The organism is Bacteroides intestinalis DSM 17393, from assembly GCF_000172175.1.
Taxonomy (GTDB): domain Bacteria; phylum Bacteroidota; class Bacteroidia; order Bacteroidales; family Bacteroidaceae; genus Bacteroides; species Bacteroides intestinalis.
Window position 1 is genome coordinate 346,029 of sequence record NZ_ABJL02000007.1, and the last position, 57,671, is coordinate 403,699.

General features: G+C 42.6%; 36 protein-coding genes and 1 pseudogene (2 of these 37 cut by a window edge). 21 read left to right on the forward strand and 16 right to left on the reverse strand.

Going from position 1 to position 57,671, the window contains the following annotated elements; genetic code table 11:
* Positions 1 to 247 carry the 5' portion of an IS1182 family transposase gene (locus BACINT_RS05360; RefSeq protein WP_007661193.1) on the reverse strand. The gene continues 1,415 nt to the left of window position 1, outside the view, so 247 of the gene's 1,662 nt are visible here — the first part of the coding sequence; its start codon is at positions 245 to 247; its stop codon lies off the left edge, out of view.
* A 119-nt stretch (positions 248 to 366) separates the two neighbouring features.
* A pseudogene (locus BACINT_RS24500) lies at positions 367 to 543 on the reverse strand (ORF6N domain-containing protein); the annotation flags it as partial.
* A gap of 256 nt (positions 544 to 799) precedes the next feature.
* On the opposite strand from BACINT_RS24500, the gene BACINT_RS05370 reads away from it, so the two are divergent.
* Positions 800 to 1,225, forward strand: coding sequence for a DUF3836 domain-containing protein (locus BACINT_RS05370; RefSeq protein ID WP_007661196.1), 426 nt, complete (start codon positions 800 to 802; stop codon positions 1,223 to 1,225).
* Positions 1,226 to 1,312: 87 nt separating this feature from the next.
* Here BACINT_RS05370 and BACINT_RS05375 read toward each other — a convergent pair whose 3' ends face one another.
* Positions 1,313 to 2,104, reverse strand: coding sequence for a DUF6266 family protein (locus BACINT_RS05375; protein WP_007661198.1), 792 nt, complete (start codon positions 2,102 to 2,104; stop codon positions 1,313 to 1,315).
* A gap of 394 nt (positions 2,105 to 2,498) precedes the next feature.
* Here BACINT_RS05375 and BACINT_RS05380 point away from each other — a divergent pair, with 394 nt between their 5' ends.
* The 16 genes from BACINT_RS05380 (at position 2,499) to BACINT_RS05455 (ending at position 19,591) form a co-directional block, all read left to right on the forward strand.
* Entirely contained in the window at positions 2,499 to 3,563 is a 1,065-nt protein-coding gene (locus tag BACINT_RS05380) for a winged helix-turn-helix domain-containing protein (protein ID WP_007661199.1), read from the forward strand.
* Positions 3,564 to 3,733: 170 nt separating this feature from the next.
* Positions 3,734 to 3,967, forward strand: coding sequence for an NVEALA domain-containing protein (locus BACINT_RS05385; RefSeq protein WP_007661200.1), 234 nt, complete (start codon positions 3,734 to 3,736; stop codon positions 3,965 to 3,967).
* On the forward strand, positions 3,951 to 5,003 hold the full coding sequence (locus BACINT_RS05390; RefSeq protein ID WP_195547466.1) for a BF3164 family lipoprotein: 1,053 nt from the start codon (positions 3,951 to 3,953) through the stop codon (positions 5,001 to 5,003). Before BACINT_RS05385 ends, BACINT_RS05390 begins: the two co-directional genes overlap by 17 nt.
* Before the next feature lie 494 nt (positions 5,004 to 5,497).
* Complete coding sequence (locus tag BACINT_RS05395; RefSeq protein WP_007661202.1) at positions 5,498 to 6,073, forward strand: hypothetical protein; 576 nt, start codon at positions 5,498 to 5,500, stop codon at positions 6,071 to 6,073.
* A gap of 4 nt (positions 6,074 to 6,077) precedes the next feature.
* Positions 6,078 to 6,362: a hypothetical protein gene (locus BACINT_RS05400; protein WP_147331407.1), complete on the forward strand. Its 285-nt coding sequence runs from the start codon at positions 6,078 to 6,080 to the stop codon at positions 6,360 to 6,362.
* Between the two features lie 83 nt (positions 6,363 to 6,445).
* Positions 6,446 to 7,546 (forward strand): 6-bladed beta-propeller, encoded by a 1,101-nt coding sequence (locus tag BACINT_RS05405; RefSeq protein WP_007661204.1) that lies wholly within the window; start codon positions 6,446 to 6,448, stop codon positions 7,544 to 7,546.
* Positions 7,547 to 7,576: 30 nt separating this feature from the next.
* Positions 7,577 to 7,834, forward strand: a complete 258-nt coding sequence (locus BACINT_RS23585) for a DUF1573 domain-containing protein (RefSeq protein ID WP_394330156.1) — start codon at positions 7,577 to 7,579, stop codon at positions 7,832 to 7,834.
* A gap of 166 nt (positions 7,835 to 8,000) precedes the next feature.
* A complete protein-coding gene (locus BACINT_RS05415; RefSeq protein WP_007661207.1) occupies positions 8,001 to 8,348 on the forward strand; it encodes a hypothetical protein in 348 nt (115 codons plus the stop codon).
* 162 nt (positions 8,349 to 8,510) lie between these two features.
* Positions 8,511 to 9,692 (forward strand): 6-bladed beta-propeller, encoded by a 1,182-nt coding sequence (locus BACINT_RS05420; protein WP_007661208.1) that lies wholly within the window; start codon positions 8,511 to 8,513, stop codon positions 9,690 to 9,692.
* 75 nt (positions 9,693 to 9,767) lie between these two features.
* A complete protein-coding gene (locus BACINT_RS05425; RefSeq protein WP_007661209.1) occupies positions 9,768 to 11,720 on the forward strand; it encodes a discoidin domain-containing protein in 1,953 nt (650 codons plus the stop codon).
* Positions 11,698 to 12,606, forward strand: a complete 909-nt coding sequence (lepB, locus tag BACINT_RS05430) for a signal peptidase I (RefSeq protein WP_044154886.1) — start codon at positions 11,698 to 11,700, stop codon at positions 12,604 to 12,606. The genes BACINT_RS05425 and lepB overlap by 23 nt, the downstream gene beginning before the upstream one ends.
* Positions 12,607 to 12,640: 34 nt before the next feature.
* On the forward strand, positions 12,641 to 14,356 hold the full coding sequence (locus BACINT_RS05435; RefSeq protein ID WP_007661212.1) for an O-antigen ligase family protein: 1,716 nt from the start codon (positions 12,641 to 12,643) through the stop codon (positions 14,354 to 14,356).
* A 50-nt stretch (positions 14,357 to 14,406) separates the two neighbouring features.
* Positions 14,407 to 14,844, forward strand: a complete 438-nt coding sequence (locus tag BACINT_RS05440) for a helix-turn-helix transcriptional regulator (RefSeq protein ID WP_007661215.1) — start codon at positions 14,407 to 14,409, stop codon at positions 14,842 to 14,844.
* A 206-nt stretch (positions 14,845 to 15,050) separates the two neighbouring features.
* Positions 15,051 to 15,476 carry a DUF3836 domain-containing protein gene (locus BACINT_RS05445; protein ID WP_007661216.1) on the forward strand — a complete coding sequence of 142 codons (426 nt, stop codon included), beginning with the start codon at positions 15,051 to 15,053 and terminating at the stop codon, positions 15,474 to 15,476.
* Positions 15,477 to 16,202: 726 nt separating this feature from the next.
* The gene (locus BACINT_RS05450) at positions 16,203 to 17,354 is read left to right on the forward strand and encodes a hypothetical protein (protein WP_007661217.1); all 1,152 of its coding nucleotides are present in this window, start codon (positions 16,203 to 16,205) and stop codon (positions 17,352 to 17,354) included.
* 35 nt (positions 17,355 to 17,389) lie between these two features.
* A complete protein-coding gene (locus BACINT_RS05455; RefSeq protein ID WP_007661218.1) occupies positions 17,390 to 19,591 on the forward strand; it encodes a suppressor of fused domain protein in 2,202 nt (733 codons plus the stop codon).
* Positions 19,592 to 19,673: 82 nt separating this feature from the next.
* On the opposite strand, the gene BACINT_RS05460 is transcribed toward BACINT_RS05455, so the two are convergent.
* From BACINT_RS05460 to BACINT_RS05485, 6 genes are all read right to left on the reverse strand, one after another.
* Positions 19,674 to 21,239 carry a glycoside hydrolase gene (locus tag BACINT_RS05460; protein ID WP_044154887.1) on the reverse strand — a complete coding sequence of 522 codons (1,566 nt, stop codon included), beginning with the start codon at positions 21,237 to 21,239 and terminating at the stop codon, positions 19,674 to 19,676.
* 25 nt (positions 21,240 to 21,264) lie between these two features.
* Positions 21,265 to 23,700 (reverse strand): sugar-binding domain-containing protein, encoded by a 2,436-nt coding sequence (locus BACINT_RS05465; protein ID WP_007661220.1) that lies wholly within the window; start codon positions 23,698 to 23,700, stop codon positions 21,265 to 21,267.
* Positions 23,701 to 23,710: 10 nt separating this feature from the next.
* Positions 23,711 to 25,315, reverse strand: coding sequence for a glycoside hydrolase (locus tag BACINT_RS05470; RefSeq protein WP_007661221.1), 1,605 nt, complete (start codon positions 25,313 to 25,315; stop codon positions 23,711 to 23,713).
* 115 nt (positions 25,316 to 25,430) lie between these two features.
* A complete protein-coding gene (locus tag BACINT_RS05475) occupies positions 25,431 to 27,089 on the reverse strand; it encodes a RagB/SusD family nutrient uptake outer membrane protein (RefSeq protein ID WP_007661222.1) in 1,659 nt (552 codons plus the stop codon).
* A 14-nt stretch (positions 27,090 to 27,103) separates the two neighbouring features.
* Entirely contained in the window at positions 27,104 to 30,139 is a 3,036-nt protein-coding gene (locus tag BACINT_RS05480; RefSeq protein WP_007661223.1) for a SusC/RagA family TonB-linked outer membrane protein, read from the reverse strand.
* A 24-nt stretch (positions 30,140 to 30,163) separates the two neighbouring features.
* Positions 30,164 to 31,669, reverse strand: coding sequence for a hypothetical protein (locus BACINT_RS05485; protein WP_007661224.1), 1,506 nt, complete (start codon positions 31,667 to 31,669; stop codon positions 30,164 to 30,166).
* A 200-nt stretch (positions 31,670 to 31,869) separates the two neighbouring features.
* Between BACINT_RS05485 and BACINT_RS05490 the strand changes: the two genes are divergently transcribed.
* A complete protein-coding gene (locus tag BACINT_RS05490) occupies positions 31,870 to 35,913 on the forward strand; it encodes a hybrid sensor histidine kinase/response regulator transcription factor (protein WP_007661226.1) in 4,044 nt (1,347 codons plus the stop codon).
* 171 nt (positions 35,914 to 36,084) lie between these two features.
* Here BACINT_RS05490 and BACINT_RS05495 read toward each other — a convergent pair whose 3' ends face one another.
* Both BACINT_RS05495 and BACINT_RS05500 read right to left on the reverse strand, forming a co-directional pair.
* Entirely contained in the window at positions 36,085 to 36,519 is a 435-nt protein-coding gene (locus BACINT_RS05495; RefSeq protein ID WP_007661228.1) for a DUF6078 family protein, read from the reverse strand.
* 143 nt (positions 36,520 to 36,662) lie between these two features.
* Positions 36,663 to 38,144: a glycoside hydrolase family 30 protein gene (locus BACINT_RS05500; protein ID WP_007661234.1), complete on the reverse strand. Its 1,482-nt coding sequence runs from the start codon at positions 38,142 to 38,144 to the stop codon at positions 36,663 to 36,665.
* Between the two features lie 453 nt (positions 38,145 to 38,597).
* Here BACINT_RS05500 and mutS point away from each other — a divergent pair, with 453 nt between their 5' ends.
* Complete coding sequence (gene mutS / locus BACINT_RS05510) at positions 38,598 to 41,186, forward strand: DNA mismatch repair protein MutS (RefSeq protein ID WP_044154794.1); 2,589 nt, start codon at positions 38,598 to 38,600, stop codon at positions 41,184 to 41,186.
* A 53-nt stretch (positions 41,187 to 41,239) separates the two neighbouring features.
* On the opposite strand, the gene BACINT_RS05515 is transcribed toward mutS, so the two are convergent.
* Complete coding sequence (locus tag BACINT_RS05515) at positions 41,240 to 45,301, reverse strand: two-component regulator propeller domain-containing protein (RefSeq protein WP_044154888.1); 4,062 nt, start codon at positions 45,299 to 45,301, stop codon at positions 41,240 to 41,242.
* A gap of 158 nt (positions 45,302 to 45,459) precedes the next feature.
* On the opposite strand from BACINT_RS05515, the gene BACINT_RS05520 reads away from it, so the two are divergent.
* The gene (locus BACINT_RS05520; protein WP_007661238.1) at positions 45,460 to 46,719 is read left to right on the forward strand and encodes a glycoside hydrolase family 76 protein; all 1,260 of its coding nucleotides are present in this window, start codon (positions 45,460 to 45,462) and stop codon (positions 46,717 to 46,719) included.
* On the opposite strand, the gene BACINT_RS05525 is transcribed toward BACINT_RS05520, so the two are convergent.
* Positions 46,709 to 48,658 (reverse strand): glycoside hydrolase family 97 protein, encoded by a 1,950-nt coding sequence (locus tag BACINT_RS05525; protein WP_007661239.1) that lies wholly within the window; start codon positions 48,656 to 48,658, stop codon positions 46,709 to 46,711. The genes BACINT_RS05520 and BACINT_RS05525 overlap by 11 nt on opposite strands.
* A 198-nt stretch (positions 48,659 to 48,856) precedes the next feature.
* Between BACINT_RS05525 and BACINT_RS05530 the strand changes: the two genes are divergently transcribed.
* Complete coding sequence (locus BACINT_RS05530) at positions 48,857 to 52,480, forward strand: glycoside hydrolase family 38 N-terminal domain-containing protein (protein WP_044154891.1); 3,624 nt, start codon at positions 48,857 to 48,859, stop codon at positions 52,478 to 52,480.
* Positions 52,481 to 52,674: 194 nt separating this feature from the next.
* Here the strand turns inward: BACINT_RS05530 and BACINT_RS05535 are convergent, their stop codons facing one another.
* The 3 genes in view from BACINT_RS05535 to BACINT_RS05545 are tightly spaced (at most 35 nt apart) and all read right to left on the reverse strand, a layout consistent with a single transcriptional unit that may run on beyond the window.
* Complete coding sequence (locus tag BACINT_RS05535) at positions 52,675 to 55,179, reverse strand: glutaminase domain-containing protein (RefSeq protein ID WP_044154892.1); 2,505 nt, start codon at positions 55,177 to 55,179, stop codon at positions 52,675 to 52,677.
* A 20-nt stretch (positions 55,180 to 55,199) separates the two neighbouring features.
* Positions 55,200 to 56,663 carry a glycoside hydrolase family 125 protein gene (locus BACINT_RS05540; protein ID WP_007661243.1) on the reverse strand — a complete coding sequence of 488 codons (1,464 nt, stop codon included), beginning with the start codon at positions 56,661 to 56,663 and terminating at the stop codon, positions 55,200 to 55,202.
* Between the two features lie 35 nt (positions 56,664 to 56,698).
* Positions 56,699 to 57,671: the 3' portion of a glycoside hydrolase family 76 protein gene (locus BACINT_RS05545; protein WP_021967159.1), read on the reverse strand. Its footprint extends 227 nt past the window's final position; 973 of the gene's 1,200 nt are visible here — the last part of the coding sequence; its start codon lies beyond the right edge, outside the window — the gene reads right to left on this strand; it ends in the stop codon at positions 56,699 to 56,701.

Below are 57,671 nucleotides of genomic sequence, written 5' to 3' on the forward strand. Positions count from 1 at the left end.
TCTCTATTTTACGGCACGAATAGATATTATTCATGTAGGCGTAGATAATTACCTTAAGCATCATTTTAGGATGATAAGGACAGCGGCCGGTTTCTTTATAAAGTTTATTGAAACCTTCAAGATGGAGAGTATCAACAACTGTGTTAACTATGCGAACCGGGTCGTTCGACGCAATGTTTTCATCAATTCTTTGAGGAAAAAGAACGGTTTGGTTGGGAATGTAAGGACGAAAATGTAACTTTGCCATAACGAAATACTTTATGCCTAAAGATACAAAAACTTTGGGGAATAGCAAAGCCCGGGCTTGCGAAAGTCTGGGCTTTGTGCATAAAAAAGGTTGTGCCAGAGTTTTGACACATTTACAAGTTCTTCTCTTGTGACTTCGAACATGAAATCTTCTCCTTCAAAACGTTCCATATTGCGCTTAACCGAGCGTTTTAGTTGAGCTGTTTCAACTCCATAAAGTTGAGCCAGATCAAAGTCAAACATTATCTTTTGACCTCTGAACTCATATATTTTATTTTGAATAACTTGTAATTCCATTATTATAGTAGTTTCAAGCAAAGGTAGAGGAATTTTTACTTTAAACAAAGGTTTTCTCATTTTCTTGTTTGTTTCCTGTAGCGTTCGCTTTTGTGCGGACACTTGTCCGTTTACGAACACTCTCTGAAAATATATAATCGTTGATAATCAGTGTTTTATTGTTTTGGCACGGCAATTGACTATATATAGTCGAAGGCGGTTGACAAAGACTTCCTTTCAAAAATCAAGAAGTAATAACGATAAAAAAATAACGATTATGAAAACGAACTTAATTTCTAAAGCAGTGGTAATGATGGTAGTGGTAATGGCAAGCGTAATGAATTTCTCTGCAAGTGCAAGCAATCCTACCCAGTATGTAAAGAATGAAGAGATGACCGGTGAACTAATGACCGCGAAGACCATCTTCAAGAACGAAGACGGTCACTTGTTCCGCCACCTCCGTTACACGTATACTTACGATAACGAAAACCGCGTAATCAGCAAGGAAGCTTCCAAGTGGGACAGCGTAAAAGAAGCCTGGGTTCCTTACTTCAAAATGAATGTAGAGTACAGTAACAATGAAATTGCAGTAAACTACGCCCGTTGGAATTCTAAGAGCAATGCTTACGACAGCAACATCCAAAAGAGCGTTTACGCATTGAACGATGCTGACGCAACTTTGATGCTGGCAAGTACAAAATAAAAGTATAGGCACTATCGGGAGCCGGATACAGAGAACGCATTTCTCTGGTATCCGGCTTTTTTGTTGTCAGGTCGCCGGGGTATCCGCTCAGGTTTCGCACCTGCATGTCCCAATATTGTTGGGAGGAGCAGAAGACAAATGCACGGCTATATGTGGCTGAAGCTTTGCTTTCTTGATGGGCAGGGGCTTTTCATAGGTTGTATCAGTAGATTCTGCCTGTATTTCTGCCTCGCCCTCCGGTACTTCGGCTATTGAAATCGGTAGACAAATGCTATTGGCCACACTGTCTCCATCGGCATTGCGAAAACTGAGATAGGCAACCAGTTCATCATCCTGCCAACTATCCGGGAGAGGGAGTTCTGCATGCTTGCCGGAACGTAATGCGGCCCCGGTGTCGTAGACAGCCATTTCTTTATCTTTGTTGTACACCAACAGCATGGCTATATCGGTGTCCTCCGCATTTCCCGTACCACTGTTATTCTGCCAGTTGAAACTCATTTTATCCCTCTCTTGCATGGCTGTACCTTCGAATACGGGCATTAGCGTTCCCATAGACACCAGCGCCCGGTTGAAGTCAATCGTGATGTCTCTTCCGCTACCTGTCACGGCTCTTTTCAGCGTGTAGGACATGGCGGCGTTGAATGCGGATTTATCTTGCGTAAACTCTTTATAACCCATGCGTATGAAAGGTTTCATCGTTTTCAGGAAGTTGAATGCCGTGGCAAACTTGCCCCGTTGCTCTTGTTGCCGGGGGGTGCGCGGATTGCTGACTTTGGCGGCGCGTGCACGGATATAGTAGTTTGATTTCCAGCGAAAACCGACTATCGGTCCCACTTTGCCGGAGAAACCTCCGAGAATGCCTTGGTTGATAATTCCCATACTATCGTGTTTTTAATTACTTGTTTTTCTGATTGCGCAAATATATGGAAAAAGATTCTCATCCATCCGGTCCATGTGATTTTTGCGTTAATTTGCGTCGTTTTGCGTAGATAATTATTTTGCCTTTTCCGATGGGTTCTGTTTTGTCCGCATTATACCCGGGATGCACTTGCTCCGTACCAAGGCCGTGGTTTCTTCGCTCAGAGGTACCTGTGAGTGGAGAAGGTACGGAGCAAGTGCATCCCGGATATAGCCCGGATAAGGTTTTTTTTAGCTATAAATTGGTAATGATGAAACGTGAACGAAAGTTTCTGTAACATTGCTTTTCTTCTTTAAGTGTATGAATCCCTACTTTTGTAATTGAGAAACAGCTACTAAAAATGGAGCGGGAAGAATGATGAAAATAAAATGCAAAAAGATACTATGGGTAAGACTGCTTATGTATTCGTTGGTTATGGGAATCGGAATCTTTCTGGTTCGTCAAAAATGGAATGAGCAAGCACGTGTCATATTTAAAACAGCATTATTGCAGGAGTTGCAAAAAAGAGATACTCTCTCAATTTCCTATATAAGCAATTGGAAAGCCACGCCTGCTTTAGAAGAGGTAAATCCCGGGACAGTAGAGATTGAATTGGATTCAGGCAAAAGAAAATATGAAATCCCATGTTTTAAATTTGAGAATAGCCTTGTGAAAGGAGGTATACAGCGCGGACTTCTTACTGCACTCTTGGATGAATCTCCCTTAGATGCGGACTCATTGCATGGAACCTGGAACAAGTTGTTGAAAGAATCTGATATATTTCTGAAAACCCATACCCGTATTACTGTTTTTGATTTTCAGGAGCAGCCCTCTTCTGCTTTTTCCAAAAACGTGCAGAAGTTCTCCCGGACTGACAGCCTTTTTTCTTATTATATGGGATATCGTTGTGAGGTGGAAGCTACCGGTTATGCTTCTTGCGAGTGGTGGTGGCTGTTTAGTGACTGGCGTTTGCTTGCCATAGGAGGTGTTTGTGCAGGTATTGAATTGTTATTTTTCATTTTTGGAAAAGTATATTGCTATAGAAAGAATAGGCAGATTGAGGAAGTCGAACAAGAAGGTCTCCCCGTTATAGTGATGGCGGCAGAGCAATCACCTGTTTATCAGTTGGAGGAGCATACTTTTTTTTATGTGGAGCGAATGGAATTGATAAAACAGGAGCAAGTAGTAAAGCTTACTCCCCAAACGGCAATTTTATTGGAAATGTTTCTTCAGGCAGAAGGATGCACTCTTTCTACGTTGCTAATTAGTGGGACTTTATGGCCGGATGGTAGCGGAACCCAGGAAAGAATACATACGCTTATCCGTCGTTTACGAAAAATACTCGGTGAGTTGACATCCCTTCAGATAAAATTCAAAAAGGATGCCTATCATCTGATAATCCCCCATTTCATCGGAAAAAATGCTTTGACTAATGACTAAAAACACGGATCGTATATGGCTGACAAATTCTGGGAGAAACTGACAAATTCTGATAAATGAGGCTTTGTCAGTGTTTGTCAGTCAGATTTATTGGAACGGATTTTCTTGATTGCTACTTTCGTCTCCGAAACAGATATGATTTAAATATCTAATACTAATTTTAATATTGTATGAAAAGAAAATCTTGGATACTTGGTGTGCTGTTTGTGTTAATTGCTCTGGTTTCCTATATGGCTAAGCCGGAGAAGGCGCAAAATGATTTATTCTTAATGAATATAGAGGCTTTAGCTGCTGGCGAGGATTATGTGCCAATACAATGTATAGGTACAGGAACAGTAGACTGTCCTTTAGGCGGAAAGACAAAGTTTGTCATGATTGGTTACAGCCTTGAAGTACCTTATTAACATATTGTTTCTGTTTTCCTTTCTTGCATGTACTTCTGTACCCGTGCATAAGGGAATACCGTATACGGATTTTCCGGAAACGGAAAATCTGATTGCATGTATTTTGCCTATGGATACAGCCGTATTTCGTTTTCCTTTCCGGATAAAGATGCAAGGAGATACTGTAGCAATAATGGATCTGCATGGTATGGATCATTTTATTCATTTGTTCCACTATCCTGATCTTTCTTACATTACTTCTTTAGGTAAGCGTGGAGATTCGCCAGAGGAGATGCTTTCTGTTGAAAATATCCGATGGAATGGAAATTCGTTGTGGGTATTGGATGCAAATGGTTTAAAATTAACTCGGTTTGGTTTGGCTTTATCCAATGACTCATTACTTCGTGAAGAGGCAGTGAGCTTGGATAAGGAGATACTTCGAGGGCTGGATTTTGTGATTTATGATGACTCTACTTTTATCATTCCTGATTATTCAGGAGAAAGTCGTTTTTGCTGGGTGGATCGAAAGGGTAGGTTATTGCATAAAATGGGGATTATTCCCACTACGAATGAGGAGGCTTTAAAACATGCTCGCCCGGCATTGGCGCAGGCATGGCGCAGTTTCATTGATTATAATCCTCGTAATGGGATTCTGGCTGCCGTTACTCAATTAGGAGAAGTACTCGAAATTTATAATTTGAAAGATAGTACCCATATAGTTCGTGTTGGTTTGCATGGTGAACCGGAATTTAAAGTTGCGGAAGGCTATGGCATACCTACCGGAATTATGGGATTTAGTGATATACAGGTGACGGATACTGCTATTTATGCCGTTTTTCAAGGGGATACTTTTGAAGAGATTTCGCGGAAAATGCAGAAAGGTGATATGACGGATGGTGGGAGGTATATATATGTATTTAGTCTGAGCGGTGAACCTATAAAGAAATATGTGCTGGATCATTATGTGTATGGTATATCGGTAGATGAATTGAATGGAATAATTGTTACTACGGATGTGAATAGTGATGAACCGGTGGTGAAATATGCAGTGGATTGATTATTTCACAATAATTCGTTAAAAAAACACCGAAGTATTGTAATTATTTCTGGAATAAATAATATCATTCATTTTTCCAAAGATATGTATTTGAAGTAATATTTAGAGTTTGCAAGGCATTATGGGTAATATATATTTGTTTAATTGATAACCACTAAAATATATGTCGAGTTGTTATATTTGTTTTGTATTAATATACAAGCGTCAAGACCAGATTCTGGTGCATGCAAAGTTTGTTATAAAATCATATGATAATAGGCTGATTTCTCCTTGGGAATCATAATTGGAATAATGAGTGGTTTTATTTTTCTGATATACTGATTTTCGAGGATATGAAGAAGCATGTATATGAGATAATTGATTGAATAATAAAAGTTTAACTAGCTGAATTAGCAAGTGATTTTAATTACTGATTCGCATTAAATATAAAAGAAGGGAGGGCAATATGGGACCATAAGCAGTAACTAGCATGATATCTTTTTTGTGTAAAATATATGATTGTATTTGTTGAAAGAAGACTTATGGATTTTAGAAAGTTGGAGAAATATTTATATGTAGTTTTGATAGTTTCATTTTTGGGAACACTGATATCTGCTTGTGTGAATAAAAAGGAACAATATGTCAAGCAATGGTATGGTAAGACTATTCAATTCCCAGATTCAATGACTTTTAAACGACATGCTCGTGATAAATGTTTTTTTGATTACCGAGGAGGGCGATATAAAGTTTTAATTCTTCTGGGAAATGTAGAATGTATCAGTTGTAGATTAAAAATAGATGATTGGCAGAGGTTTATTCAAGATGTAGATACAACAGTTTTAGGTGTAAATTATATATTTATAATGAATCCTGTCTATCAGAGAGAGTTATATACAATCTTGAAATTACATGAATTTTCAATACCTGTTTGTGTGGATAATAATGAAGATATTAGATTACTGAATAATATGCCATTAAATACTTCTCATGTTTTCTTACTTGATCAGCAGAATCGTATAATCTGTGTTGGAAATCCGATAACAAATAGACACATAAGGGAGTTGTATAAAAAATATTTATTAAATGAATAGGAATATGAAAACGAAATTTTTATTAATAGGAGTAATTGTTGTTTCTGCAATATTTATCTCGTCGCATAAGGAAAATAAAAATATTGACTTATTGTTGGAGAATATTGACGCTTATGCTGGTTCTGATGAGCATGGGGACATAGATGAGACATTAGTTCCATATAGTAAATTGGGTGAAAAAACGATTTATTGTATACTTGATGGAAAAATGTTATCAACTAAGATTCCGTGCTGTAAGCCTGATCCAAGTAAATTTAGTGGTTGTGCTAAGGGGTTAGATAATTGTTAAAATTGTGTTGTGGAGAATTAAGTAGGGATATTGTTAATCCTAACTTAGCTCTCCACGATTAATTTTGCAAATAAAATTGTATTATGAGAAATGTATCAATTAAGATTTTATTATTTATTGGAGCATTAACTATATTAAGTTGCTCTTCTAGGAATAATCACTTAGAACATAATAATTTTATCCAGATAGATTTATCTTGTCGAAAAAGTCAATTTCCTCTATCTTCTTTTATATATGATATATATGCTATTAAATTAGAACTTCCGACCCCTTATTTTTTTGGAGTAATTACAGATGTCCTGTTTACAGATTCAACACTTTTTGTAGTGGATAAGAAGCAAGGTAATGTGTTCCGTTTTAAGAAAGATGGTACTTTTTTGAATAGAATTGGAAACAGAGGGGGAGGTCCAGGGGAGTTTCTTAGTTTATATAATTTTTTTATAGGAAATCAATATGTATTTATTAGTGACCTGAATATAAGGCAAATACATTGCTATACGCATGATGGAGAATATGTTAAATCTATTTCTTCTACATTTGAATTGGTTTATGATGATATAGCAGCTTTACCTAATGGGAAATTTTTGTGTCATGACATACAAGGGCATAAAAATGAAAGTAAAATTTGGCTTATGAATGAGAAAGGGGATAAGGAAAAGACATTATTATTTCATGAGAATAATTATCCTTATAGTTATACTGATTGGAATACTATTAGTACTACTATGGATAATAAATTGAATATATTGGATCCTATATCTGGCATTTTTTATCTTTATGATATAGAGAAAAATGAGTTAGCACAAACTTTGCATTTGGTATCTGAAGAGAAGGATTTGTCTGCTTTCAGAAATGTCGAAACACTCTCTGAAATAAAAGATAAATATGCATATCTCTCTTTTATAATAAATACTGATAATTATTTATATTCTATATGGTCTACTTCGGATAATATTGCAGTGTGTTCTCTTTACGAGAAAGGTAAAAAAAATGTGGAAGTTTTTGGAATGCCAAAAATGGATTTCCCTGATTATTCAATATGTCCTATTCCTGTATCTACAAATTTGCCAAATGCGATGGTAGCCATAATGACCGATGAATATCCTTTGGAGTATTTCCCAAAACAGTATCGAGATGGGATTTCTGAACAAGTAGCAGTGGTTTATGTGATGAAGTTTAAATAAATTAAAAGAAATGAATTAAAAGGATTAAAAATAGGTCAAATATATAAAGTCGATTTTTTATTAGAAAATACAGGAAACTTTCCATTATTTTTAAATGATATTTCAGCATCATGTGGTTGTACAATTCCAGAATACGAGCATCGCTGCGTAGCTCCTGGAAAGAAAACAAAAATTACGATAAAAATAACACCTCCCTCATTGGGATATTTCAGGAAGAAGCTGACTGTTTTTTGCAATATAAAAGAAGGAAGTATACAGTTAATTTTAAAGGGTATTGTGGAAAAGTAAAAAAAAGTAAGTTTTCTATAGTAAGTTACTCTATTTTTATTTTCCACCTAAAGAAGAAGGAGGTGTCATATGAAAACCTAAATCGCAATTGAATATTGCAAATTTTGCATTTTATTAAAAAGGTCATGTTTAGTTAATAATAAAAATTATAAATCAATTTGTTTTTATGAAGAAAAAAAATGGGGTAAGTTGTACCATTTTACTGGGCGTTGTTATTGCGGATTTTCACATGTATCAATGTCCTAAACATGAGATTGATTCTTCGCTAACACTCTTGAATATAGAAATTTTGGCATTAGCCGAAGATACAGGAACAGGAGAATGGATCAGAACAGATGGTGATTGCACATATGAAGTTCAAGGTGCAGTAGGTTCAGAAGTATCAATCTTAGGAATGAAGATTAAGGTTGGTGCTGATGGATATGCACGATACACTCAATCTGGTGGAAAAACACACTGTGAAATTGGTGGAAAAGAACAATGTACTGCTCGATATTGTGAGTCAATACGTTAATTTCTTACTATGAGAGTGTGCTAAAACTGAATAGAGGAACACTAATTACGCAAATAATAAATCAGATAAGCATTGATTATCAGAATTATAAAAGTGTTTGTGTAATTCGTGTAATTTGTGTTCTAATCTTTATTTTGACACACCTTCAATAATTATAATTGCATGAAAAAAGTAAAATATATATTTTCATTTTTTTGTTTTTTGCTAATGACTCAAGGTTGTACAACTGTAGATAAAACTGATGAAAATAGTTTGCAGAGAATTGAGTTTGATTTGAATAAACAGCATGTAAACATTCATGATGTTGGATTAATATCTGATATTGCTATCGTAAATTTAGCTAATGAGGAAGTCATTCTTGGTGAAATCAATAAGGTAATTAAAAAATATGATAGAATTTATATATTGGACAAGAATAAAACTCACTCTGTTTTCATCTATGATAATTCGGGAAATCTTATAAATTTTATATCAAATGTGGGTAATGGACCAGAAGAATATATACAATTGACGGATATTTTCACCAACTCTATGGATACTACTTTAAATTTAGTCAGTCGTATGGATAGAAAAATATTAAAATATGATTTAGAAGGTGCTAACTTTAAGCAAGTTGAATATTTGCCAAAAAATTTTAGACAGTTCTCTAAGTTGGAAGATGGTTATGTTGGTTATATGGGAAATTACATTGAAGATGGAAAGCATCCTAAAAACATATTCACTTTATCTAAAGATTTACAAATAAAAGGAGAATTTTTAGAAATAGATGAGACTTGGGATAGTAAGGTTTTGGATAATGGTAGTGTATTTTCTAATTATGAAGATAAGACTTATTTTATTCAGCCTATGGATTTTAATGTTTATTCTATAGGAACAGATATGATATCAAAAACGTATTATATTGATTTTGGTGACAAATCATGGCCTCAGGATCTGACTGAATACGGTGATGTACGAAGAGTGCTACGAGAAACCCCTGAACGCTATATTCAACGTTTTTATGATTTTCAAGAAACTGACAATTTCTTGATTATTAAACTTCTTATTAAGGGTCAGTACTGTTTGGCGCTTTATAACAAAAGTACTCAAGAAACATTTGTCGCAGATTTAACCCCTTACACTGATAAGTATTTCTTCCCATTTGGTAAGATTGTAGGAATAGATGAGAATGCTATTTATACTTCAATCGAGGCTTCCGAGATGAAGGTATTCGTAACAGGGAAAAATGAATATAATAATTTTGAGTCTCAGTATCCTGAACAGATAAAGCGGCTAAGAGAAAAACTTCCTAATATAAATGAGGAAGGAAATCCATTCTTGATTATTTACTATTTTAAAAAATGATGTTATGTTGGTTGTTTTTCTGTTATTTTGAGAATAACCAGTGATGCAGAATAAGATAACATAAATGAAATACTTATGCAGAAACATGGTATCCTATTAATAGTCTGTGCCTTTTTGATATTGGCTTCCTGTACTAAAAGTTCGGTTGGTCCTTCCTTAGAAGATATTCTATCAGCCAATCCTAAATTGCAGGTTGTTCTTGATAAATTCCAAGATGACCCCTTGAAGCATAGAGCTGCCGTTTTTCTTATCGAAAATCTGCCTTTTCACTATAGCTATGAAGGTGAAGCTTTAAATGATTACCTAAAGCTTTTTGAACTTCATGGAAAAGGTACCATGTATCCGGATAAAGTGTTGGACTCCATTAAACGTGCTTGCGGCCCTTTTCATATGGATAGATTGGAAGCGAAGAGCGATATCTATATCGATCCGGCCTATCTGATTGAGAATATAGAATGGGCTTTCAAAGTATGGCGTGAACAGCCTTGGGGGAAAAATGTCTCTTTTGACGATTTCTGTGAGTTTATCCTTCCTTACCGTGTGGGCGATGAAAGGCTGGAACCTTGGCGTGAAAGAATCTATAATAAATATAACCCATTGTTGGACGGCATTCGGGAACTTCCGGAAGCCGAAGATCCGAAGTACGTTTCTCAAGTATTGATGGATAGCTTACATAAGGCTCCGGTCTATTTTACCGAACTTTTTTCATTTGGTCCTCATTACGGTCCCAAAGTAGTGGACTGGCGCTCGGGAAGTTGTGTAAATTTCACTGATTTGCAACTGTATGTCTTCAGGGCTTTGGGCCTACCTTGCAGCGAGGAAATCATGTTGATGCGGGGAAATAAAAATGTTCCCCATTACTGGAATGCCGCCTTTGACAAAGATGGCAACTCCTATCGTTGCTCCATTTTGGACCCTACTTCCGAATTGAATAGCCCCGATAATTACTGGGACCCCAAGGGAAAGGTTTATCGCCGCACGTTCAGCGTTAACCGGGGGATGATCCTGGCTATGGGTAAGAAACCGGAAGAGAGACATCCCTCTTTTCGTTATCCCTGTTTTCGTGATGTTACTGCTATATATGCGGGGAGCAAGAACCGCACATTAACGATTGGCCCCGAAAACTTCTACAGCCCTTTAAAGAAGGGCGAACCGGTCTATCTCTGTTCTGCCAGCTTTATGGACTGGGCTCCTATCGGATGGTGTCTCTACGACAAGCAACTTGGTGCTGTCTTTGAAGATGTGGAAGGACAGGTTATCTTCCGCTTGGGAACTTATGAAAACGGCAGTATATGTCCGCAAAGCGACCCTTTCTTGCTTGATAGGGAGAGCGGTGAAGTACGATTTTTCCCTTCGGGCGGTAGGGAGGTTGAAGTTACCCTGCTCCATAAATATGAGCTTTACTTTGAACCTTTTGTCCGGCGAATGGTAGACGGTGTGTTTGAAGGTAGCAACGACCCTCACTTCAACAGGAAAGATACGCTGTTTATCATTAAGGAATTCCCCGAGCGGCTTTGGAATGTTGCACAGGTAAATAGTGCCCGGTCTTACCGTTATGTTCGTTACTATGGTCCTAAAGACAGTTATTGTAATATTTCGGAGGCTGCTTTCTATGCATCTGCTGCCGATAGTGTTCCCTTGAAAGGAAAGATTATCGGTACACCGGGGTGTAATGGATTAGACGGTTCCCATGAGTACACAAACGTGTTCGACGGAGACCCTTATACCTCCTTTGATTATGCCCGGCCTACAGGGGGCTGGTCGGGACTTGATTTGGGTGCTCCCCAACGCATTGAAAAGATTGTATTCACTCCCCGCAACCGTGATAATTTCATTCGTACGGACGATGAGTATGAACTTTTCTATTATAATAACGGTGAGTGGACATCAGCAGGCAGGGTACGTCCTCATTCCGATTCTTTGCTTTATAAGGTTCCTGAAGGTGCATTGCTCTATTTGAAAGATCACACCCGTGGAAAGGATGAACGTATATTTGAATATAAAAATGGAAAACAACAGTTCTGGTAAGAAAAAGAAGGGGGTGTCTTGGGTTGTCGATAAGCTCCTCAACCTGTTCCTGATAGCCTGTGGAGTAGTGGTGATATGGATACTGCTTCAGGTGACCAGTATCGCTACTTTCAAAATTCCTTCCGACTCAATGGAACCCGCCTTGCTTGCCGGAGATAATATCTTGGTGAATAAATGGGTGATGGGTGGACGCATTTTTAATATTTGGGATGCTCTTGAAGGGAAAAAAGTCAAGATTACCCGTCTGCCGGGATTGGGAAGGATACGGCGGAATGATGTGTTGGTTTTTAATTTTCCCTATCCTGCACAATGGGACAGTATAGGACTGAACCTGATGTCTTACTATGTAAAACGATGCGTGGCTTTGCCGGGGGATACATTTGAGATCAAGAAGGCTCACTACCGGGTGCGTGGTTGTGAAACGTCGTTGGGAAATGTGGAGTCACAGGATGCACTGATGCGTATAGTAGCAAATGGCAGGGAAAAAGATTATGGAATAGTGATGAGTGGGTATCCTTATAATGGATTGGTGAACTGGAATATCGTGTGTTTTGGTCCTCTCTATCTTCCTGCAAAAGGAGATGAGATAGAGATGAATCCTAAACATGCTGTCCTATATCGGAATGCGATAGAATGGGAACAGAAAAAGAAACTTTTCCTGCATGGTGATACGGTTTTCCTGAACGACAGTGTGATCCATACTTACCGTTTTAAAGAGAACTATTATTTCGTTGCAGGCGATAAGGTTATGAATTCTCAAGATTCCCGTTATTGGGGCTTGCTTCCGGAACCTTTTATTGTGGGTAAGGTTGTCCGGATCTGGAAGTCGGTGGATAGGGGTGCGGGTAAGGTTCGATGGGATAGGACATTTAAAAAGATAGAATGAGATGATAAAGAAAAGAGCTGGCTAATGTAAGAAGATGGGAAAAATACAAACTTATAAAATAAAGACAGCAGTAATGGTCTTACTGTTGTTTGCGGCTATATGTTCCTTACAGAGTCTTGCTTGTGCGACAACTCCCGAACTTCCTTCCGGAGAAACTGTTGGGCAATGGGTTTGGTTAGGAAAGGCTGTGTTGTTTTCTTCCGGATGCATTCTTATTGCTTCTTTCCTGCAGTTGTTCGGAAAGGCTTACAGGGAAGATGCTTTGGAGTTCCGGCATTTTTATGCTTATGTAGCGTGGAGTTTAGTTCTTTTGGGGGGTGTTGAGGCAGTGTGGGGATTGTGCCAGCTTTATGGATTTTCTGTTTCCGGTCATTCACGTTATGCACTTACAGGTTCTTTTTTCAATCCCGGTCCGTATGCGGGTTATCTGGCAATGGTGCTGCCTGTATGTCTACATTTGTATCTGCGCATTTGTGGCTGGAAGGGGATGCCTGCGCGCTATAAAATAGAAAAAGGTGCGGCTGCCGTGTCGGGTATGCTTATTCTTTGTGTATTGCCTTCTACCATGAGCCGTTCTGCTTGGGTAGCTGCGGCAATAAGCTGTGCTTGGGTGGCATATATGCATCGTGATAAACGAAAATGGAGTATATTGTGGCGTCGCTACAAGAAGCGTTATGTTTTATGGGGAGCCGGGATATTTTTAATTCTGTCGTTGGCTGCTGCGGGAATGTTCTTTTTGAAACCCGATTCAGCATTGGGCCGTCGGTTCATGTGGAAGATGACTTGCCGGGCTATTGCTGCTCATCCGTGGGGATGCCCTACCGGATTCGCTTGTGCTTATGGCGAGGCTCAGAGTTTATATTTTGCCTCGGGGAACTATGCTTCTTGGGAAGAACGTGTGGCAGGAAGTCCTGAATATGCATTTAATGAGTACCTGGAGGTTGCCCTGACGTATGGTGTCGCTATGTGTATACTGGTGCTGTTTGTAATCTTTGGTTGTCTTTGGATAGGAGTGAAGCTCCGCCGTTATGGTATCTGTGGAGCTCTTATTTCCCTGCTTGTATTTTCTTTTTCTTCCTATCCGTTGCATCTTCCGGCTTTCATCGTAACTGCTATATGTCTGCTTCTTGCCTGTGGGATAGGTGATGTAATTGGCAAGTATCTTGTTTTGTGTGTTTGTCTGGTGTTGTGGTTCGGAGGTTATGCGGAAAAATGGACACAAGAAAGAGATGCCTGCCGGGATTGGGTGAATGCGAGAATACTCTATCGCTCGGGGGCTTACGAAGCTGCCAACAGGGCTTATGAAAAGCTTTATCCGTCTTTGAGGAAGAAGGGTGCATTCTTGTTTGAATATGGGCATAGCTTGCATAAATCCGGTCGCTATGACGAATCTTTTGAATATCTGGATCAGGCACGGTTGTATAGCAATGATCCGATGATATTGAATATTATGGGTAAGAACTGCCAGGCGTTACATGAATATAAATGTGCCGAGGCTTTTTTTCTTATTTCTGTTAGTCGCCTGCCGGGTAGAATCTATCCTTACTATCTGCTGGCTAAGCTTTATTCCGAGCCGGACTATCGGGATAAAGACAAGTTCGGGGATATGAAATGGAATGTGCTGAATCGGAAGCCCAAGGTTTATTCTACAGCTATTGAAGAGATGCGCAGGGAAGTGGAGGAGATTGCGGAGAATTGGGATACCGGGAGTAGTATTATATGTTCTGATGACGTTGAATCGGAAGAGTGAGGCGGCATTGAGAATGCAAATTATATGGAACATAAAAACGAGAGAATTATATGGAAACCTATCATGATAACTGGAATGCCTGTCTGTTATTCCGCAATAAACAACTGACTAAACAACTGAAAGACTATCAGAATGCCTCGGCACTGGCTGAATGTTCTCCTTCCCTACTTGTGTCTATGGGGCAATTGCTTTGTCTTCATCAGCATCCGTCTTACGGACTTGTCCGGGATGAGGCTGAGTGGGCGAATCTGTTTACTGTCATTGATATGTTGTATGGTGATTGCCTGTCGGAGACGTTATCTTCATATGGACTGAGTATGCAGGAATTGAAGTTATGCTACCTGGTTCGTGCCCGGTTGGGTAATAAGGCTATTGCAGTTCTCTTCAATATAACTCCCCGTTCGGTGCTGAAGGCAAAGCAACGTATAAAAGGGAAATTAGCATTATCGGCTACGGATTGTTTGGATACGTATATACAGCAATATTAATTGTACGATTCATATTCTTCTATTCTTGATTTGTCCGCTTTTGTGCGGACACATGTCCGTTTATGAACACTCTCTGAAAATGAATAGTTGTTGATAGTCAATGCTTTATTGTTTTGGTACGGCAATTGACTATATATAGTCGAAGGCGGTTAACAAAGACTTCCTTTTAAAAATCAAGAAGTAATAACAATAAAAAAATAACGATTATGAAAACGAACTTAATTTCTGAAGCAGTGGTAATGATGGTAGTAGTAATGGCAAGCGTAATGAACTTCTCTGTAAGTGCAAGCAATCCTACCCAGTACGTAAAGAATAAAGAGATGACCGGTGAACTGATGACCGCAAAGACTATCTTCAAGAACGAAGACGGACGTCTTTTCCGCCATCTCCGTTACACCTACACTTACGATAACGAAAACCGCGTAATCAGCAAGGAAGCTTCCAAGTGGGACAGCGTAAAAGAAGCTTGGGTTCCTTACTTCAAAATGAATGTAGAATACAATAACAATGAAATTGCAGTAAACTACGCCCGTTGGAACTCTAAGAGCAACGCTTACGACAGCAATGTTGAAAAGACAGTTTACGAACTGAACGATAGCAATGCTGCCTTGATGCTGGCAAGTACAAAATAAAGTTAGCGGGGCAGGAATTTCGGTGAAATTTTATCTGTTTTCTTTAATATAGAACATTCGAATTTTTAATCAATGTCAGAAAGATTGCAAAATATTGAAATAAGTGTCGCTAAAATGCTTTTTTTACTGACAAGCGTATCCTCATAAAAGCAGAGAATAGAGAATTTACTTCTGAATTAATGCATACAAATACGTTATTTCTGCATTCTATGTATAACTTATACGCTTTTTATACATTGAATCACTATTCCCAACACGTAGGATCTGTACATCTGGCATACAGTATCTATAGATGCAACACATCCGATATATAGATTGGATACAAGCAATCTATATATCGGACACAAGCCATCTGTATATCCGGCAGAAAGAGGCTGTTTCAGGCATTTTTAGGTGATACTTTCGCTTTTTTAGAGTTGTTGGTATTTTTGTATCGGCTTATCAATCTGCTGACTATGGATTTTCACTTGTGAATTTACGTTTTCCCTTCCTTCCGTACACAAAGAAAGCATTCTGAATATGCAAAAAAACAAAATGTCAAAAGGGAAGAATGGTTTATTTAAAAGAAACGCTTTTTCGCCTCTGTAAGTGCTCTGAGAGCATTTGTAGAGGTGAATTTATTTTTTTATTTCTGATTGTTATGTGAATGTTTTTGCTATTTAACTCTTATCATTATCTTTGGGGATGAGTGAGATTATGAATTGGTAACTTAAATGGCAATAAATAATGGATAAGACATTAAAAGAGAAAAATGATGCTTGGACAGATACTGACGAGCATACTGAGATTCCTTTCCGTAAACGTGTACAGAACTTCTGGAAATGGTTTACTGATAACGAAAAGAAACTGTCGCAGATCGTTGAGAACCGTGGGAAGTCGGATAGTGAAAATGCGGTGGAGTTTATCACGGCCGGAACAGATCTGATAAACGAAGAGGTACACTTCAATCTGGGCGGGAACTATGAATTTACTTTCTCTGTTGAAGGTCATTCTTCCCTGTTCTATCTCTATCCCTACGTTGTGTCGCAGTTGCCTGAGCAATTCAAGGACAAATGGCACTTCTTCCCTTTCAACCAAGGTACTGATTCGAGTTTCTCATTTGGCATGTATGGCGTAAGTGTGGCTATGGATCAGGTGAAGGTAGCCGTTACCTATCAGGAAGATATCAATGCTTTCAGCATCCGTTTTTATGAAAAAGACCTGTGTTCGCTGGAAGAAGCTCAAAGTTACAATGCCTATTATATCATGATGGAAATTATGCTGGGTGAGGGATTATCGTACCAGTATATTGCCGATGTGGAACGTGCCGACGCTCCGCTTGAAGACTCAATATCTCTTCCTGCGTTGAGGACATATATCGTAGATACTCTGAAAGCTCACGACAAGGAAGTGTTTGATAATCCGCAGCAAGTCTATACAAGCTATCGTTTTGAGCCACAGGAGAACGAAGAACTGCGTTTTGACGTGGTTGCAGGCAGTTCATGCTTCCAACCCTTGGTAGCTAATTATTATAACGGTTCTACTGAGTTGTTCGATCAACTGAACCGGTTCGGTGCACAGGCTGTGTTCATTGCCTTCCCGTTTGAGAACGAAAAGGAAGGAGATGCAAAGAAAGCCCTGGATTTCCGCTACGAACTGGAAGACCGCCTTTCAGAAGAACTGCTTTCTCCGGAAGGCTTGGGACTTTTATTAGGTGGTGCCGTTGGTACAGGTACGTGTTACATCGACCTTTTGCTATTCGATAAGCCGGCATTTATGGAAAAGATAATCCCTTTCCTGAAGGATTATCCTCAATATCGCTTCTATCTCTCCGATTTTCGTCAGGACTGCGATTTGCACAGGCTGTTTGAAACGGAGGACGACGAATCAGAGGATTAAATAATAAAATCGTTAATTATTAAGATATTACTATTATGAGTATAGGTTTCAGATTAACAGCAAAGTGCAAAAATATCTCTTCCTTTCAGGAATCTCTGGATGCGGTTGCAGCCCGGAACAATATATCTGCCAGCCATTCAGAGGACTATTCTGAGTTATCTCTTTGTCGTTTGGGAAATATATTCTTTAATTATGAACCGGAAGGAGATGAGATAGTCATTGCAGGCGATTGTCAGACTAATCTGCTGGGAGCGGGTTTTCACAAATACGCTACAGAAATTGCCTGTGAACTGATACGGCAAAGCGAACTTTCTTTTGAGGTGGAGGATGATACGGAGTATTACGAGCACAGAGACTTTGAGCGGATGCGTTCCGAGCATTTCTATCCATGGCTAAAGGCCATTATGAAACTTTGCTGCGAACGTATGGAGCAGGGAGCTGATATGTCTGCCATCTGTTGGGACTATAATAAGTACATACCTCAGGGTGTGAAAGGAACAGTTGTTTCACCTTTCGGACGTATTAATCCTCATCATTTCATGGAGCGAATAGAAAACGAAGGTATTGAAACACTGGCAAATGAGTTCTTCATGTGGAATAATGAAGAACGTGATGCCCAGTTCTATCGAAATATTGCCTTGAGTGCCCTGTGGGAAGATTGCTATTTCATGCCTTCCGCCCGCAGTGATGCAGATGAGGAAATCAATGCCTTTATTATTGGGAATCTGGAGAAAGCTGTCGAAATGAATGATTCCCTTCCTTTCCCGAAAGAGGATTACCTGTTGCTTTGTCGTTTAGCGGAACAAGAACCGATAGATGTTTCTTTCTTGCCGGACTATGTGCATGAGTTCCCTATAGGCTACCATAAGGGAAAAGTAACGTATAAACTGGGGAATCTTAGTTTTGACCTTCCGGGCCATTACCTCTATTTTGAAGAAGAAGATTCCCGTGGTTATTATGATGGAGTAGATGAAAACTGGCATGTGGTGCGTACGTTGGCTTATTCCATTCCTGATGATGAGGTGAACTATCTGGAAGATAATGAAAATGTACTGGTTGAGGAGAAATTCTTCAATAACGGTAAATGCAGGCTTTACGATCTGGGTGGCGAAGAGGATGGAAGCGACAGTGAATATGTGTGCCAATGCCAGATTATCACCGAACATCAATTTACCCTTTTCACAATCTCGTGTGAAGGAAAAGAAGAAGCTATGGCTTTCTCTACAGACTTTGTCGAACATCTGACTGCAAGCAAGGAAGATAAGTATGACAAACTGCTCGAGCAGATAGAGCAATGGCATACGGATGATGAGGAGCAGAAGATAGTGGATGCCATTCTGGCAATTCCCGAAGAAGAGTGGAATGCAGAGTTAATAGGTCTTCTGGCACGCGCTTATAATAATCAGGAAGAGTATCTCAAGGCTATTGATTGCCTTCTTACTGTAGAAGAAGAAGATAAAGACGCACTTTGGTTCTATCGTCTGGGATATGCTTATTATTATATGAATCAGTTGGAAAAGGCACAGAAGGCTTTTGAACGTTCTCTGGAGTTGGATCCGGATGATGACGATGTGAAGGAATTCATTGATTTGTGTAAAAGCGGAGAATCGCCCTATGATCCTGAAATGTATGATCCTGAAGAGATGGATGCCCTTGAAGCTCATATCGACAAGTATTTCGGTAAATCGAAGAATGTCTTCCATGAGATAGCCTCACCCGATATTCATGTGGATATCTATATTATCGAACCCACGCGTAAGAGGAATTACTATACGTTGATTACTAGTGGTATGGGCGCTCATCGGATGAATGTTCCCCAAGAACTGGCGGAGTATAAATTGGAGCGTGCGGAGCTGGTGATATACCTTCCTGCCGATTGGAATGTGTATGACCATTCGGAAAAGAATTATTGGCCGTTGCGTTGGTTGAAGATACTTGCCCGCCTGCCAATAGGAGAAGACTCTTGGCTGGGTTGGGGGCATACAGTGCCGAATGGTGAACCGTTTGCCGAAAACACCCGCTTCTCCGGTGTGATGCTGATTAATCCTGAGACTGTGAAGAAAGGTGCGGATGTCTGCCGGTTACCTAATGGTGAAGAGGTGAACTTCTATCAGGTAATTCCGCTGTATGAAGAGGAAATGAATTTCAAGGTTGCCCATAATGCGGAAACGCTGTTAGGAAGAATGGATAAAGTAAGCCCGGTAGTAGATATTCATCGCGCGAGTGTTTGCGGGTAAGTTACGAGCTACGAGCTACAAACTACGAGTGGCTGTGCTGTCACGTCGAAAGGTACTTGTAGCTTGTAGCTTGTAACTCTTCTCAATCCCCGGAAACGAAAGTAGTGACAGAACGTGCAGGGATAACTGCCAGTTGTTTCTTGTTCAGCTTTTTAATGGGCAGCAAGTCTTCACCTGGTGTATCGGATGTACGGTAACCTTGCCATGACTTGACTTTCGGGTCATTCACACGTAACGTGCACTCTTGCTCCTGATCAGCATAGTTGATGACTACCATCACCCATTGCCCGTTCGTGTTTCTATAGGCGGAACACATAAGACCTTTCTGGTTGGTATCTCCTTCAGGAACAATCTGTCCGGACTTATCAGTTGCCGTAATAGCCATGCGTACAGCGCCTGGGCGGATGAAACGGCTGTAGTTCCCTAAGATCCACATCAATTTAGAGTCTTCTACTCTTCCATCCTGCAAATCCGGATTCGTGTATTCACGTATCAATCCATCTTTGTAGTCACCGCCTATGGCTCGCCACCATTGCCAACTACGCGCCCCTGCGTAAACAATATCATGATGAATGATACGTGCTACGTAAAGTGCTGTCTTCATAGTATGGTCGAACCCGCCACCACCACCAATTTCTTCATCATTTCCCATGATGCAGGTTTCCGTTTGCCAGAAGTTAACCTTGTATTTATCTAATGTATCACGCAACTGGCGACGGTAATCTCTCAGGCTATTGAGCGGTGTATTTGTCCAGTAACTATGTCCTGCGATGAGGCGCGATACGTTCGGGGTATTTCCCAGATAAGTATCCACACTGTCCGGTGAGAAGAAAGACTGTATCTCGTATCCGCGTTCGTGATTAGTCATGTGGGTAGAGAACATACAGCGGTAATCCGATGATTCGCAAATGGTGATTTCCGTATCGATGTCTTCTTTCACAAACTCTTTACTGATGAGGCGTACGGCACGTGCTATCTCTTTTTTGGTGGCTGGGGTACCTTCTTGTTTCGGACCTATCCAGTTCCAGTGACCGTCCGGTTCATTGAAAGGCGAAAGGTAATCGAACTTGATGCCATCCTTCTCCTCCACTCCTTTTATCACATTGGCCAGGAAGCGGGCGAAGTCTTCATAATGTTCATCTTTCAGGTTAAGTGTACCGTTGCGTCCGGTATTGGTAGCAAGTCCGTTTTGGGTGAAGTAGACTGGGGGAGAGTTCAAAAATGCCAGGAATTTATTGACTCCCCGTTCTTTTGCCAACCGTAGGAAATTGCGCTGGCCTTGCTGCTTGTCCCAGTTATAACTTCCGTCCGGCTGTAAGAAACATTCAGTGCGCATCCAGGGAGAACCTATCTGGCTCGCCTCGCCCTGTTCGGTACTTCCCGCACCTACATTGAAGCGCCACAGGGAAAGCCCGATTCCCATGGGCTTTCCATTAGCATCATTTTCTGTACTGAATAACCAGTCTGCCACTTGGTTTTGCTTCTCTTGGGGCCATTTGCCTATGATGTGCATGCTCCAAGCATCCGAAGCACTGAAATGCTCCATGACTTGCAGGGGCTGTTCCTGAACAATCTGGTAGTTTATATTTGCTTGTGGCGAACACGAAGTAGTTATTGCTAAAGCGAGTAATAATACTTTGTATCTCATCATTTTCTGTTTTATATATTAAAGGTTATTCAACATTCAAAAGAACTTCTGTTCCTTGCAGGAGCGGTGAAGTGAACTTTACACGAACCTGACCTTTTTCACCGGTTGTCTGTACATAAGTAAGCAAACGGCCGTGGAAAGCACGGTGATGGTTGTCGGTATAGTCGCTCATATCCCTGTTATCGGAACCTTCGAGCCCTAACAGGTGTGCCGGACCTTCGATAGTGCAAGTGATATCATTGTCTCCAAGCTTCACGATTGTGCCATTCTCGTCAATGATTTCTACAATGAGATGCACCGTGGCACGGTCGTAGGAAAGAGTAGTGCGGTCTGCACTGACCCGAAGGGCATAAGGACGACCGGAAGATTGAATCGAATAGCTTGAAACAATATTTCCGTTGGTGTCGCAACCTTCAGCTTTCAGTTCGCCTGTCTGATAGGGAATATCCCAGTATATGATACCACTCTTTTCGTCATAGGGCTTCATGTCGCCTACTACTTTCCCGTTGAGCAACAGACGCGCTTGTGGTGCATTGGTATAGCAAACTACGCGTATCTCCTGACCGGAATCATAGTTCCAGATATCCCATGCATCGGGTGACAGGAAAGTACGTTGGGAGTTCTTGAATCTGGCTTGTATGGGATAGGTACCGATATAAGTAACCGGCTTCTCACTCCACAGTGAAGCACGGAAATGTCCGCGAGGCTTGGGGAAGCTACCGAAATCGAGCAATCCGGTGTAGAGCCCTCGGGAAGGCCATGCTCCCGATTCACCAAGATAATCCGTACCTGTCCAGATGAATTGTCCAAAGATAAATTCTTTGTTCTTCACTGCATACCAGGCATCAAGGCCGGAACCGTTTTCACTGCCGTAAATGACACGTTTGGGATAAGTGGCATGATCTTCATCGTAGCGGTTTTCTGTATAGTTATATCCTACTACATCAACAGCATCAGGATATTCTGTTTCATTGGACATCACGACACCTGCCAGAGCTCCTGTTACAGGACGAGAAGTATCGACAGCACGTACGCGGGCTGCCAGGCGTTTGGCTATCACTCCGATACGCATGGCGTCGGGTGCATCGGGCTTATAGCCGCCAAACATAGGTTGGTTGATTTGTGCTCCATCGAGAATAGGATGGGAATAGGGATCATTCGGATAATCTACTTCATTGCCGATACTCCACAGGAAGATGGAGGGATGATTGCGGTCACGGCGTACCATATCGGTTACATCCTGCTCTATCCATTCTTCAAAGAAGTCAAAAGAGCCATCAAAGCCCGGTTCACCTTTATTCCATCCTTTGATCCATTTACGTTTTGGAAATTCCCATTCATCAGAAGCTTCATCCATGACAAGCAGACCTAATTGGTCGCACAGGTCGTATACGATGGGAGCATGTGGGTTATGGCTCATACGGATGGCATTCACACCTATTTCTTTGAGATTATTCAGGCGGCGTTCCCATACTTCAGGCGGCACTACGGCGCCAAGTACACCGGCATCGTGGTGCAGACATACACCTTTGACTTTCATCCAATTGCCGTTAAGTGCGAATCCTTTATTAGGGTCAAAGTCCAGTGTGCGGAGTCCTACTTTGGTTTCACAGCCGTCAATGCGCTTTCCGTTACTGAGTAATTCAGCTTTCAGTGTATAGAGGTAGGGATCATTCAGGTTCCAGCGGTGGGGTTTAGTTACTTTCAGTGTGAGGGTTTCTTTGGTGATACCTTCTTTCCCGTCGGAAACGCGAGTACGGCGTTGTGCTACTTGCTTGCCCGCAGCATCGTATAGTGTAGCAGAGAGTTCCAGTTTCTCACGGGTAACTATATGTTTCTGTACTTCCATATCAACGGCTATGGTGGCCTGTCGGTCAGTCAGAGAAGTAGCATACCAGCCTGTGCCCCATTGTGCAAGATGTATTTCGGGTGCAGCAATAAGCCATACGTCACGATATATGCCCGACCCTGTATACCAACGGGAATCAGCATAACGGCTATGGTCTACACGTACGCTCAATACATTGTCACCTTCTTTCAAATACGGGGTCATATCGTAAAGGAACGAGATGTAACCATTGGGGCGTTTACCAAGCAGGTGACCGTTCAGATAAACTTCACTGCGGTTGTATACTCCTTCGAAATAGATGTAATGACGCGCGGCATCATCTGTGATCTTAAAATGTTTACGATACCAGGCTATTCCTCCCGGTAAGTAACCGGTACAACTTGCCAGGGAGGGTGATAGCTGTCCCTCGATGGACCAGTCGTGCGGTAGCCTGAGTTTACGCCACTCGCTGTCGTCATAAGAGACTTGGATGGCTGTGGAATCATCTTTCTGAAGGAACAGCCATTCGTCATTGAATTTCACGGCATCGCCGAATGAGACTTGCGCCCGCAACGAAGCCGAAGAGAAAAGCGCCATCATGAAGACGGCTACCATAAACATTGCATTCTTCATATAAAACAATCTATTTGAGGTTATAAACAACGGTAGTCACACTCCCCGATTCTAACACCACCGGACTGCCACTTGCTACTGTGATCTCCTGCAAGTTTTTGCTGTCTGTGGTAGTATAGGTAGTGACAGACTTAGCTTCGTTCCAACCGATATGCGTTTCGCCCAGACGGACGTTTCTTTCCGACATATTTGTATAGACCGCCACAATCTTGTCTTTCTCCGGAGAAATCCAGGCAGAGCCGAAAAAGCTACGCGTCTCATTCAGCGTAAGTGCAATGCGCTTGTAGCCCGGACGTATGAAGCGGCTGTAGTTACCAAGTACCCAAAGTGTCGGTGTAGCCCGATATGTACCTTCCTGTTCGATGTCTCCATACTCGCCACCGGCAGGCACCAATGAAATCAAGAGAAAGCGGTTCTTATGTCCCCAACGGGAAACATCCATCGACGTCCAATAACTCCAGGAAGAGACACCCGCCACAGTAAGGTCGTTATGGATAACTTTCGACATATAGAAGGCGATATCCATCTCCGAGGCTTGTTCATAGCCTACAAACTCGGAAGAACTGTAGCCGTCTCCCAACATGCTCCACTCACTTTGCCACACCTCAAGGTCATATTGTCCGGCAGCTTGCGCCACTTGTTTGCGCACATTGCGCATTCCGTCCCACGTGCCGTCTGTCCAATAGCTGTGTCCGCAAATCAGGTTCTTCACATGTGGAAGGTTGCCTACATAAGCCGAAGAACCTTCTCTGAAGAAAGCATTGATCACATTGCTGCGGTTGGCATCGCTTTTCGACTTGTAAAGATATTCCCAGTCACCGGATTCTCCAAGCAAAATATCGGTAGATAAGCCGGAAGCTGTTAGCGAAGCATCCAGTTCACGAACTAATTTCGCCACTTGGTCATTGGTCCAGCCACTTCCCTCCTGACCACCGTCCCAATTGTATTGCGGCTCGTTGACAGGAGAGATGTGAGTCACATTGTAGCCCTCGCCTGTGTAATGAGCAGCTACTTCAGTCATGTATCCGGCGAAGTCATCGTAGTGTTCTGTCTTTAAGTTGGAAGAAGCACCTTGGACGGAGAAACCTTTTCCGTTATAAGTGTACTGCACGGGGGGGGTATTGCTGAAAAGGATGAAGTTGTCGCATCCCAACTCCTTGGCACGGCTCATGAAGTAGCGTTGGCCTTCGCAACGGCTCCAGTCCAGTGTCAGGTCATCTTTCAGATAGGACTCTGCTCTTCGCGACTTGTCCTCGATTCCGCTTGCATCTCCCTGCTGGGCACTGCCGCCTCCAAGGTTCACTCGCCATTGGGAAAGACCGATTCCTTTCGGCTTGCCGTTCACTATTTCCGAAGAGAAGAGCAGTTCTGTAATGCCTGCACGTCCCGAAGTCCACGATTTGCCTACAAAGGAGGGAGCCCAGCAGTCCGATGCTCCGAAACCGGCAATCGTCTGATAAGTCTGGCTTACGTCCATTGTAACCAGTTTTTCTACACTGTTCGTTATATCCGGCTGTTCCGGTGTTTCAGGGCTGTCGGGGGTAGCGGGAGAATCGTCACTGCATGCCATCAGGGAGAGCAGTGTCGAAAGAAAAAGCAAATGTTTTAGTTTCATATATAATTGGATTAAAAAGAATGTCGCGGATAATCCTCAACAAACTACCCGCGACAAAGATATAAAGACCTACTGATTTATAATTTCTGAAGCAATCTATTTTTATAGAAAAGGATTAGTTCCAGCCCGGATTCTGAATAATAGAACCATTGGACATCGTGATTTCATACAAAGGGATGGGGAACACCATGTCACGGCTTTCCGTAAAGCCACGACCTTTGTCGCTTGCTTCACCTTGGTTCTCCCATTCGAGGGCGTCACGGGTTGCTTCGTCGGTATTCCACTTCACGAATGTTCCGTCAGGTCCCATCAGGTTACTAATCATCTTTTTTCCGTTATCATCGGTCCAGCGGCGGATGTCGTAGAGGCGGTTCTGCTCCCATGCCAGTTCCAGTCGGCGTTCCAGCCGAATGGCTTTACGGAGTTCGTTGCCACTTGCTGTCACATCTGCCAGATGGACACGACTACGCACTTCATTGAGGGCGGTGCGGGCATCAGTGTCTATAGACAGCTCGTTACAAGCCTCGGCATACATCAGCAATACGTCGGCATAGCGCAGGATACGGTGATCTAAGGGAATCTTGTCAATGTTATAAACTTCCGGACGCTTTTCGATGGGTACGAAATACTTGCGTACAATACGTGCGGATTTATGCTGCGCCGGGTCAATGATATAGCATTCGGGATCCCAACCGTATCTCTCGATATAAGTATCGTAAAGAGCCATATTTTTACTGTTCTCCACAAACTCGTCGAAATTGTTCTCACCGGCAATCTCTGTACATCCGGTCTTGATGATAGTCCAGCGAAGACGTTCCGTATCACCGGCATCGATATAGGCTTGTTCAAGGTTAGCGGTCGGCTGTCCCCAGGACCATCCGTCGCCGGGACCGTTACGTGAACCGGTAATCACGGACAGGGCACCCCCCAAAGCATACGTACCATCGTACATGTATTGCACTTCAAACAGGCTCTCTTCATTGTTGTTGTGGTCTACGCTCCATACATCACCGAAATTGTCCATCAGCTTATATTCCTTGGAGTCGATAACCGTCTTTAATACGTCATGTGCATCCTGCCACTTTTCCTGATAGAGGTAGACCTTGCCGAGCAATCCCTGAGCCGCACCACTTGTAGCACGTCCCATATCAGTGGCTGCATATTCACTGCGTTTCGGCAATGCTGCCGCGGCGGCTTTCAAGTCATCTTCTATGAATTTATATACATCTGCCGTAGAAGCACGCTCGATGCCCTGTATTTCTTCAGGCAACAAGAAGCCTGTAATCAGAGGCACACCACCAAAGTTTCTTACCAGTTCAAAGTAGAAATAAGCACGTAGGAAGCGAGCCTCGGCTATAAGGCGGTTTTTCAGTTCCTCATTCAAGATAGTGGCCTGCGGTATGCGGTCAATGGCTACATTGCAACGCAAAATACCCTTATAGCGATACTGCCAGAAATTGGAGATGGCTCCATTACTCTGCCCTGTACCCTGATAATGCGCCAAAGAAATATAATCGCTCTGGCTCTGGGTAGTATTTCCCATCCAGCCATCATCGCTACACATTTCAGAAAGCAGCCATACCGTATTGATGTTCCACCATCCACCGAAAGTGATGGCTTGGTAGCAACCGGTAATAAATGACTGGATTTCATCCTCGTTTTGGAAATAAGTATCCAAGTTTTGTTTTCCCCGCACTTCCTCATTCAGGAAGTCATCACAAGAAGTGAATGTCAGCGAGGCAATCAATGTCAATATTACGAATATTTGTTTCATATCTGTATCACGGATTAAAATTTAAAGTCAATGCCAAACAAGAAAGTACGCGGATTCGGGTAAGCAATGCCGTCGATACCGGTTTCAATCACACTGCCATCCATCAATGGACGTTCAGGGTCCATACCGGAATAACCGGTGATGGTGAACGGGTTCTGTGCAGAGAATGAAATGCGCAGGTCTGCTCCACCAACCCAATTCTTGGGAAGTGTATATCCCAATTGCAACAGCTTGCAGCGCATATACGAACCGTCTTCTACAAAGAAACTTGATACTCTGCTATAATTCAGGTTCAAATCGGCGTAGGATAGTTGCGGGATGTCATTGCTTGTTCCTTCACCGTGCCATGCCTTTTGCAATGTACCGGCCCATACGTTCTGTCCGCTTGCACCGGAATACATGCCTTTAGTCTTGTTGTAGATATCATTTCCGAACGTACCGTAGAAATTGGCAGTAAAGTCAAAGTTCTTATAGGCGAAGCCTAAGTTCAGGCCAAGCATCAAGTCAGGATAAGGATTACCGATCCAAGTCTTATCCTTTTCGTCCAACGTACCGTCATGATTCAAGTCCTTGAAACGGATGTCACCCGGTTTTGCCTTATCTTGCACCAATTTACCGTTCTCGTTGGTGTGAGCATATACCTCATCCCAATTCTGGAAGATACCGTCTGCCACATAACCATAGAAACGAGAAATCAGACCACCGTCTTCGTTACGAATAATCTGGTCACCATTGAACCCGCCAGTCAGGATAGGGCCGTCACCAGAGAATTTCACAGCTTCATTTTTCACGGTAGAAAGGTTCACACCTACATTATACTTGAAATCTTTAGTTATCTGGTCATGCCAGTTCAAACTCAATTCCCAGCCACTTGCTTTCATGCTGCCGATGTTCATCCATACCTTACTGTTCCAGCTTGGGTAGCCGATGGCGAACAAGTTCTGCTTCTCGTAAAGCATGTCTTTGGATTTCTTCTGGAAGTATTCGAAAGTCATATCCAAGCGAGAATCCAGGAATGACATATCTACACCTATATTCCAGTCTTCCACAGTTTCCCACATCAACGTATTGTTACCTACATTCGATACCATGGTACCAGTCACACGATTGGGATTTACACCAAACACATAATCGGCCTGGCCAAGCAAAGTCAGAGTTGCATCATTACTGATATTTTGATTACCGACACGTCCCCAGCCACCACGTAATTTCAGATTATCAAAGACTTTCTGGTCTCTCATAAAGTCTTCGTTGATGACACGCCAAGACGCTGATACAGCAGGGAAGAAAGCATATTTATTTCCGACAGGGAAACGTGAAGAGCCATCGACACGCAAAGAGGCAGTCAGATAATAACGGTCATTGTAGTTATACATTACACGTCCCAGATAAGAGATCATCGAATTATAAGAAGTCTCTCCCTCTCCTTTCTGATTGTCTGTACCAGCATTCACTTCATGCAAAAGGCCCATATTGTTGGGGACATCATCGCGTGAAGCCTTGGTGTTGAACCAAGCGTTCCGTTCGGCGGTGAAACCGGCCATTACATTAATGTTATGCTTTTCGGCAAACGTATCCATATATGTGGCCGTATTCGTCCAGTTCCAGTCGAGCCACTCTTGGGACTGGCGGGAAACACTACTCAAGTCAGCCTTTTCCAAAGTATCGATAAAGAATTTCGGTGTAAAGTCGTCAGACCGGCGATAGTGTGCATTGGTAGCAAACTGAGTACGCAAAGTCAACTTCTGAATAGGGTTCACCTGTAAGTAACTGTTCAAAATGGCCCCCATCTCACGTGAATGGCCATTCTGGCGGGCTAATGATCCCATCGGATTCCATTCCTGATTATTGTAAGAGCGTTCGTAATTGTTGAATTCATTGTCTACCCATTGGTCTTGAGGTCTAAAAACGGGCGTAGTAGGATCCATAGACATGGCAGCGGAGAATAAGTTGGGAGTGTTGTCCCACGATTCCATACGTGGAGCAATGTCAAAGCCCATTTTTACATATTTATTGAATGTGTATTCTGTATTGAGTCGAACGTTCAGTTTGTCCCAATAGCCATAATCATACTGTGAGTTATTCCGGAAATAGCCTAAACTAAGACTATAAACCAACTTATCCGTACCTCCGGATATGCCGAGTGAATAATTCTGCACCAAAGCAGTCTTGTTCACCACTTCGTCCCACCAGTCTGTACCACCGGGGTTGGTTGTAGCGCCGGTATCTTTCCACTGAGACTGTTGAGTACCATCATTGGTGAAGCGCGTGTTGAACACCTCTTTGTATTCAGCCACACCTGCAACAGAAGGCTTGGCTATCGTCTGAAAACCGGCGGAGGCACTAAAGCTGATATTTGTTTTTCCTGCGATACCTTTCTTGGTCGTAATCAAGATAACACCGTTGGAAGCACGTGTACCATAGATGGCAGCAGCCGAAGCATCCTTCAGTACTTCCATGGACTTGATGTCGTTACTGTTAAGGAAGTTGATATTATCCCCTACCGGCATACCGTCTACCACATAAAGGGGAGCTGTCTTATTTACCGTAGTGACACCACGAATTATTACTTTCGGAGTAGTACCCGGGCCACCACCGCCAATCACTTGCACGCCGTTTACCTTGCCTTGCAAAGCATCCATGGCATTGCCGGTCACTGTTTCAGTGATCTGTTCACCCTTCACGGTAGAAATGGAACTGGTCAAGTCACTCTTCTTCACTGTACCGTAACCGATGACCACCACTTCGTCTAGCAATTCGGCAGCCTCTTTCAGCACTACGTTGATAACCGTTCGTCCGCCAACTTGTATTTCTTGTGTTTCATAACCTATGGTCGAGAATACAAGCACAGCGTCGGCCGGAACATTCGCTATCGAATAATCACCGTCTATACCGGTAATGGTACCTGTTCCGGCGCCTTTTATCTGTACCGTTGCTCCAATCAGCGGTTCCTTGTCGGAGGCTGAAGTCACAACACCCTTCACTGTGGTCTGTGCATAGCCACATAGGCTGATCAACGCCAGACACAATAATAATATTTGCTTTTTCATATTGTTCAATCTAATATTACTTAATTAATTGGCGGGAACTATTTTTGCACGTCCCAGATGAGCATCAAATATCAGCTTATAGTTACCGGTGACATTGACTGCCGGTTTCACCCAGTTATCTCCTACCCAGTTCTTCGGTTCCACTTTTTCTCTCCATTCGGGGTTGACTGTATTTCCGTAATAGCCCATGATTTCAGGATTGGCAGAGTCGTCGGCACGCCAGGTACAGTAGTTCCACCAGCCGTCATGATGCCAGTTGTGTATTACGAAGTTCATCGTTGTGCCTGCCTCCAGGAATAAGGGAGTATCCAGAGTGTAGAGATGCGGATTCGTGGCATCCTGCGTGAAGCGCTGGATTTCTTTCGGACCGCTCGTCATGTAGCCGAAATAGAATTCCTGCAACCAAGAACCGCCGTCTCCCCAGGTATCAAGGCTGATTGAACCGAATTCATGAGGTACCGGATCAATGGCCTCGGCGATTGAATACGTTTTCACGTTGTAGTTACCCTCCTTTACATCGAATGTAATCTCATAGTAAACGTTTGCCTGATCCAGCACAATTGGTTTGGCCGATTCGGGGTCGTCCGTCAGCTTGTTGCTGTCTTCCGGATCCAAACCGAAGCAAATCGGAGCGAAATCGCTCTTTTGCGGTAAGAAGAAGATTTCGGTACCGGCTTTCTGGTTATAATAGTTGGCCTTGTACTGATAGGGAGCCGTATGAGTGATTACCATCGGCACACCGAATACGTCACTGTTCAGTTCCTCTACCGTAGCCACATCTGCCAGATACATTTTGGGGAAGTCGGGCATTTCAGACACCTTAAGCACGCAAGTTGTGACAGTGGTATTTCCTTTTGTATCAACGGCAGTGAGGGTCACGTCGTAATCTTTCACCTCGTTCGGAAGGTCTATCTTCTCGGCAAAGGTTAAAGTACTTTGTCCATCGGCAGCGTCCACACGTCGGTTGTCGAACCCGTTGATGCCGGGAATGTTGACAATTACATAGTCCAGTATGCGGTCGTCTGTCACTGTAAAGCTGAGTTTGTACTTTGTCTCACTCTTCATCAGCACAGTCACTTCTTTATCGGGGGCAACTGTGAAGACTGGTTTTGCAAAGTCTCCGTCCATCGTCACCAATACATCCTGCGAAACGCTGCGTCCGCCTACATCGGTCACCGTCACTTTCACCGTGAAACGTTCGCCAATCTCGTCTCTCTTGATGTCATAGTAGTAACTTAAATCATACGTTTCTTTGGGTGCGCCATAGATTTCGATTAAATCGATGGTTTTGTTCAAATGAAGGTCTGTACACAACAGATTGATGGATGCGATTCCATCTTTATCCGTCAGTGTGCCTTCAATCGTAAACCGATGACCTGCACCAGACTCGATGTGGTCTGTAGCCAATGTCATTGTTGGGCTTTGTCCGTCCACATCAGGATAGCCATCGTCGTCGCTACATCCTGTAGTCCATAAAGCCAGCGATAAAAATGCCCAGAATAGGGTGGCATTAAAGAAATGCTTCTTCATAAATATTACTTTTAAAGTTAAACAATTGATACATTATTTACTAAAATATCACTTTTAGGTGGTGCAAATATAAGCTATGTTTAGCTTCTCAAGCTGTATAAATCTTGCAGTAAGGGGATGTAAATCGTGCAATGAACGATTTGTGTATCTGAAATAGAGATTTTATTTCTATTTTTGAATTGCAATAGAAAACTGATGTCATGAAAAGCAGATTTTTACTTTATTTCTTGTTGATACCTATCCTTTTGTCGGCACAGCCTTATGCTGTCAGGCAGTTAGGGATAGAGAAGGGATTATCTAATAACTATGTAGTTAGTATAGCCCAGGATAAGGAGGGCTTTCTATGGTTTGCAACCGAAGAAGGTTTGAATAAATTCGACGGAACACGTTTCATTACTTACTATAAGAATGAAACAAGGAACGGATATGGTATTACAGGAAATGAATTGAACTGCCTGTTGGACGATCCGAAGGACTCCATTTTGTGGATTGGTACGCAAAGAGCCGGACTAAATGCCTATGATTATGTAAACGATACTTTTACATTCTATCGGCATAATGAGGCTGTACCTGAAAGTATCATTACGGATGATGTTACCAATATTATTGCTGCAGATGATGGAAATTTGTGGGTAACTACTTATTGGAAAGGAATAGAATACTTTGATAAAGGAACCGGCCATTTTTCTCATTACAATACTGCAACCGTACCGGGACTGGCAAGTGATAATATCTGGACTGTGGCTGACGGAGGTAATGGTAAACTGTATATAGGACATGTACATCACGGCTTCAGTATTCTCTCCATAAAAGATAAGAAGGTAAGAAACTTTGTTCATGATCCGAATAACCGGAATAGTTTGCCGGGTAATGAAGTGAGATGTGTGTATAAGGATATGAACCATAATATCTGGGTAGGTACGAATAAGGGATTGGCATTGTTTAATCCGGAATCGGAAAATTTTATCCAGTTTAATTCAGATGGGAATCTTTCACATTATATTTATGACATCCGGCAGCTTGACGGCAATAAGTTGTGGATAGCCATGGAATTTGGTGGAATAGCTATAATGGACTTGTCGCAACGTTTGTTTCTATTGCCCGAGCAGACCCAATTTCATTATATCAGGGAAGGAGACGATGGATACAGTCTGTCTAACTCAAGTGCGAGGTGCATTTTTCAGGATTCATTTAAGAATATATGGACCGGTGTATGGGGTGGCGGCATAAATTTCCTAAGCTATGAACCACCATTATTTAGCGGTTATTACTATTCTCCCAATCAGAACTCCATGAGCCGTTTGAATAATAAAACAGCAAGTAGCATTTGTGTGGATAGTCAGGGTAAATTGTGGATCGGGACAGATGGAGGTGGAATCAATGTCTTTGATAAAGGCAAGCGGGTAGCTGTTTATCTGGAAGATACAGAAGATATGGGAGGAAATTCCGTATTGGCTTCATTGCGTGACTCGGAAGATAATCTGTGGTTTGGCTTGTTTATGGGTGGTGTGAATTATTACGATGCAAAAAGAAAGATGTTTTATCGGAATTTCCTCAAAGAAATAGAATATGAGGATATCCGTTCGTTTTATGAAGACGATCAGCGTATTTTGTGGATTGGTACTAGCCGTGGTATTTACAAGGTCGATTTGGCTGATAAAAAGATTATAGGCCATTATGAATTTGAGAATAATCTGGTTCGTTGTGTCCTGAAAGATTCCCGGGGACATTTGTGGGTAGGTTCTTTCGGCAGCGGGCTGGGAGTAGGAGATAGTGAGTTACAGGATATCAAGCTTTTTAATATTGAGAACCTGTTTCCTTCCAATACTATCAATGCTATTTATGAAGACAGCAGAAAGAATATATGGGTCGGAACAGGAGAAGGGCTGGTCTGTTTTTCTTCATTGCCCGATTGGGAATATAAGGTTTACCGCCGTGAAGAAGGTTTGACCAATACTCACATACTTGCTATAACGGAAGATGCTAACCATAATATTTGGGTGAGTACAAATAGGGGCATCAGTTGTTTAGTACAGGATAAAGGAATTTTCTATAATTATGACCACTGGGATAATGTGCCGATGGGAAACTTTATGAGTGGTAGTGTAGCGCAAGATCAGAATGGGGAGATTTATTTCGGCTCTATTAACGGATTGTGCCATTTTAATCCGGATTTTGTTCTGGCAAAACGTGAAGCTCCTGCGGCTGTCATTACAGAGATGAAGATATTTGCTCCTTTAGGCAATGCGGGAAGCAATGAAGAAGTGGTAGCTATTGACGGACAGTCGAAAGTAAGGCTGGGTTACATGCAGAACAGCTTCAATATCACTTTTAATATACGGAATTATGCATTAGTCAATCAGGTGGAGTATGCTTATATGCTGAAAGGGCTTGAAGATGCATGGTATACGGTGACGGATCCCAATAGTGTTACTTTCCGTAATATACCTCCCGGTGATTACCATTTTCTGGTAAAAACCCGTGTTAAGAACCAAGAATGGTCCGATGAGGTTACAACGCTGGATATTCATATTGTTCCTCCCTTGTGGCTGACTTGGTGGGTAAAATGCAGCTATATATTGTTGAGTGCTACTATTCTGTTCCTTATTCTTTATGCTTACAAAAAAAAGCTCGACATGGAAGTTCTCTACGATCTGGAAAAGAAGAACCATGTGCAGGAACAAGAATTGAATCAGGAGCGTCTGCGTTTTTATACTAACATCACGCACGAGCTTCGTACACCGCTGACTTTAATACTGGGGCCGCTGGAAGATATGCAGAAGAGTAATTCGCTTTCTAACAAGGATGCTCAAAAGATATCAGTTATCCATCAGAGTGCGATACGATTGCTAAATCTGATCAATCAGATACTGGAATTCAGGAAGACGGAAACGCAGAATAAGAAACTTTGCGTGGCTCATGATAATATAGCCAATCTGGTGTACGAAATAGGACTTAAGTATAAAGAACTGAACCGTAAGCCGAACATTGAATTCCATATCGAATTGGAAAAAGACGATATGCCTCTGTATTTTGATAAAGAAGTAGTGACTATTGTTCTAGATAATCTCATTTCCAACGCCATTAAGTATACTGAAAAAGGCTCTATCGGCTTGGGACTACGTAATGTGGTACGGGATAATATCAATTATACCGAAATAAAAGTAAGTGATACGGGTTTTGGCATTACTCCCGAGGCGTTACCCAATATTTTCAACCGTTATTATCAGGAAGGAGGTGATCATCAGGCTTCGGGTACAGGTATCGGGCTGGCATTAGTGAAAAATCTGGTGACATTACATGAGGGGGAGATACGGGTGGAAAGCATCTTGGGAACAGGCAGTACTTTCTATGTTTATTTATTGACGGACAATACCTACCCTCATGTATTGCATGCCGACTCACCGGAGAGGACATCAGTAGATGGAAAGGAAGAAAAAGAGGAAGTTCCGGAGTCAACCTCCAACGGAAAGCGAATATTGCTGATAGTGGAAGATAATCAAGACATCTGTAATTATATTGCTGAATCTTTCTCCGATGATTTTGAAGTGAAAACAGCTGCAAATGGGCAGCAAGGCATGGAGCAAGCCTTGAGTTGTATTCCCGATATTGTCGTAAGTGATGTTATGATGCCCATAATGAACGGGATTACGATGTGTAAAATGTTGAAAGAAGATGTACGTACCAGTCATATCCCCATTATCCTGTTGACTGCTAAAGACTCTCTGCAGGATAAGGAAGAAGGTTATCAAGTAGGGGCTGATTCTTATCTGACAAAACCTTTCAGTGCTACCCTTCTGCATAGTCGCATCAACAACTTGCTTGAATCTCGCAAGCGATTGGCAGAGCGTCTTAATACCAATACCCCGCATCACAATATGGATGAGAAACGCGCTTTACTGGCAGACTCCCTGAACAAATTGGATAATGAGTTCCTTGAAAAGATAAACCGGTTGATAGAGGACCGTTTGTCGTCCGAAAAGATAGATATAGGTTATCTGGCTGATAACATGTGCATGAGTAAATCTACATTGTATCGTAAAATGAAGGCATTGACGGGGTTGTCTACCAATGAGTATGTTCGTAAGATAAAGATGCAGTATGCTGAACGTTTATTGCTGGAAGGTCGGTATAATGTTTCCGAGATTGCTTTCAGAGTAGGCATAAATAGTGTGGTTTACTTCCGGCAGTGTTTTAAGGAGGAGTTCGGGGTGTTACCTTCAGATTATCTGAAACAGCCGTAAAGGGGACAGGTGGTAATAATACAATGTGCCAACTTCTTGCCACCGCATTGGCACAGTCGTGCCATAGGCGTGGCAGTGTTGTGCCACTGCGATGGCAAAGTAGTGCCACAGGCATGGCAAAAACATGGATCTATAGATGGGAGATCACTAACCTGTAGATAGGGGAGATTGCTACCATTCGTAGTCTTCTACGTAAGCATCAAACTCTTGTTTTCCGGTTGCACCGCACTGTTTTAAGATTTTCTGTACGTCCCTTTGTTCGGCCGGGCTGAGGAGGCGTTCGCCTTTGCGAATGCGGTAATAGGTTCTTCGGCTGAAGTATTCCATCAGATGGATTATGGCGAGTTGTCTTTGCTTGTGGGGCAGGTTATCAAGGATATTCATGCAGCCTTTGGCATATTGCACTTTTTGACTGGAGCGATAATGGGGACATGCACCCTTCAGTTTAGCCTGGTATTTGGGGCTGATGACTACCCAGTACTCCGCGCTGTCCGGTACTTCTTGCTCTACCAGTTGTCGCAGGCAGGTAGATGCTTTGGGACACTGACGGTTGAGGCATAAGGGGTAATTGTAGGGTACGTTCGTAAAATGATGTTCTTCTTCCATGGTTGTTTTGTTGTTTCCAAGGCAGTTATCTTTATTCAAAATAGAAGTTCAGTGTTTCTTTTGTGATGACTACGATTGAATTTCATGGCAAAAGTAATCATTATTCGGATACGATTACCCGGATAATGATTACTTTTATCAATTTATTTCTCTTCGAACGTATTGAACGAATGTGGCTGGAGCTCTACATTCAGATATCGGTTGCCTAATTTCAGGGTTATTTTCTTGGCTTCGTTGTTGAAGTTGCCGGCTATCACTACCTTTTTCTTTTCCGGAGTTTCCACTACCAAAATCGGTGTTCTTCCTTCTGTTGAAGGCTTGTAAGCTATAACGTGTGAACCGGGTGTTACGAACTGGCTATAATGTCTTACAGCATAATACTCCGGTGTAAGAGTTGCCGTACGGGATTTTGAATCAACATGTATCAAAGCATTCTGTTTCCAACCCCAAGGACTTTCACCATTATCGCAGAGGGTATTGTTCCAGAAGGTGTACTCTTCGCAGCCATTACCCAGGTAGTGGTTAATCAGATGGAAGGTGTGTTCGCCCGCTCTCCAGTCGAAGGTACCCCCACCGCATTCGCTTTCACTCTGTACATATTTATATTGGGGATACTTTTTGCGGATTTTCGGCAATATCTGTCCGCCTTCCCACTGGAAACCTATGCCTTCAATGCTTTGTGGCATACGCGGGTCGGAAAGTATCTTGTCGACGTAGTCGTAGCGGTTCGTATTGAAGGTACCGAGGTATAGTTTCACTTTCGGGTGATGCTTTTTCAGTGTAGGAGCCAGATATTCCACATTAAAGCGCACGGTGCCTTCGGCAGTCCAGGCACAACCGGGATAAGGAGTGTAGCTGTATGCCTCGTTTTGATACATGACCATATCAATGGGAATTCCCTGTTCTTTGTAGGCATCAATGAATTTGCAGAAATAGTTGGCATACGTCTGCAGATAGCGGGGGTCTTGTATCATATAGTCGTTTACAGCCAGCTGTTTGGGGAACACGTCTTCACGTTTTTCAGTATTGTCCTCGTAAAGGGCTATGTTCGATTCCGAGGACATTTTATTGGTCTTGTCGCTACGCACCGGGTAGTCATGGTTGATTTTCATCCAACTGGGAGGAGACCAGGGAGAAATCCAGAATGTCATCCCGGAATTGTACTTTTGTGCCGCACGGATGAAAGGTATGATTGCCAGCTTATCACGGTTAATGTTGAAATACTTCAGTTGGAAGTCGCCCGATACTTCGTCGCAGCTATACCAGTTGCGGGCATAATCGTTCGCATTCATCGAAATTCTTCCTCTTGTGAAGCGTAAATCTCCTTGTGGGGAAAACATTTTTTCTAGAAGGTTATCCTGTTCATCACGGGCGAGCATGTTCAAGGCATCCCAGCACAGTTCGTTGAAGGTGGTTCCCCATGCTTTGAATGTGGTGCCTTCTTCCGTTCCGCTGATTTCTAAGAGCGGAGTCTGTCTAGTACTCAATTGTAACTTTACTTTAGATTGTTGCCAGATGTTGGCTTCTGTGCTGCTTACCCAGTTGTAAGTTTGGGCGTAGGTTCCGGTGGCAAAGATGGTTGTCAGGCAATAGAGAAATACTTTTTTCATTTTCTTCTTTTTCATGGTAATAAATCTTTTGAATGCAAATTAAGCAAAATAGTTGCTATTACCAGGTGTACAAAAGGCGCAAAAAGGGGGACAAATCAGTTCAAGTGAAGGTTATTTTACTGTCTGACGTTACGTATGGGCATAAAAATACGTATGGGCATAAAAAAAGGAGTACCGCTGTACTCCAACCTTTGTTAACCTTAAATCTAATACTATGAAAAACACAGTGCAAAGATACGGACTTCTGGGATATCTGCAAATAAAACAAATAAAAAAGAGTGTTTTATAACATGTTTTAGTAAAAGTATTGTTTTTGTTAAGGCTTACTAAGGATTTGAGTCCCCTCAGTATTTGTTTTCTAAAAAAGAATTATCTTTGCATGGCTGCGAAAATAAGCTGCACTTTTGCCTATTAATAAATTTATAAAGAACAACTACTGTGAGCGAAGAAGATATTGTCCTTACCCCGATGATGAAACAGTTCTTGGACCTGAAAGCCAAGCATCCTGATGCCGTTATGCTGTTCCGTTGCGGCGACTTCTATGAAACTTATTCTACCGATGCTGTTGTTGCAGCCGAAATTCTGGGAATTACTCTGACTAAGCGTGCCAATGGCAAAGGAAAGACTGTTGAAATGGCGGGATTCCCTCATCATGCATTGGATACGTATCTGCCTAAACTGGTGCGTGCTGGGAAGCGTGTGGCCATCTGTGATCAGTTGGAAGACCCGAAAATGACCAAGAAGCTGGTGAAGCGGGGCATTACGGAACTGGTAACTCCCGGTGTTTCCATCAATGATAATATACTGAATTACCGGGAAAATAACTTTCTGGCTGCCGTACACTTTGGTAAAGGAGCGTGCGGTGTGGCATTTCTCGATATATCTACGGGTGAGTTCCTCACAGCAGAAGGGCCTTTCGATTATGTAGACAAGCTATTGAATAACTTCGCTCCTAAAGAAGTGCTTTTTGAACGTGGAAAACGGGGTATGTTTGAGGGTAACTTTGGAAGTAAGTTCTTTACTTTTGAACTGGACGACTGGGTATTTACAGAGACCACTGCCCGTGAGAAACTTCTGAAGCATTTTGAAACGAAGAATCTGAAAGGTTTTGGTGTAGAGCATCTCAAGAATGGTATTATTGCTTCGGGAGCTATCCTGCAATATCTCATTATGACGCAGCATACCCAGATAGGACATATCACTTCTTTGGCACGTATTGAAGAAGATAAATACGTCCGTTTGGATAAGTTCACCGTTCGCAGCCTTGAACTGGTGGGTAGCATGAACGATGGCGGCAGTAGCCTGCTGAACGTGATTGATAAGACTATCAGCCCTATGGGAGCCCGTTTGCTGAAACGTTGGCTGGTGTTTCCGTTGAAAGATGTGTTGCCTATCAATGAACGTCTGAATGTGGTGGAATACTTCTTCCGTCAGCCGGATTTCAAGGAACTGATCGAAGAACAGCTGCATCTGATAGGCGATCTGGAACGTATTATCTCTAAAGTGGCTGTAGGGCGTGTTTCTCCGCGTGAAGTAGTTGCGTTGAAGGTGGCTTTGCAGGCTATCGAACCTATCAAAGAAGCCTGTATGGAGGCGGATAATGCCAGCCTGAACCGTATCGGTGAACAACTGAATATCTGTAAGTCCATTCGCGACCGCATTGAAAAAGAGATTAATAATGATCCTCCGTTGCTGATAAACAAAGGTGGTGTCATGAAGTCGGGCGTCAATGCCGAATTGGATGAATTACGCCAGATAGCTTATTCCGGTAAAGATTATCTGCTACAGATACAGCAGCGGGAAAGTGAACTGACGGAAATTCCCAGCTTGAAGATCGGCTACAACAATGTGTTCGGTTATTATATAGAAGTCCGTAATACGCACAAAGATAAAGTTCCGCAGGAGTGGATACGTAAACAAACTCTGGCAAATGCCGAACGTTACATCACGCAGGAGCTGAAAGAGTATGAAGAAAAGATACTCGGCGCCGAGGATAAGATATTGATCCTGGAGACTCAGCTTTATACAGAGCTTGTACAGGCTTTAAGTGAGTTTATCCCTGCCATCCAGGTCAATGCAAACCAGATAGCACGTCTGGACTGCTTGCTTTCCTTTGCCAATGTGGCGCGTGAGAATAACTATATACGTCCTGTTATTGAAGATAACGATGTGCTGGATATTCGCCAGGGACGCCATCCGGTTATTGAGAAGCAACTTCCTATAGGAGAAAAATATATTGCCAATGATGTGATGCTGGATAGCAGTTCGCAACAAATCATTATCATTACCGGTCCGAATATGGCTGGTAAGTCTGCATTGTTGAGGCAAACGGCTCTGATAACGCTGTTGGCACAGATCGGTAGCTTCGTACCTGCTGAGAGTGCGCATATTGGCTTGGTGGATAAGATATTCACCCGCGTGGGTGCCAGCGATAATATCTCTGTTGGCGAATCTACATTTATGGTAGAGATGAATGAGGCTGCGGATATCTTGAATAACCTGTCTCCGCGCAGCTTAGTGCTCTTTGATGAGCTGGGACGAGGTACGTCTACTTACGACGGTATTTCTATCGCTTGGGCGATTGTAGAGCATATCCATGAGCATCCTAAAGCAAAAGCACGTACATTGTTTGCTACGCACTACCATGAATTGAACGAAATGGAGAAGAGCTTCAAACGTATCAAGAACTACAATGTTTCCGTTAAGGAGGTGGATAATAAAGTTATCTTCCTGCGTAAACTGGAACGTGGCGGCAGTGAACACTCTTTCGGTATCCATGTAGCAAAGATGGCGGGTATGCCGAAAAGCATTGTAAAACGTGCGAATGACATATTGAAGCAACTGGAAGCGGATAATCGCCAGCAAGGTATTGCAAGTAAGCCGATGGCGGAAGTGGGAGAAACGCGTGGCGGCATGCAGCTTAGTTTCTTCCAATTGGAAGATCCGGTTCTTTGCCAGATACGGGATGAGATATTGAATCTGGATGTGAATAACCTGACGCCGTTGGAGGCGTTGAATAAATTGAATGATATTAAGAGGATTGTAAAAGGGAAATAGATCGTTTTCCTGAATTCAGGAAAACGATCAGGTTAAAATTTTAGGTTGCGCTTTTATAATAAAGACTTCTCTATCTTTACGTTATCCTTCTGCTGTTCTCTGTACTGTCGCGGCGGCATGCCGAAGTGTGAAGAGAACAACTTATAGAAGGTGCCGCGGTTATTGAACCCTGTCCGATCCATAATTTCTTCAATAGTGAAATTCTTGGTCAGTAACAAATGTTCGGCCATCGTAAGACGATATTCCTTGATGATATCAGCCGGTGACTTTTCGGTAATCGGTTTCAGTTTCCGGTAGAATTGACGGGTGCTGTATCCCAAATCACTGCTCAATAATTCGACGGACAAGTCGGGATTGGTGATGTTCTTCTCTATGGTTTCTATTACTTTATCCAGAAATTCCTGATCTTCCTTATGGATGCAGTTCCCATTTTCTACGGTGAAGGAACTGAATATGGAACTGTAATATTCTTTTAAGTCCGATTCGCGCTGAATCAATCGATAGACCACTTTTTCCAGGTATTTCACGTTGAAAGGCTTCGTTACGTATACCTCCGCACCGGCTTCAATACCTTTCACCTGATCGTCTTCGTGATGAAGTGCGGATAATAAAATAAGTGGAATATGGCTCCATAACTTATTCTGCTTGATTTTCTGGGCGAAAGAAAGTCCGTCTGTTTCAGGCATCATCACATCTGAGATAATCAGATCCGGTTGTTTTTGTTCCAGGTTAGCCAGAGCCTCTTGGGCGCTGCCGAAAGATAGTACATTGTATTTATCTACAAATATTTCCGAAACAAACCACAGCATGGAAGGATCGTCATCAATAATCATAATTGTGTGTTTCGAACTATCGAATTTCTTAATGGTCTGTTCTAACTCTATAGATTCTGTATTAGTATTTATAGGTGTTGTTTCATATTCTTTCCGGGACATATCTGCCTCTTGTTGGCTTGGTGATAGTTCCGGTAAAGTAACTGTAAATGTCGTTACTTCGTTTTGGATACTGCTGACATTGATTTCTCCGTTCAACAAAGTAGTCATGCTTTTGCAAATAGCCAATCCGAGACCGTTTCGTGAATTCTTCCCATTCATCTCAAAGGAATCCAATATCTTGTAGCGGTCGAATATCTTCGAAAGGTTTTCTTTCGCTATGCCTTTTCCGGAATTGGATATGCTAAGGGTCAGATGTTGATTCTCTGTCTTCAGGCTAACGGTAATAGTGCCTTCTTCCGGAGTATATTTAAAGGCATTGGAGATCAGGTTATTGGCTATCTTGTTGAAACAACTGATATCCGTATTCCATTCAATATCCGGTTCGATATCCAATTGATAATTCAAGTTCTTATTCTCGGCCAGTTCACAGAATGATTCTGCAATATTCCGGAGCTTGTCCGATACCGGTAATCTTTGGATGGAAAGTGCCTTATGGCCGGTTTCCAGCCTACGGAATTCAAGCAATTCCAGAATCAAGCTATTCAGTTTCTCCGTATTCTGCTGTATCATCTTTCCGTATTTGCGGATATATGAGTCTGATTGCGGGTAAGCAAGTATCTTTTCGCATGGACCGTAAATCAGTGTGAGCGGTGTACAGAACTCGTGTGTAATGTTGGTAAAGAAGCGAAGTTTGGATTCGTAAACTTCTTCTTTCTTTTCCCGGTTCAGCTTTTCGATGATGCGGTGTTGTTTCCGACGGTATTGACCGATAATCCTGTAGACAGCAAGAATACAGAGCAAAGCTATGATTATGAAATAGAAGATATATGCCCAGGTACTTAAATACCATGGTGGAGTGATCTGAATCAGAAGAGTCTGAGGTTCAGACTCTTTCCCATTCATGTTATTTCTGTATTTTACTAACAGCCTATATTGTCCGGGTGGAAGATTGGAAAATACGGCACTGGCTGACGTTCCACTTTCTATCCACTGGTTACTAACCTCATCCAGTTTGTAAGAATAAGAATAGTTGTTGCCGTTTATGTAATCGACTGCCATAAAATTAATGCAAAAGAAATTCTGGCTGTAGTCCAGTTGGAGTATTTCCTTTTCTTTCTTTTTATGAAGAAAGTCATATATATTATATTCTTTTCCGAAGATAGACAATCCTTTCAGGCTTATCTGAGGCATATAGTCTGCCATCCTGTATGTATTAGGCTTGATGGTTACAAAGCCGTTTGTACCTCCGAAGAATAAGGTTCCGGTTCGTAAGTCCTTATAAAAAGCTCCATCACTGAATTCAGTGACTTCCAGACCGTTTTGCCTGTCGTATGTCTGTCCGGTGTTTGTCTGCGGGTTAAATCTTACCAGCCCTTGATTCGTGCTGATCCAGAGGTTGTTTTGCTGATCCTCTAAAATGCCGTGTACGGTGTTGTTTGAGAACAGGTCCGCCCGGTCATGCCGATGAGAGTAATCCTGATTCAAGTGCAGCAATCCTGAACTGGTGCCTAGCCAATATCCCTTTTCGTTTTTGTAAATAGCGAATATATCATTGGCAGTCTGACTTTTTACAACATCGTCAAACTTGTAGGGAGTCATTTCACCGGTTTCTACATTAAGCCGGTAAGCACCGTAGCCACGATTACCAAACCAGAGTATGGAGTCACTTTCCTGGAAAGAGGTAAAGAAGTAATTGGATGCCATGCGCCCTTTATCCAGAACAATTCTGGTGGCTGATTTAACAACTGGCGAGCTTCCGGTATTATTCAGAATTACCTTTACGATACCCTCCCCAACGGTAGATACCCATAAGGTAGTATCATTCAGTTCATTGATAGAATGTACGTATTTCACTTTCTTATTATCGGCAACGACTGGAAACTCCTTTAGTTGTTTGCTTTGGTACGAATAATAATTAATGCCGTTTTCGGTACCTATCCATAGTTTGCCTGTAGCGCCGGGAGCAAAGCAATAGACGGCATTATCAGTCAGTGTGCTGTTAGCAGCAGAAATACGGTTGAAGGAAGTTAGCGGCTCCTTATCAGAAGAATAATTATTGATACGTACTATGCCACCTCCTTTAGTTCCTATCCATAATGTTTGTTCCTCATCACAGTAAAGTGCGCGTATGGGGTTGTTAATCTGGTAAACAGGGGTATCCAGCAGCGTGTTTGTTATGGAAAAAGCATCGTTAAAGTACATATATACGCCTTGACCGTCTGTTCCTATCCATACGATATCCTGAAACTTGTCTTTCATCAGGCAGAAGATTCCCGAATGTATTTCGGTAGATTGCATCTGGTATTTCACTTTCTGGTCGGTCATGTATTTTAATAGAATTAGTCCGCTGCTCTTGAAGCCGATGTAATAGTCGTTCTGTTGCTTGATAATAGAAGATACCTCTCCACGTGACTCGATTTCGGTTTTAAGGTCGGCTATATAGTACTCTTGTTGATTGTTGAAATTATATTCGTATAATGAGTAAGTATCGTCAATGAAATAGACTAAGTGATCTTCTGCAAAAGCCCATAGCAGTTTTCCGGTATGCTTGAACAGATTGTTAGGAGTTAGGGTCACTCCCTGATCTGTTTTATGAATCTGGTAGCTACGGGTATCATGATCTGATGTGAAAATCCAGAGAATATTATTTTCATCGATAATCGTGGATAATACATGTTCAAAAGCAACTGGGGGAACCTCCAACTTCCGGAAATCCTGTTTTTCCCGTTGGTAATGATAAAGATATCCGTCATCTTTCACGATGAAGAGTTCGTTATCGTCACTTTTGGTGATGTAGTTATTGTCTTTAAAGTCCGGGAAACTTTGGCAGATTTGATGTTTGGTGTCCAACCTATCCAATCCGTAATTGGTTTGTATCCATAATACGTTCTCTTCGGCTTCCATGATATGGTTGATCAGATTTCCCGAAAGTAATGTTTCTGAAGAATAGACTGGGGTATATACCTGTATGCGGGTGCCATCGAAAACATTCAGACCGTCACATGAACCGATCCAGATGACTCCTTGATGATCTTGGTGAAGAGACAGGATAGCACTATTGGATAGTCCGTTTTTATTGGAGAACTGTCGTAGGCTATATGCATAATTCGCCAAAGGGAAACAACATATAAAGCATGAAAGCAACCATATAAACCGGAATACTTTGTGGATGTTTCTCATATTCATATATTCGTTAGACGTCACAAAGATAAGGAATAATGGCAGGATATTGTCTTATAGTCGGACTTTTATGTCCAAAGTCTGTATATCTTTTCTTATGGAGAACGCTTAATTTTGCATCAGAAAATTAGTACTATAAATTTAGAAAACAGATCGATATGATAAGAGTCTCTTTGGGAGTGGCAATGATTTTATTGCTGACATCGACTGCTATATGCAAGGCAGAGGATTTCAGAAAGAAAACAGATCAGACATCCGGGTATACTCAGAAAGAAGTCTGGATGGCTTATGACGGATTTAATAAAACCTTTCTGGATTCAAACAAATATATCTATAAAACGGATACCTCCTTCGAACAGGCGATTGACCGCGGTAATGGTGCCGCAGCTATCTGGTGCCAGCCCATTTATTGGGAAATGGCTATGAATGCATATAAGCTGGCTAAGTCGGAGAAAGATAAAAGGAGAACTAAAGAGATGAGAAAGCTTTGTGAGAAGATTTTTGCTGGAAACAAAGCACATTATGCACATTTTGATTTTGATGATAATAATGAAAACACAGGTTGGTTCATTTATGATGATATAATGTGGTGGACTATTGCTCTGTCGCGTGCCTATGAGCTATTTGGGGAGGAAGAATATCTTCGACTGGCAGAAGCCAGTTTTAAGCGGGTATGGTATGGCTCGGATAAGGTAGGAGACACAGGATCTTATGATGAAGAGGATGGAGGTATGTTCTGGCAATGGCAACCTATACGGAATCCGAATCCCAATAAACCCGGAGATGGAAAGATGGCCTGTATCAATTTTCCCACTGTAGTAGCCGCCCTGACTCTCTATAACAATGTACCGGAAGGAAGACCGGAGCAAACCGGACAAATTCCTGAATGCCAGTCAAAGAGGCAATATCTGGCGAAGGGTAAAGAGGTTTATGAATGGGGAGTTGAGAATCTGTTGGATCAGAAAACGGGTCGCGTTGCCGATAGCCGTCATGGTAAGGGTGCTCCGAATTGGAAAGCACATGTTTATAATCAGGCTACTTTTATCGGAGCCTCCGTTTTATTGTATAAAGCTACAGGTGAAAAACGCTATCTGGATCATGCGCTCCTGGCAGCTGACTATACTTTCAATGAGATGTCTTCTGCGGAACATATACTACCTTTTGAGCATGGAATCGAGCAAGGTATTTATACTGCTATTTTTGCTCAGTACATTGCTATGTTGGTATATGATTGCGGACAGACTCAATATCTTCCATATCTGCACCGCAATATTTGTTCCGGTTGGTCCAACAGGGATGAAGTACGTGGCATTTGTGGCGGTGAGTATACCCAAGCACTGTCAACCGATGTAGTGGTTGACAGTTATTCCGCTTCAGGCATACCGGCGCTGATGCTTTTGTTCCCTGCTATTCGATAACAGCAGCGAAACCGCCATTCCGTACAAGACGTATGCTGATTTTCTCTCCCTTTTTCAGCGTACGTTCTTTTTTGCGATAATCCATAGCCTGACGGTCGGCATTGATTCCATCTTCAAAAGAAGTCATACGATATGTTTTTCCTTCTTTTAAGAAGCTGAAGTCCAAATCGAAAGTTCTTTCTTTCTGCTGGTTGTTAGTCATGCCACCAATGTACCATTTGTCTCCTTTGCGTTTGGCAACAATGGCATATTCACCGGCTTTAGCTTCCAGAGCGATGGTTTCGTCCCAAGTCTGTGGAACCTGAGTAATGAACCGGGTACATTCTTCGTTACGGTAATAAAGTGTCGGATTGTCTGCCATCATCTGGAGTCCGCTTTCAAAGATGACGAACAGGGCCATCTGATAAGCGCGTGTACCTATGCTGGCGGAATTAGGACGTTCGCAACGATATACTTCCGGTTGCATGCTGAACATGGCTCCGGGGGTATAATCCATCGGACCCACTGCATTTCTCATGAAAGGCAGGTAAACACTGTTATCCGGTTTACATCCGCCCATTTGTTCCATACCTCTTACGCCTTCATACGACAGTACGTTAGGATACTTATATTCTAACCCGGCCGGTTTGAATGAACCATGGAAATCAACAAATAAATGATGTTTTGCGGCTTCCTTAGCCACTTTTTCATAGTAGTTAACCATCCATTGGTCACTCCGATCCATAAAGTCGATTTTAACGCCTTTTATTCCCCAATTTTCAAAAGTTCCAAAAAGCTCGAAGTTATTCTCTACTGCCAGCCATGTCAGCCAAAGTACAATGCCTACATTTTTCTCTTTGCCATAACGGATAAGTTCATGCAGGTCTACGTCCGGGTTGGGAGTATACGGATCTTTTGTAGATTTTGCCCAGCCTTCGTCCATGATGATATAGGGCACTCCGTAACGGGAGGCAAAGTCGATGAAGTACTTGTAGGTGTTCAGATTACATCCGGCTACAAAGTTTACGTCCGGACCGTAAGGAGTGGCACCATTCCACCATTCCCAACTGGCTAATCCGGGCTTAATCCAGGATGTGTCTTCCAGTAGATTCTTGTCTGCCAGCTTATAGGTCATCGTATTTTCTATCAGTTGCCTGTCATCCTTGCTGATGACGAAGTAACGCCAGGGAAAATCACGTTTTCCATTCGTCTTGGCTATATAATCCGCTTCTTTGAGAATCTTCAGGCTCCGGTCTCCATCTTCTCCGAATTCCACCGGTACCTTCGGAAACACGGAATACATTCCATTGTTATTATTGCTTTTGAGGAATAGGGCAGGATAGTCCGTCAGATTCGATTCACTGATCAGGATCTTATAGCCTTTTTGTGTATCGATCAGGATGGGCAATAAAGCCATCTTGTCGGTTTCTTTCCAATCTTTGCTTTGTATGTGTTGATAGGCTTCTTCATAAGCTGTTTTGAAACTACCCGGTTGTTGGGTATGGAGTAAGTAATTATCCGGGAAATGCACTTGGAATGTCTCATTCTTTACCTCAACAATTCCTTTTTTGTTGGTGATGAAACGATAGGCAAGTCCGTCATTAAAGGCACGGAATTCCACAGAATAATCTCCCTTGAATTTCAATATGAGCTGATTGTAATTGTTGGAGACGGTTGAATACTTAAGTGGTACAATAGGGGTTAATTCTTCCTGAATGCTTTTGGAGGTTGCTTTTAGCAGTTTGGGGTTAGCCCCCAATTGCAGGTTACCTATTTCCAATTGCAGGTTGCCTTTTTCCAGTAATGTTTCATTCTGGTAGGTAATGTCGTAGTCGATTTTATCCGAAAGACTGATGGATATACCGATATTCTTATCCGGGGATGACAACTTATATATCTTTTGGCTATGGCCATATAAAGATACACAAAATGCACAAAGTAACAACAGGTGTTTTTTCATGGTAAATAATTGTTTTATGTTTCGGTGTAAAAGTACTGCGTTGTGTAGATTATCCTTTATGTATTCGTGACATTTATGTGTTTTTTTTGCGACATTCGGGCTTTATATACAATAATGTCATATATCCGTATACCGGATGACCTCATGACGCCCTATCTTTACCTCACACTAAAAACATTAAATGCGAATGCTATGAATTTGAAACAATCTCTTATGGTATGTGGTGCTTTTCTGGCACTGACAAACGGAGTCGTTTCAGCCCAGACTACTGCTACGAAAACGGCAAAAGTATATACTGTGGCTGATGCTCATCTGGATACCCAATGGAATTGGGATGTGCAAACCACCATTAAAGAATATGTGTGGAACACATTAAACCAGAACCTGCTTCTACTGAAGCAATATCCCAATTATATTTTTAATTTTGAAGGAGGTGTAAAGTATGCCTGGATGAAGGAATTTTATCCCCGGGAATACGAATTGTTGAAGGAGTACATCAAAGAAGGACGTTGGCACATTTCCGGTAGTAGCTGGGATGCCAATGATGCTTTAGTTCCTTCCACCGAATCCTTCATCCGTAACATTATGTTGGGTCAGGAATACTACCGGAAGGAATTCGGGGTGGAGAGTACCGATATTTTTCTTCCCGACTGTTTCGGTTTCGGCTGGACTTTACCCACTATTGCCGCTCATTGTAGTCTGATAGGTTTCTCCTCTCAAAAGCTGGACTGGCGTGTACATCCTTTCTTTGGAAAGAGTAAACATCCTTTCACCATTGGAGTGTGGAAAGGAATAGATGGTTCTTCTATCATGCTGGCTCATGGTTACGGCTATGGTAAAAGATGGAATGATGTAGATTTATCTGAAAATAAAGAGCTGATGGAATTAGCGGAGCGTACCCCTTTGAAAACTGTTTACCGTTATTATGGAACAGGTGACATCGGTGGTTCACCTACTATTGGTTCCGTACGTTCCGTAGAGAAAGGCGTGAAGGGTAATGGTCCATTGCAAATTATAAGTGCTACGAGCGACCAGTTGTTCAAGGATTATCAGCCTTACAAAGAACATCCTGAACTTCCTATGTACGATGGTGAACTATTGATGGACGTACATGGTACCGGATGTTATACTTCGCAAGCGGCTATGAAACTCTATAACCGCCAGAACGAACTTCTGGGTGATGCAGCCGAACGTGCGGCAGTAGGTGCCGAGTGGCTGAATCTTGCAGATTATCCCGGTACTTTCCTGACTGATGCGTGGAAACGCTTTATATATCATCAGTTCCATGACGACCTGACGGGAACCAGTATTCCCCGTGCCTATGAATTCTCATGGAATGATGAATTAATTTCTCTTTCTCAATTCTCAGATGTGCTGACATCCTCAGTACGCGGCGTTGCCAGCCAACTGGATACCCGCGTAAAAGGTATTCCTGTAGTACTTTATAATCCGTTGGGCTTCTCTGCAAAGAGTGTGGTGGAAGTGGAAGTCAGTATGCCGCGCGCTCCCAAAGGCGTATCTGTTTTTGATGAGGCGGGAAAGAAAGTGGCTTCTCAATTGCTTTCTTATCAAAACGGGAAAGCAAATCTGCTGATTGATGCTGTGGTACCTCCGGTAGGTTATGCTGTATATGATGTCCGTACTTCCGGTGAAAAGGCTACAGAGCTCTCTGCACCGGTCCGTGAAGGCGAAAACTACCGGGTAGAAAACTCCGTATACAGTATGAAGCTGGATGCTAACGGAGATATCATTTCTTTGCTGGACAAGAAAAACGATAAAGAGATTGTGAAGCCCGGAAAGGCTATCCGTCTGGCTCTCTTTACGGAGAACAAATCTTATAGCTGGCCGGCTTGGGAGATTCTGAAAGAAACCATAGATAAAGAACCTATTTCCATTACGGATAAGAATGCTGAGGTTACACTGGTGGAAAACGGTCCGCTACGTAAAACAATCCGTATCAAGAAGCAGCATGATGAATCAGTTTTCTGCCAATACATCCGGCTTTATGAAGGAAGTCAGGCACCTCGTATCGATTTCTATAACGAAATAGAATGGCAGAGTACCAACGCCCTGCTGAAAGCAGAGTTTCCTCTGAACGTTTCTAATGAGAAGGCGACCTATGATTTGGGTATCGGCAGCATACAGAGAGGCAATAATGTCCCTACAGCCTATGAAGTATATGCACATTATTGGGCCGATCTGACCGACAAGAATGAAAGTTATGGAGTTTCTATATTGAATGACAGCAAATACGGATGGGATAAGCCCAATGACAATACGATTCGTCTCACGCTATTGCACACACCGGAAACAAAGCGAAACTATGCTTATCAGAATCGTCAGGATTTTGGTTTCCATAGCTTTACTTATAGCTTGATAGGTCATGACGGTAAGCTGGATAAAGCGGAAACCGTTCAGCAAGGAGAATTGTTGAATCAGCGTCTGAAGGCTTTCCAGACTGATAGTCATAAAGGTACATTAGGCAAAACTTTCTCTTTCGCTTCATCTGATAATCGGAATGTACTGCTTAAAGCATTGAAGAAAGCTGAAAGTTCTGATGAATATGTGGTACGTGTGTACGAAACTGAGGGTAAGCAGGAACAGAAAGCTACTCTGACTTTTGCCGGAGAGATAACCGCTGCTTGTGAAGCAGACGGAACGGAGAAGAAGATCGGTAATGCTTCATTCGCAGGAAACACCTTGCAGGTTTCTTTAAAACCCTATTCTGTCAAGACATTCAAGATCAAGTTGAAACCTTCCGGGTCAGTGGCTGCCACATTGGATTCAGAATATCTCGCGTTGAATTATAACCGTAAATGTGCTTCATGGAACGAATTCCGTAATGAAGGAAATTTTGAATCCGGCTATTCCTATGCAGCCGAACTGCTTCCTGAATCATTGACTGTGAATCAGATTCCTTTCAAGCTGGGTGAGAAAGATGCTGCCAACGGTATGACTTGTAACGGAGATACCCTGCAAATTCCTGTAGGCAAAGGATATAACCGTATTTATTTCCTTGCAGCTGCCACCGATGCGGATTATGAAGCTACCTTTACCACCGGTAAAACACAGCAGAAAGCCTTTGTCCCTTGTTATACCGGATTTATCGGTCAATGGGGACATACGAATCATACAGAAGGGTATTTGAAAGAAGCTGAAATAGCCTATGTAGGTACTCACCGCCATGGAGCTACCGAAGATCTTCCTTATGAATTTACCTATATGTTTAAGATAGGGGTAGATATTCCTAAGGGTGCCACTACAGTTATATTGCCTGCAAACGAAAAGATCGTTCTTTTTGCCGCTACTGCTGTAAAAGAAACAATGGAACCAGTGGAAGTAGCTACCCAATTATTCAGGACTGCCGTGAAAGGTTCAGTTACCATCAAGGAAGCTACCGTTCCCAAGGAGAACATCTTGAAAGAAGCCCATGTGATGGGTTGGTCAGGATATACGCGTGAAGGTGAACACCCCCGTCTGATGGTGGATGGAAATAGCGAAACAAAGTGGTGTGATACCAGTATATTACCCAACTACGTGGATTTCGACCTGGGTGAAAACAAGACTATCAGCGGCTGGAAATTACTCAATGCCGGACAAGAAAGCCAATCCTGGATTACAAGTGACTGCTTCCTACAGGTGAAAAATGCTGTTAACGAAGAATGGAAGACGGTAGACGGAATATTTGGTAACTCAAGTAACGAAGTATCCAGAAATCTTTCGCAGCCGATAGAAGCGCGTTATGTTCGTCTCTTGGTAACTAGACCGACACAAAGCAAAAATGGAAATGCAGTGCGTATCTATGAATTTAATGTGTATTAAATAAAGGCGTTTGAATTAAAATCCCCGGTATCCTTCTTCATGACGGGATATCGGGGATTTTCTATTTGAACCCTATCTGAAACATACTTGCTTCGTACCATTGCCGTACTTTCTCCACTCAGAGGTACCTCTGGATGGAGAAGGTACGGAGCAAGTGTGCTTCAGATAGGGCTCAGGTATGGTGCAGGAGATACTTATTTCTCCTGCATTTTGTCCATCAGTACTTTTATCCAGTAACCTCCGATTACAGAACGAGCCTTAAAACCAACCCAGGTACCTGTATCGGTATAGTGCCAGTCGTTCATTGGTACACGGGAGATTGTTTCATTGGCATATTTGTAAATGGGATCAATGAACTTTTCAAATGTAGCCTGGTCGGAAGCCATGGCGGCTGTCCACATAATCCAATCGGACTTGCTGTAAGTCTTGCGGTTATCCAGCGGCAGACCGTAAGCATTCTGTTTGGTCAGGTAATATTTGATTTCCTTTTCAGCAACACCGGGGAATAGGTTCAAATTCCACATCTTGTCCCATACCATATTATACTTCTGGCTCCAAGTGTTTTCACGGTCGAAAGCCAGACGGTAGTGGTCACCTTCACGTGCCATTTCTTCCCATTTTACGGCCATCTTTTTTGCAGTTGTTGCGTATCGGGCAGCAACATCATTCATGCCAAGCATACGTGCCATTTCGCTATAAGCGGCAACGCCCATGATTGCTTTTACGGACAGGTTGGTATTGTGTGCCCAGTGTCCGGCAAAGTCATCCGTACATAATTGGTTCTCAGGATTCTGCCCGTATTCTGCAAGATAGTCGGTCCAGATAGTCAATAGATCCCAGTACCGTTTGGCATAATTGGCATTGCCTTCTGCTTTGGCAATGGCTGCTGTCAGAATTACCATATTACCCCCTTCCTCAAGTGGCATATCACCGCCGTACACCTGACCGTTGGCTATGGGATAGGTGCCCAGGTCGTGAGCAGGGAACGGCTTATTCCAGCGTCCGCTTGCACTGTATTCGAAGATACTGGTCATCATTGCTTTTTGGAGGTCGGGATTATATATCAGGAACAAGGGGGCGGAAGGATAAGTCAGGTCAACCGTATTGACACATCCGTTGCTATTGTTTTCTTTAGAGAAGAACAGCAAATTGCCTTTTTCATCTTTAAACAGCTTATGGGCGGCAATCACCTGACGGTAAGCTAATGCGCAGAGTTCGGCATATTTGCGACCGCCAGCCTGTTCGGCATCATTCAGAATCATGGCATCGTAGGCACGGCAACGATGCATGATGCTTTCATAATTTTCTTTGGCACGTTCGAATGCATCGAAGATACTTACTTTACCATCGTGTTTCCAGTAAGCCATACGACGCTGGTACATGTATTCGATGGAATAAATGTCGTCGTAACCTACCATCATGAATCCGGACTTTCCGGTTGCAGATACCATTCCCAAGTTGTCGGTGTATGCCATGGCAGGCATCAGTTTTGCCTGACGTGTGACGATCTCCCCTTTGCTGGGAAGTAACTTTCCGCTTGAGGCAAATGTCGATTTCATTTCATTGTAATCGCCCAAGCTGACTGCTGTGGTTGCATTCATATTGCCTGCAATATAAGCATACCCCCAGTCTATACAAATCAGGTCGCCTTTGTGGGCTGTGACGGGTTGGTCGATCGTTCCGGCCTGTATATAACTCAAACCATTGCGGCGGATCACTTTAGCAATTGTAGGTTGTATGGGTTTGTTTACTGCCAGTTGTGGAGTGGTTTCTATATATACCTGTACATCATGCTGTTTTTTGTCGATGGAGCGCACCTGATAAGAGATGTAGTTGACCGGAGTAGAGATGAGATCCAGATCGTCCAGCATCAAGGGGGCTGTAAACACGACATTCAGTTCTACCGGTCCGCAAGCGAATGTATAATAAGTCTGCGTGGGCAACACGGAAACAGATTTCTGTATGGCAAGATTTTCAAAGGCAGTCGTTTGGTTGTTAGGCACGAATAACCCGAAATCTACATAGGCGCCTCCGGTTGTATTGTGACAGTGGGCGGCAATTACATTTTTGCCTTTGCGAAGCTTCTTTTTGGTTTCAGCAGTCAATTCCAAGAGTACGTTGTCTCTCCAGCAATAATCTGTTGCTACCAGGCGTTCGCCATTCAGATAGAGTTCAAAGACATCATCATGCGAGTATTTCAGGTAGACCGGACGGTTGCTCAGATCTTCGTTCAGGTTGAATTCACGACGTACCCAAATGTCCGGTTCACTTTTCCAAGGGGTTCCGATCATAGATCTGTCTGAACTTCCGAAAGCTGCTTTTCCGGCTTTCCAACCGTTGGCATTGTATTCGATGTCTGTCCAGTTTCCGGCGGGTTGTTGGAAGGTGTAGTTACCTTCCCATATTTCATCTTCAACCATTGGGAGTATAGCCTCCAACGTTTGTTTTCCCATGAAACGATATACTTTTCCGTCTACACGGACAGCTCCGATAAGCGGATGTTCGGTTCCGGTCCAGTGTTCGGTACTTCCTTCATTCAGTTTGTCGTAGGGTGACCAGATGGAAAGGTATGGATCGGAAGTAATCAGTGGCACAGATGGTGCACGAAGTTCCGTTTTCTGTACAGGTGTGAACAAGTCGGCTGCTTGTGATTGGCAGAACAGTCCGATTGCCAACATCGTTGTAAATAGACTTTTCATTTGTTTTTGCATCTTGTTTTTTAAATACTATTCAGTAAATCCAGTTTTCCTTCGTTTACCAGTTTCAGAATCAATTCTCCGAAAAGTGTGTTTTGCCAGGCGAACCAAGCGCGGGTGAAGTTTGCCGGATCATCTTTATGGAAGGATTCGTGCATGAAACCTGTACCTGCATCTGTGTTTATCAGCATCCGGATACATTCTTTGATTTCCTGATCGTCTTGGCTGGTGAATGCCTTCATCATGATACTCATAGGCCATACCATATTGTAGCCGATGTGCGGGCCACCGATTCCTTCGCCAGCTTTTCCTTTGAAGAAATACGGATTGCTTTCACTCCATACGAAACGGCGGGTGTTCTGATAGATGGGATCGTTTACATCTACATCACCCAGATAAGGCATAGCGAGCAGGCTCGGTACATTGGCATCGTCCATTAGCATGTGATTGCCGAAGCCATCCACTTCGAAAGCATAAATAGTACCGAATTCCGGGTGGTTGTAAGTAGCATATTTCTTCAGTGCGGTTTCCACTTCATCGGCAAGTGCTGTACATTCTTGCGATAAGCTGTTGTTCTTGTTTACCGTTGAAAGAATTTCGGCCGCTTTTCTTAGAGAAGATACGGCAAAGAAATTAGATGGAACCAGATATTGGAAAGTGGTTGCATCATCGGATGGACGGAAGCAGGACACAATTAGTCCGACAGGATTGACAGGAGCACCCAGACCATCGTTGTTCAGGGTATCGAGAGCACGTTCCGTCTTGCGTTGGAACTTATAAGGACCTACACCATCCTTGCGTTGCTGTTCCTTGAACGTTTTCAGGATATTGGTAATCGCTTCAATCCAGGCTTGATCGAAGACACTGGCATCACCGGTTTCTTTCCAATACTGATAGGCCAGACGAAGCGGGTAGCAGAGTGAATCGATCTCCCACTTGCGTTCATGGAGTTCGGGCTTCATGTCTGTCAGGTCCGACATCCAGCTGCCGCCTACCGGACCATCATTATAAGCATTGGCATAAGGATCGATGTTGATGCACATAAACTGACGGCGGATTACACCTTCCAGCATCTTCTTCAGTTCCGGGTCCTGGTTGGCAAGTTGTACGTAAGGCCACACTTGTGCACCGGAATCACGTAACCACATGGCATGGATGTCACCGGTATAAACAAAAGTATCCGGTTTGCCATTCAAGAGACGATAGTGTACGGTGGTATCCAATGTGTTGGGGAAACAGTTTTCGAACATCCATGCCAGTTTGGCATTGGTCAGTAACTTTTTTACCCGCAGGATTTCCGCTTCTACTGCTTGTGATGTGTAGAGGCGGTTCTTTACTGCCGGACGATTTGTTTTGTAAGCAGCGGTTATTTGAGCATGATTTACTACTTTCGTGTTATCTTGCTTCAGAGCAGGCAGTGCTGCTTTGGCAGTGCCACTCATACATAATAGTGCCACTGCGCATAGGCCGATCTTCTTCTTTTTCATATTCTTGAAGTATTAATATTTTATTAGTATGATTATTATTGGATAGCTGCAAGGCGGGCATACATTTCTACCATGGCAGCTTGTGTGAGAAGCCATTTCCGTTCATTCCGGTTATTGCCGGTGAAGTCGGTGTTGAAAAGACCTTTCTCATCGCGGGCATGTTCCCAGGCGTGGTCCAGACTCTTATTGAAAGAATCCAGATAGGTTTTATTGTGGTCTATATGATAAAGTTCGATGAACCCCCTTAGCATGACGGCAGTAAACCATACATCTCCTTGCTTGATCATTCTGAATGCTTCGCCATGTTCCGGGGTATAGTCCGTAAAGAAGTAATTATGGCATGCCTGAGCTATATTTTGTGCATCGGTCAGATACTCCTCTTTTCCGGTGAGTTGATATAGTAAAGAGGCGGATTGCATCATTTGTCCGCTGTTGTAGGCAAACTTGGCTTTACCTATTCTCCCATTCAGGGATATATTGTCAAAGTACAGGTAGTCTGTAGAATCTTGTAGTTGGGCTTGGGTCCATTTGTACAGTTGTTCCCCTCGCTTCAGGTAAGCACTATCCTGGGTAGCCTTAAAGAGTTTCAATGCGAGGACTGAGCCGGGAGCATTGGAACAGGTATTCTTGGAGCCCTTCTTTTGTTCGCACCAGTAGATGCCACCACCTAAGTTATCATCCATGCCGCTTTCTATAAACTTCCAGATGAGTTTTGCTTTCTGAAGGTATTTATCTTCTTTAGTTGCTAAATAGGTGTCGGTGAAGTCAATGCCCAGCCAGACATTATCATCGTAGAAACGGTCGGATTGGGGAGCTGTGCGGATGTAGGAAGCGTAAGCTTCGGGTGCTCTCTGGGTATCGAAATACTCTTCTAAGCCTACTAATACCTTCTTGTCGAGCAGTGATTTGTAGAGGGTATCTTGTGTGACTTCATATAAAGCGCTTACTGCGGAGAAGGTGCCGGAATAAGGCCATAAGTAGGAGTATTGGTTGGGCATATTCTTTTGT

Excerpts from the sequence above, each read along its gene's own strand:
- BACINT_RS05370 (WP_007661196.1), top strand. The coding sequence starts at position 800 with ATGAAAACGAACTTAATTTCTAAAGCAGTGGTAATGATGGTAGTGGTA.
- BACINT_RS05375 (WP_007661198.1), bottom strand. The coding sequence starts at position 2,104 with ATGGGAATTATCAACCAAGGCATTCTCGGAGGTTTCTCCGGCAAAGTG.
- BACINT_RS05380 (WP_007661199.1), top strand. The coding sequence starts at position 2,499 with ATGATGAAAATAAAATGCAAAAAGATACTATGGGTAAGACTGCTTATG.
- BACINT_RS05385 (WP_007661200.1), top strand. The coding sequence starts at position 3,734 with ATGAAAAGAAAATCTTGGATACTTGGTGTGCTGTTTGTGTTAATTGCT.
- BACINT_RS05395 (WP_007661202.1), top strand. The coding sequence starts at position 5,498 with ATGATTGTATTTGTTGAAAGAAGACTTATGGATTTTAGAAAGTTGGAG.
- BACINT_RS05400 (WP_147331407.1), top strand. The coding sequence starts at position 6,078 with ATGAAAACGAAATTTTTATTAATAGGAGTAATTGTTGTTTCTGCAATA.
- BACINT_RS05405 (WP_007661204.1), top strand. The coding sequence starts at position 6,446 with ATGAGAAATGTATCAATTAAGATTTTATTATTTATTGGAGCATTAACT.
- BACINT_RS05415 (WP_007661207.1), top strand. The coding sequence starts at position 8,001 with ATGAAGAAAAAAAATGGGGTAAGTTGTACCATTTTACTGGGCGTTGTT.
- BACINT_RS05420 (WP_007661208.1), top strand. The coding sequence starts at position 8,511 with ATGAAAAAAGTAAAATATATATTTTCATTTTTTTGTTTTTTGCTAATG.
- BACINT_RS05425 (WP_007661209.1), top strand. The coding sequence starts at position 9,768 with ATGCAGAAACATGGTATCCTATTAATAGTCTGTGCCTTTTTGATATTG.
- lepB (WP_044154886.1), top strand. The coding sequence starts at position 11,698 with ATGGAAAACAACAGTTCTGGTAAGAAAAAGAAGGGGGTGTCTTGGGTT.
- BACINT_RS05435 (WP_007661212.1), top strand. The coding sequence starts at position 12,641 with ATGGGAAAAATACAAACTTATAAAATAAAGACAGCAGTAATGGTCTTA.
- BACINT_RS05440 (WP_007661215.1), top strand. The coding sequence starts at position 14,407 with ATGGAAACCTATCATGATAACTGGAATGCCTGTCTGTTATTCCGCAAT.
- BACINT_RS05445 (WP_007661216.1), top strand. The coding sequence starts at position 15,051 with ATGAAAACGAACTTAATTTCTGAAGCAGTGGTAATGATGGTAGTAGTA.
- BACINT_RS05450 (WP_007661217.1), top strand. The coding sequence starts at position 16,203 with ATGGATAAGACATTAAAAGAGAAAAATGATGCTTGGACAGATACTGAC.
- BACINT_RS05455 (WP_007661218.1), top strand. The coding sequence starts at position 17,390 with ATGAGTATAGGTTTCAGATTAACAGCAAAGTGCAAAAATATCTCTTCC.
- BACINT_RS05460 (WP_044154887.1), bottom strand. The coding sequence starts at position 21,239 with ATGAGATACAAAGTATTATTACTCGCTTTAGCAATAACTACTTCGTGT.
- BACINT_RS05465 (WP_007661220.1), bottom strand. The coding sequence starts at position 23,700 with ATGAAGAATGCAATGTTTATGGTAGCCGTCTTCATGATGGCGCTTTTC.
- BACINT_RS05470 (WP_007661221.1), bottom strand. The coding sequence starts at position 25,315 with ATGAAACTAAAACATTTGCTTTTTCTTTCGACACTGCTCTCCCTGATG.
- BACINT_RS05475 (WP_007661222.1), bottom strand. The coding sequence starts at position 27,089 with ATGAAACAAATATTCGTAATATTGACATTGATTGCCTCGCTGACATTC.
- BACINT_RS05480 (WP_007661223.1), bottom strand. The coding sequence starts at position 30,139 with ATGAAAAAGCAAATATTATTATTGTGTCTGGCGTTGATCAGCCTATGT.
- BACINT_RS05485 (WP_007661224.1), bottom strand. The coding sequence starts at position 31,669 with ATGAAGAAGCATTTCTTTAATGCCACCCTATTCTGGGCATTTTTATCG.
- BACINT_RS05490 (WP_007661226.1), top strand. The coding sequence starts at position 31,870 with ATGAAAAGCAGATTTTTACTTTATTTCTTGTTGATACCTATCCTTTTG.
- BACINT_RS05495 (WP_007661228.1), bottom strand. The coding sequence starts at position 36,519 with ATGGAAGAAGAACATCATTTTACGAACGTACCCTACAATTACCCCTTA.
- BACINT_RS05500 (WP_007661234.1), bottom strand. The coding sequence starts at position 38,144 with ATGAAAAAGAAGAAAATGAAAAAAGTATTTCTCTATTGCCTGACAACC.
- mutS (WP_044154794.1), top strand. The coding sequence starts at position 38,598 with ATGATGAAACAGTTCTTGGACCTGAAAGCCAAGCATCCTGATGCCGTT.
- BACINT_RS05515 (WP_044154888.1), bottom strand. The coding sequence starts at position 45,301 with ATGAGAAACATCCACAAAGTATTCCGGTTTATATGGTTGCTTTCATGC.
- BACINT_RS05520 (WP_007661238.1), top strand. The coding sequence starts at position 45,460 with ATGATAAGAGTCTCTTTGGGAGTGGCAATGATTTTATTGCTGACATCG.
- BACINT_RS05525 (WP_007661239.1), bottom strand. The coding sequence starts at position 48,658 with ATGAAAAAACACCTGTTGTTACTTTGTGCATTTTGTGTATCTTTATAT.
- BACINT_RS05535 (WP_044154892.1), bottom strand. The coding sequence starts at position 55,179 with ATGAAAAGTCTATTTACAACGATGTTGGCAATCGGACTGTTCTGCCAA.
- BACINT_RS05540 (WP_007661243.1), bottom strand. The coding sequence starts at position 56,663 with ATGAAAAAGAAGAAGATCGGCCTATGCGCAGTGGCACTATTATGTATG.